Raw genomic sequence first — 57022 nt, forward strand, 5'->3', positions numbered from 1 at the left:
TACTCAAGGTCGACGCCTTTCTGAACCACCAGATCGACCCGGCGCTGATGAAATTGATCGGCGACGAATTTGCCGCGCTGTTCAAGGACTCGGGCATCACCAAGATCGTCACCATCGAAGCCTCAGGGATAGCACCGGCGATCATGACCGGCCTGAACCTCGGCGTGCCGGTGATCTTCGCCCGCAAGCACCAGTCCCTGACCCTGACTGAAAACCTGCTGTCGGCGACCGTGTACTCGTTCACCAAGCAAACAGAAAGCACCGTGGCCATCTCCCCGCGCCACCTGACCAGCAGCGACCGCGTGCTGGTCATCGACGACTTCCTGGCCAACGGCAAGGCGTCCCAGGCGCTGATTTCGATCATCAAGCAAGCGGGTGCGACCGTGGCCGGCTTGGGGATTGTGATCGAGAAGTCGTTCCAGGGTGGGCGTGCGGAGCTGGATGCGCAGGGTTACCGGGTTGAGTCGCTGGCGCGCGTGAAGTCGTTGGCGGGTGGGGTCGTCACCTTCATCGAGTAAGCCCACCCCGATCATTCCCACGCTCCGCGTGGGAATACAGCCAGGGACGCTCTGCGTCCCAAGAGCGGACGCGGAGCGTCCAGCAAGGCATTCCCACACAGAGCGTGGGAACGATCAGGCTCACCCCTTAGTGTGCGGTAGCCTGTAGGCCGGCGAGCAATAAGCGCTGATACAAATCCTCTTTCAGCCCCTGCGGCTTATCCAAGTGCATCCGCTCCAGATGCCGGGGAAACACCTCCGGCTCCGGTGCATCCAGCGCCGCCTTGCCCAGCTCCAGAATCTCCGTCAGCTTGAATTTGCTCTTGAGCCAGTTCAACGCCCGCAACAGATCCCGTTCTTCATCCGTAAAGTCGCTGCCCAGCGGATACTCCGGGAACAACCGTCTATGCCTGGCCTGGATACCCTTGAGTCGCTCAGGGGTGTTGTCGGTAAAGCGCGAGTCCAGCTGGAAGTCCTTGGGTAACTTGCCGGCCTTTTGCGCCTGTTCGATCAAATCGCCCTGGAAGCGCGAGTCGGTGACATTGAGCAGCGCCTCGATCACCCTGGCGTCCGTCTGCCCTCGCAAGTCGGCGATGCCATATTCGGTGATGACGATATCCCGCAGATGCCTAGGAATGGTGCAGTGGCCGTATTCCCAGACAATGTTGGAACTGACTTCCCCCGCCGACTCGCGCCAGCTACGCAAAATCAGGATCGAGCGCGCGCCTTCCAGCGCATGGCCCTGGGCGACAAAGTTGTATTGCCCGCCTACACCGCTGAGCACATGGCCATCTTCCAACTGGTCAGCCACGCCTGCGCCGAGCAACGTCACCATGATCGCGCTGTTGATAAACCGAGCGTCCAGGCGTTGCAGGCGTTTGAGTTCTTCCTGGCCGTACAGCTCGTTGATGTAACTGATGCGGGTCATGTTGAATTCAATGCGCTTGCTGTGGGTCATCTCCTGCAAGCGCTGGTAAAAACTGCGCGGCCCGAGGAAGAAGCCGCCATGGATCGACACGCCGTCGGACTGTGCTGCGTCATCCAGGGTGCCAGCATTAGCCTGCTCCTGAGTTGCCACATCCGGGTAGACCTTGCGCCGCACAATGCCGGCATCCGCCAGCACCAGCAGGCCGTTGACGAACATCTCGCTACAGCCGTAGAGGCCGCGAGCAAAGGGATCGACGCCGCCCTCATGACTGATCAACGGCGCCCACTGATACACATCCAGATCCGTCAGCAGCAGCCGATAGGCGTCGTTATCGGCCTGGCGCGCCAGCAAGGCGGCGGTCAGCGCATCACCCATGGAGCCGATGCCGATCTGCAAGGTGCCGCCATCGCGCACCAGGGTGCTGGCATGCAGGCCAATAAAGTGATCCTGGAACCCCACCGGCATATTCGGTGTGGAGAACAGCGTGGTGTTGTCCTTTTCGTCGATCAGGTAGTCGAATTCGTCCATGCCCAACTCGGAGTCGCCAGGCATGTAGGGTAAATCGCTGTGGACCTGGCCAACGATCAGGATGGTTTCCCCTGCATCGCGGCGCTTGGCGATCATCGGCAGCAGGTCGAGGGTGATATCCGGGTTGCAACTCAGGCTCAAGCGATCGGGGTGTTCAGTGCTACTCGCGACTAATTGCGCCACCAAATTCAGCCCGGCGGCGTTGATATCGCGGGCGGCGTGGCTGTAGTTGCTGCTGACATAATCCTGCTGCGCCGACTGGCTATGGAGCAAGCTGCCGGGCTGCATGAAGAACTGCTGTACGCGGATGTTGGCTGGCAGGCTGTCTCTGTGCAGGTCGGCCAGGAAATCCAACTCGGGGTAATCGCCGAATACCCGTTCAATAAAGGGCTCGAGAAAACGCTTTTGCAAACCATCGCCGAAGGGCGGTCGACCCAGGCTCAGCGCCGTGTAGATCGTCAGCGCCCGCTCCGGCAACTGGGCGATGCGCCGGTACAGCGCGTTGGCGAACAGGTTGGGTTTGCCCAGGCCCAGGGGCATGCCCATATGGATATGCGCCGGCAACCGCGCCAGTACGTCGTCAACTGCTTGCTCGATTGAACACAACTGCACCATCCGACCCTCCTGAACATTCCATGATTAGGGGTTGGACCGAGCTTGCCGGGTCTTTGCTGCAAAGAACAGCTTTGAAACACAAATCGCAGGCACAAAAAAGCCGCTCGTAAGCGGCTTTTTGCAGAGGCGCGGCGTGTTACTGGCCGGACATCTTCTTGATAGCGCCTTCCAGGTCATCAAGGCTGCAATCGGAGCAAGTGCCCATTGGCGGCATGGCTTTGTAACCATGTTTGGCAACCTGAGCCAAGCCTTTGGTGCCTTTCTGTGGATCTTCAATTTTGAGCTCTGCCAGGACGGCGTCAACGTGACCGATCCGTTCTTTCCAGGCTGCTGCGTCGCCTATTTTCGGCGCTTCCAACAGACCGGTACCGTGGCACGCGTTGCAGTGTTTGGCGATGACATCATCCGGCGTTTTTGCAGCGCCGCCGCCGCCCACAGCCACGGCAACTTCCATCCCTTTGCATTCCTGGCCCTGAACACAGACTTGGCCGACAGGCTCCAGGCGCTTGGCAATTTCATCATTGGTCGCAGCTTGAGCGCTGACAGCCCATAGGGCCAGTACGGTTGCTGGTGCAGCCAGCATTTTCATAATTAGGTTCACGCGTTCACCCTCAATGGTGGCTATTCACGCCTGCGGCCACGGTTTCGCAGGCGGCGAAAGTATAACGGTTAGCCCGCCTGGCCGAAACAACCCTATTAACTAAAGGGAGATTCAGCCTCGCGGAATACTGCTTCGGGTGTGTCTGCAACGCTGGCAGCACGCCTCTTCTGTCAAAAGTTCGCGGGTGTGGCTGCGCTGATTAGTCGCGCCGGCACATCGAACGGATTGCGAAAACGATGGGGCTTGGTGCTTTCAAAGTAGTAGCTATCGCCAGCTTCGAGCACAAAAGTTTCAAGACCAACCACCAATTCCAAGCGTCCTTCCACCAGAATCCCGGTTTCCTCGCCTTCGTGGGTGAGCATTTCTTCGCCCGTGTCGGCGCCCGGCGGGTAGATTTCGTTGAGAAACGCGATCGCCCGGGTTGGGTGCGCCCGGCCCACCAGTTTCATGGTGACGGCGCCGTCGGAGATGTCGATCAGCTCATTGGCTTTATAGACGATCTGCGTCGGTATTTCCTGGAGGATCTCCTCGGAAAAGAACTCAACCATGGACATAGGGATGCCGCCCAGCACCTTGCGCAAGGAGCTGATCGAGGGGCTGACACTGTTTTTTTCGATCATCGAAATGGTGCTGTTGGTGACACCCGCGCGCTTGGCGAGCTCACGTTGGGAAAGACCTTTCAGTTTACGGATGGATTGCAGTCGTTCGCCGACGTCCAATGCAGGAACCTCCTAGGATTCAGGCTTTGTTGTAATTGAGCGTTATCATGGCGACAGCGTTCAGTATTTACAACACTTGGGCCTAAATCCCGGGCAGTTCCGATCGTCATGTTGGCTTAAGCGCCGCAATAGAGCCTTGGCACGCGGCGCAGGTTGCAGAAGATCTGGTAGGGAATGGTCTCAGCGGCAACCGCAACGTCGCTGGCGAGGATATTTTTACCCCACAGCTCCACGGTAGAACCGAGGCCGGCCTGGGGCACATCCGTCAGGTCGATGCACAGCATGTCCATCGACACCCGGCCCAGCAATTGGCTGCGCTGCCCGGCTACCCATACCGGCGTGCCGGTTGGCGCGTGGCGTGGGTAACCATCGGCATAACCCATGGCAACCACACCGATGCGCATCGGCTTGGGCGTGATGAACTTGGCGCCGTAGCCCACCGGCTCGCCAGCCGGCAGTTCGCGCACGCTGATGACTTTCGATTCCAGAGTCATCACCGGCTGCAAACGCGCGGCCACGGCCTGGTCTTCGCCAAACGGCGTCGCGCCGTAGAGCATGATGCCCGGGCGTACCCAGTCGCTGGTCACATTCGGCCAGCCCATCACCGACGGCGAGTTGCGCAGGCTGACTTCAGCCGACAAACCTTGGCGCGCCGCCTCAAATACCGCGACTTGTTCATTGCTGCGTACGCAATCGAGTTCATCGGCGCGGGCGAAGTGGCTCATCAACACAATCTTTGCCACTTTGCCGCTAGCCAGCAGACGCTGGTAGGCCTCGTGGTAATCCTTGGGATGCAGGCCGACGCGGTGCATGCCCGAATCCAGCTTGAGCCAGATGGTCAGAGGCTTGCTCAACCTGGCTTGCTCGATCGCTTCCAACTGCCACAACGAATGCACCACGCACCAGAAATCATGCTCGATGATCAGCGGCAGCTCATCAGCTTCAAAAAAACCTTCCAGCAGCAACACCGGCGCACGAATCCCGCCAGCCCGCAGCTCCAGTGCCTCTTCGATGCAGGCCACGGCAAAACCATCGGCCTCGGCTTCCAGCGCCTGGGCCACGCGCACGGCACCATGCCCATAGGCATCGGCCTTGACCACGGCGAGGGCCTTGGCCCCCGTGGTTTCACGGGCCAACTGGTAATTATGGCGCAGGGCTTGGAGGTCGATCAGGGCACGGGCAGGACGCATGGCGGCGGACTTCTAGGCGGCAGAGAGAAGAAAAACCGGCACCGACAGACAGCGTCGGCGCCGGGAGAGGGATCTTTGCTTAAGGCAGCGCGGCCACGACGGACAGCTCTACCAGGATTTGCGGTTCGCACAGCTTGGCTTCAACCGTGGCACGGGCCGGGGCGACGCCTTTGGGCAACCATGTGTCCCACACCGCGTTCATGCCGGCGAAATCGGCGTCGATGTCTTTCAAGTAAATCGTCACCGACAGCAACTTGGTTTTGTCGGTGCCGGCCAGGTCGAGCAAACGTTCGATATTGGCCAACGTTTCACGGGTCTGTTTTTCAATCCCGGCACTCATGTCGTCGCCGACTTGCCCTGCCAGATACACGGTGCCGCTGTGAACAACGATCTGGCTCAAACGCTCATTGATGAGCTGGCGCTGGATTGACATGCTTTGCAGACTCCTGGTGGTTGCCATAACGGGAAATATCGAGGCCTTCGGCGCTGATTTGCGGCGTTTTCTTCGCAATCAGATCGGCCAACAAGCGACCAGAGCCACAGGCCATGGTCCAGCCGAGGGTGCCGTGGCCAGTATTCAGGAACAGGTTCTTGAATGGGGTGGCACCGACAATCGGCGTGCCGTCGGGTGTGGTTGGGCGCAGGCCGGTCCAGAACGAAGCTTGGGTCAAATCGCCGCCCTGAGGATAAAGGTCGTTGACGATCATCTCCAGGGTTTCACGCCGACGCGGGTTCAGCGACAGGTCAAAACCGGCTATTTCAGCCATGCCGCCCACACGGATTCGGTTATCGAAACGGGTAATCGCGACCTTGTAGGTTTCGTCGAGAATGGTCGACGTCGGCGCCATCGCCGCGTTGGTGATAGGCACGGTCAGCGAGTAACCCTTGAGCGGGTAAACCGGCGCCTTGATCCCCAGCGGCTTGAGCAGCTTCGGTGAGTAACTGCCGAGGGCCAGCACGTAACGGTCGGCAGTTTCCAGCTTGCCGTCGATCCACACCCCGTTGATGCGGTCGCCCGCATAGTCGAGACGCTGGATATCTTGTTCGAAACGGAATTCCACGCCCAGTTGCTTGCACATGTCGACCAGGCGGGTGGTGAACATCTGGCAGTCGCCGGTCTGGTCGTTCGGCAGGCGCAGCGCACCCGCTAGAATATCGGTAACGCTGGCCAGGGCTGGCTCAACACGAGCAATACCGGCGCGGTCCAGTAGTTCAAAGGGCACGCCGGATTCTTTCAGCACGGCGATGTCTTTGGCGGCGCCATCAAGCTGGGCCTGGGTGCGGAACAGCTGGGTAGTACCGAGGCTGCGGCCTTCGTAGGCAATACCGGTCTCGGCGCGCAGTTCGTCGAGGCAATCGCGGCTGTACTCAGACAGGCGCACCATGCGCTCCTTGTTCACGGCATAGCGGCTGGCGGTGCAGTTGCGCAGCATCTGCGCCATCCACAAATATTGATCGATATCAGCCGTGGCCTTGATCGCCAACGGTGCGTGGCGTTGCAGCAGCCATTTGATGGCTTTGAGTGGCACACCCGGGGCGGCCCATGGCGAGGCGTAACCTGGGGACACTTGGCCTGCGTTGGCGAAGCTGGTTTCCATGGCAGCGGCTGGCTGACGGTCGACCACAACGACTTCAAAGCCGGCCCGAGCCAAATAGTAGGCACTGGTCACACCAATGACGCCGCTACCCAAGACCAGAACGCGCATTTTTATATCCTCATCGCGGCCTGACCGCTGACGTGTGTTGTTCGAGCAATGATGTGCGCAGTATAAAAAGCAATCGCCAGTGCATTTCACTATATAACTGCTTATATTTGGCGACAATTCTCGGCAAAAACCCTTTTCACAGAGGCGTATCCCCTATGCGTACCAACACCCAGACCAAGCGGGAGCTGGACAAGATCGACCGCAACATCCTGCGCATCCTGCAGACCGACGGGCGTATTTCGTTTACGGAGCTTGGGGAAAAGGTCGGACTGTCGACGACACCGTGCACCGAACGGGTACGCCGGCTGGAGCGTGAGGGGATCATCATGGGCTACAACGCACGGCTCAACCCGCAGCACTTGAAAGGCAGTTTGCTGGTATTTGTCGAGATCAGCCTCGATTACAAGTCCGGCGACACCTTTGAAGAATTCCGCCGCGCCGTGCTGAAACTGCCCCATGTGCTGGAGTGCCACTTGGTGTCAGGCGACTTCGACTACCTGGTGAAGGCGCGGATTTCCGAGATGGCTTCATACCGCAAATTACTCGGCGATATCCTGCTCAAACTGCCCCATGTGCGGGAATCCAAGAGCTATATCGTGATGGAAGAGGTGAAGGAGAGCCTGAATCTGCCGATCCCGGACTGACTGAGCCAGCGCCTACATTTTGACCCAGTACATCCGCTAGACCAGTACCTGCCGAGTGCTGGCCATGTACTCATGGATTTGCTTTTCCACCCTGGGATGAATCAGCTCCACCGGCCGCCGCCCATTGGGGCACGGCAAGGTCTTGGTGGTCCCAAACAACCGACAGATCAGCGGGCGCTCGTCATACACCGTGCAGCCGTTCGGCCCCAGGTGCACGCAGTTCAGCTCATCCATGGCCGCGTCCTGCTCGGCAGCGGTTTTACGCGGCAGGCGCGACATTTCCTCGGGCGAGGTGGTCACCGGCCCACAGCAGTCGTGGCAACCTGGGACGCACTCGAACGAAGGAATCTGTCGGCGCAGCGCGCTGATTTTCTGACTGTTGCAACTCATCGAAACAAGTACCGAACGGCGAATAGGCGTGGATTCTGCCGCAAAAGGCTCTGCACAGACAGCTTCACCCGACCGCTGTATCCTGCGTCAAATTTTCCAAACAGGGATGCTCCCCATGACTGCCAGCGCCCGGCACACCGCTTCCTACTATGCCGCCAGCAGCGTGCCGCAACCCGATTACCCGGCGTTGACCGGCGATATGCGCGCCGATGTGTGCGTGATTGGCGGTGGTTATTCCGGGCTTAACACCGCCCTGGAACTGGCCGAGCGCGGCTTCAGCGTGGTGTTGCTGGAAGCGCGCAAGATCGGCTGGGGCGCCAGCGGGCGTAATGGCGGCCAGTTGATTCGCGGCGTCGGCCATGGCCTGGACCAGTTCGCCAACGTGATCGGCAGCGACGGCGTGCGCCAGATGAAGTTGATGGGGCTGGAGGCCGTGGAGATCGTGCGTGAGCGCGTCGAGCGCTATCAGATCCCCTGCGACCTGACCTGGGGCTACTGCGACCTCGCCAACAAGCCCCGCGACCTGCAAGGCCTGGCCGAAGACGCCGAAGAACTGCGCAGCCTGGGCTATCGCCATGAAGTACGTTTGCTGCAAGCCGGCGAGATGAGCAGCGTGATCGGTTCCGACCGCTACGTAGGCGGCATGATCGACATGGGCTCCGGCCACTTGCATCCACTGAACCTGGCACTCGGCGAAGCGGCCGCCGCCCAGCAGCTGGGCGTGAAGCTGTTCGAACAGTCCGAAGTGACGCGCATCGACTACGGCCCCGAGGTCAACGTGCACACTGCCCTTGGCAACGTGCGCGCCAAGACCCTGGTACTGGCCTGCAATGCCTACCTCAATGGCCTGAACCCGCAATTGAGCGGAAAAGTGCTGCCCGCCGGCAGCTACATCATCGCCACCGAACCGTTGAGTGAAGCCCAGGCCGCCAACCTGCTGCCGCAGAACATGGCTGTGTGTGATCAGCGGGTAACCGTCGATTACTTCCGACTGTCCGCCGATCGCCGCCTGTTGTTCGGGGGTGCCTGCCACTACTCAGGTCGCGATCCTCAGGACATCGGTGCCTACATGCGCCCGAAAATGCTCAAGGTATTCCCGCAACTGGCCGACGTGAAGATCGACTACCAGTGGGGCGGCATGATCGGGATCGGCGCCAACCGCTTGCCGCAGATCGGCCGATTGGCGGACCAACCCAATGTGTATTACGCCCAGGCCTACGCCGGCCATGGCCTCAATGCCACGCACCTGGCGGGCAAGCTGCTGGCCGAAGCCATCAGCGGCCAGCAGCAGGGCCGCTTCGATCTGTTTGCGCAGGTGCCACACATCACCTTCCCCGGCGGCAAACATCTGCGTTCGCCGCTGTTAGCGCTGGGGATGCTCTGGCACCGCTTCAAAGAATGGGTGTGAATCAGCCGCGCCAGAAAGGCTTCACGCCTTCCTGGCGCGCTTGTTCAGCGGTTAACCCGATATCGCGCAATTGCTCGACCGTCAGATTCAGCAATGCCTTGCGGGTGTGGCTGCGGTGCCAGAACAGACTCCAGCCACGACCGCTGGGCGCCGACAGTGCCCGCTCCTGCCCCGACTCTAATTCCTGACTGTGTAACGCCAACCGCACATCGCTCATGCCGCTCATTTTGTCGTCCCTCATTTGCTTGTTGCCATGAGTGACTAGAATGGGCGAGCGAGCAAAACCATTACAGATTCAAACCAATTTTATTAAATCCATACAGGCACTGCCTTTGGACCGCTGAATCCTGTATTTTCCCCCTATCTGTACTGGTCCGTTGGGAGCGACCGCCATGACCCTTTACGTCAACCTCGCCGAATTGCTGGGCACCCGCATCGAACAGGGCTTCTATCGCCCTGGGGATCGCTTGCCCTCTGTGCGGGCCTTGAGTGTGGAACACGGGGTGAGCCTCAGCACCGTGCAGCAGGCGTATCGCATGCTGGAAGACAACGGCCTGGCAATGCCCAAGCCCAAGTCCGGTTACTTTGTACCCGTTGGTCGTGAGCTGCCGGCCCTGCCCGAGGTCGGTCGCCCGGCCCAACGGCCGGTGGAAATTTCCCAGTGGGATCAGGTGCTGGAACTGATTCGCGCGGTGCCGCGCAAAGATGTCATACAGATGGGTCGCGGTATGCCGGATGTATTGTCGCCCACCCTCAAACCGCTGCTGCGCAGCCTGGCGCGCGTCAGTCGACGTCAGGACCTGCCTGGGCTGTATTACGACAACATCCTCGGCTGTATGGAATTGCGTGAGCAAATCGCCCGGCTGTCTTTGGATTCCGGCTGCCAACTGAACGCCGAAGATATCGTCATCACCACCGGCTGCCATGAGGCGCTGTCCGCCAGCATTCATGCCATTTGCCAACCTGGGGATATCGTCGCCGTCGACTCGCCGAGCTTCCACGGCGCCATGCAAACGCTTAAAGGCCTGGGTATGAAGGCCTTGGAGATCCCAACGGACCCGATCACCGGCATCAGCCTCGAAGCACTGGAATTGGCCTTGGAACAGTGGCCAATCAAGGTCATTCAATTGACCCCCAACTGCAACAACCCGCTTGGCTACATCATGCCGGAGGCACGCAAACGGGCACTGCTGACCCTGGCCCAGCGCTTTGACGTGGCGATCATCGAAGACGATGTGTATGGCGAACTGGCCTACAGCTATCCGCGCCCGCGCACGATCAAATCCTTCGACGAAGATGGCCGTGTACTGCTTTGCAGTTCCTTCTCGAAAACCCTGGCGCCAGGCCTGCGTATTGGCTGGGTCGCACCCGGCCGATACTTGGAGCGGGTGCTGCACATGAAATACATCAGCACCGGCTCCACCGCTACACAGCCGCAGATCGCGATTGCAGAGTTCCTCAAGAACGGTCATTTCGAACCGCATTTACGGCGGATGCGCACCCAATACCAGCGCAATCGCGACTTGATGCTCGACTGGGTCAGCCGCTACTTCCCGGCGGGCACTCGCGCCAGTCGGCCCCAGGGCAGTTTCATGCTGTGGATAGAACTGCCGGAGGGCTTCGATACCCTCAAACTCAATCGCGTGTTGGTGGAACAAGGCGTACAGGTGGCCGTGGGAAGTATCTTTTCTGCTTCCGGCAAGTACCGGAACTGCCTGCGCATGAACTACGCTGCCAAGCCAACCCCGCAGATCGAAGAGGCGGTGCGCAAGGTCGGTGCTGCCGCAATCAAGATGCTGGCCGAGGCGCAGGACTGACCTTTCGCGAAAAATAGCCGTCATATGCCGACAATCGCCCAGACCTGGAAGCAGCGCCCTTGATGATCCGACGGCTTTTACCGCTTTTGCTGCTGGGCGCTCTGGGCTTGTGCGGCTGCGCCACGGTGGATGTACCGCGCATACCCAGCGACGCCCTGCCCGCTGCGCAATCGTCATTCGGCCGCTCGATCCAGGCCCAGGCCGCACCGTATCAGGGACGCTCCGGCTTTCGCCTGCTGCCCAACAGCAACGAGGCGTTCATGGCCCGTGCCGAGTTGATCCGCAACGCCCAGACCAGCCTCGACCTGCAGTACTACATCGTCCACGACGGCATCAGCACCCGCATGCTCGTGGATGAACTGCTCAAGGCCGCCGACCGAGGCGTGCGCATCCGCATCCTGCTGGACGACACCACCAGCGACGGCCTCGACCAGATCATCGCCACCCTCGCCGCCCATCCCAAGATCGAAATTCGCCTGTTCAACCCATTGCACCTGGGGCGCAGCACCGGTGTGACGCGGGCCATGGGCCGCTTGTTCAACCTGTCACTGCAACATCGGCGCATGCACAACAAGCTGTGGCTGGCGGACAACAGCGTGGCGATCGTCGGCGGGCGCAACCTGGGGGACGAGTATTTCGACGCCGAACCCAACCTGAACTTCACCGATATCGACATGCTCAGCGTGGGTCCGGTGGCCGAGCAACTGGGCCACAGTTTCGACCAGTACTGGAACAGCGCGCTGAGCAAACCCATTGATGAATTCGTCTCAAGCAGCCCGTCCAAGGGCGACTTGGCTGCTGCACGTGTGCGCCTGCAAGACTCACTGGCCGAATCACGCCAGCAGAACCACGCCCTGTACAACCGCTTGCGTACCTACCAGACCCGACCGCGCATGGACATCTGGCGCCGCGAGTTGATCTGGGCCTGGAACCAGGCGCTGTGGGACGCGCCGAGCAAGGTGTTGGCCAAGGCTGATCCAGACCCGCGCTTGTTGCTCACCACCCAACTGGCACCGGAGCTGGAAGGGGTAAGCCGCGAGCTGATGATGATTTCGGCGTATTTCGTACCTGGGCAACCCGGGCTGGTGTACCTCACCGGTCGCGCCGATGCCGGTGTGTCGGTGAGCCTGCTGACCAACTCCCTGGAGGCCACCGACGTACCGGCCGTGCACGGCGGCTATGCGCCTTATCGCAAGGCGCTGCTGGAGCACGGCGTGAAACTCTATGAACTGCGCCGCCAACCGGGCGACGTCCCAAGTGGCAGCGGCCCGCACCTGTTTCGCCGGGGCACCTTTCACGGCTCGGACTCGAGCCTGCATAGCAAAGCGATGATCTTTGATCGGGAGAAGTCGTTTATCGGCTCGTTCAACTTCGACCCGCGCTCGGTGCTGTGGAACACCGAAGTCGGCGTATTGGTGGACAGCCCCGAGTTGGCGGAGCATCTGCGCAACCTGGCACTGCAAGGTATGGCCCCAGCCTTGAGCTATGAGGCGAAACTGCAGGACGGCCAAGTGGTGTGGGAGACCGAGGATAACGGCCAATTGCACACCCTGACCCGTGAGCCAGGCAGTTGGTGGCGCCGATTCAACGCCTGGTTCGCCACCAGTGTTGGCCTGGAGCGCATGCTCTAGGCCGGTTGCGCAGCGCCGAATGCACCCTGGCGCAATAGCAACACCACCAGACCCAGCGCTCCAGCCGCCATCAGCAGCGGCAATGCATGCCCGCTGATCCACTGGCTACCCGCGCCCGCCACCAGCGGCCCGATCAGGCAGCCGATGCCCCACAGCTGCGCAATGTGAGCATTGGCGCGCACCAGCTCATCGTCGCGGTAACGCTCGCCGATCAGAATCAGCGACAGCGTGAACAACCCGCCCGCACTGGCGCCGAATAGCACCCACACCGGCCAGATCAGCAGCGTGTGCATCAACAGTGGAATTGCCAGGCTCGATGCCAGCAACAACACCGCACAACTCAAAAACAGCGTGCGTCGCGGCAAGTAGTCCGCCAGCGCACCGATGGGCAATTGCAGCAGTGCGTCGCCGACCACCACCGTGCTGACCATCGCCAAGGCGATCTCGGCGGTGAAGCCCTGTTGCAGGCAATACACCGGCAGCAGCGTCAGAATCATCGCCTCGAACGCAGCGAACAATGCCACCGCCCAGGCAATCGCCGGCAGGCTCTGGCAAAAGCGCCACAGGTCGACGAAGGTCACGCTGAAGGATTCGGCAGTCGGTGCGCCGGAGCGCCCCAGCAACAGCAGCGGTGCGACCATCAGCAAGCCCACGCCCACCCAGAAACCATAATCATGGTCGGTACCCAGCACGCCCAGCAGCAACGGGCCCGACAGCTGGCTCAAGGCATAGGTGCAGCCATACAGTGCCACCAACCGGCCACGCCATTGCTCCACCACCAACTGGTTGATCCAGCTTTCACCGAGGATAAACACGATGGTCAGGATCACTCCGATCATCAGCCGCAGCACCAACCAAACCGGGTAGCTGGGCAGGATTGCCAGCAAGCCGATGGAGACGGCGCCGGCCCACAGGCACAAACGCATCAGGTTGGCGGTGCCCAGCCATGAGGCCATCCGGCTGGAGACCTTCGCCCCCAGCAGCACGCCGAAGGCAGGCATCGCCGCCATCACACCAATGGCGAAGCTACCGTAGCCCCAGCCTTCTAGGCGCAGGGACACCAAAGGCATGCTGACGCCCAGGGCCAAGCCGACGCTCAGCACCGAGGCCAGGACGGCGAAATAAGTCGCCCAACGCATTTCCACGCTCCTGTGGATTATTTTTTCAGGGTTTTAAACGAACTGTAGGAGCGAGCTTATGTGGAAGCCGGGCTTGCCCGCGATACAGGCACCTCGGTGTGTCAGTCACACCTCGGTGATGCTATCGCAGGCAAGCCAGCTCCCACACAAGCTCGCTCCTACAGAGGATCAGCGGTGTTGCTTAGAGCTTGATCCAGGTCGACTTCAGCTCAGTGTATTTGTCGAACGCATGCAGCGACTTGTCACGGCCATTACCCGACTGCTTGAAACCACCAAACGGTGCAGTCATATCGCCGCCGTCATACTGGTTGACCCACACGCTACCGGCGCGCAGGGCCTTGGCGGTCAGGTGCGCCTTGGAGATGTCCGCTGTCCACACGGCTGCGGCGAGGCCGTAGATAGTGTCGTTGGCGATGGCGATGGCTTCTTCGGCGCTGTCGAAGGTGATCACCGACAGGACTGGGCCAAAGATCTCTTCCTTGGCGATCTTCATGGCATTGGTCACACCGTCGAAAATCGTCGGCTCGACGTAGGTGCCACCGGTTTCTTCCAGGGTGCGCTTGCCACCGGCTACCAGTTTGGCGCCGTCGGCGTGACCGGCTTCGATGTACGAAAGCACAGTGTTCAACTGTTGGGTGTCCACCAGTGCACCAACGTTAGTCGCCGGGTCCAGCGGGTTGCCTGGCTTCCAGCCTTTGAGGGCCTCGATCACCAGCGGCAGGAATGTGTCCTTGATGGAGCGCTCTACGAGCAGGCGCGAACCGGCGGTGCAGACTTCGCCCTGGTTGAAGGCGATGGCACCAGCGGCGGATTCAGCAGCAGCTTGCAGGTCAGGGGCATCGGCGAACACGATGTTCGGGCTCTTGCCGCCAGCTTCCAGCCACACGCGCTTCATGTTCGATTCACCGGATCGAATCAACAGTTGCTTGGCGATCTTGGTGGAACCCGTGAACACCAGGGTGTCGACGTCCATGTGCAGCGCCAGCGCATTGCCCACGGTGTGGCCGTAGCCCGGCAGCACGTTCAGCACGCCTTTTGGAATACCGGCCTCAACCGCCAGGGCTGCGATGCGGATCGCGGTCAGCGGGGATTTCTCGGACGGCTTGAGGATCACCGAGTTACCGGTCGACAGCGCCGGGCCCAGCTTCCAGCAGGCCATCATCAACGGGAAGTTCCACGGCACGATGGCACCCACCACGCCAACCGGCTCGCGGGTCACCAGACCCAACTGGTTGTGGGGGGTGGCGGCGACTTCGTCGTAGATCTTGTCGATCGCCTCACCGCTCCAGCTCAGGGCATTGGCGGCGCCAGGCACGTCAATTTCCAGGGAGTCGGTGATCGGCTTGCCCATGTCCAGGGTTTCGAGCAGCGCCAGCTCTTCGGCATTGTCATTGAGCAGCGCGGCGAAACGGAGCATGACCGATTTGCGCTTGGCCGGCGCCAGGCGCGACCAGACACCGGAATTGAAGGTGGCGCGGGCGTTTTCTACGGCACGCTGGGCGTCGGCGGCGTCACAACTGGCAACGGTGGCCAGCAGGCGGCCATCGACCGGGCTGATGCATTCGAAGGTGTCACCGGAAACAGCGGCGGTGTACTCGCCATTGATGTAGGCGCGGCCTTCGATCTTCAGATCCTTGGCGCGTTGTTCCCAGTCGGCACGGGTCAGGGTGGTCATGCGAGTGTCCTCCTCTTATTGAATACAAGGGCCAGGTGATGTCCCCCGGCAGCCTCACAAAATTCTTGCCCGGCCAGCCAGCTGTTCGGCTCAAGGCAGCTGCCACCCTAAACCAGCAGCTGGGGATGTTTCAATATATTTGACATAACGGCGGAAAACGCCCTTGCGATGTTCATTTTAATAAACATAGACTTTGGGCTCTCCAACCGCAGGCCAGACGGGACACGCACATGAGCATCCAGGACATCGTCGACTTCAGCCAAGCCAAGACCCCCGCCGACCGCTACCGCCCTGCCGCCGAGAAAATCCTCAAGGGCGACCCCGAGCAAACGATCTACAACCACTACAACAGCCCCTGTGGCCAGATGAGCGCCGGAGTCTGGGAAGGTGAAGTCGGGCAGTGGAAGGTCAACTACACCGAGCATGAGTACTGCGAGATTGTGCAGGGTGTGTCCGTACTGCGCGATGCCGATGGCAACGCCAAGACTTTGCGCGCCGGCGACCGATTCGTGATCCCCGCCGGCTTCAGCGGCACTTGGGAAGTGCTGGAAGCGTGCCGCAAGATCTACGTAGTGTTCGAACAGAAAGCCTGACCGGCAAATTCAAGGCAAAAAAAAGCCCGACTCGTGAGAGACGGGCTTTTTTTCACAAGGAAGAAAATCAATTACTTGATTTTGCCTTCTTTGTAGATCACGTGCTTGCGAACGCGCGGGTCGAACATTTTCTTTTCGAGCTTGTCCGGGGTAGTACGCTTGTTCTTGTCGGTAGTGTAGAAGTGACCAGTACCGGCGCTAGAGATCATTCGAATCAATTCACGCATGATAGAGCTCCTTAGATCTTGCCAGCGGCACGGATTTCGGCCAGCACGACAGTGATGCCACGCTTGTCGATAATGCGCATGCCTTTGGCAGATACGCGCAGACGGACAAAACGTTTCTCTTCTTCAACCCAGAAGCGGTGATGCTGCAGGTTTGGCAGGAAACGACGACGGGTTTTGTTATTTGCGTGGGAAATGTTATTCCCAGTCACCGGACCCTTACCGGTAACTTGACATACTCTCGACATGCCTCAGCCCTCTAAAACCACATGCCCAACCCGGCATGGGTTGGCCGCTTAATCTCTCAGTCATTTGGCGCCAGGCGCCGCGTTTCTTTAGGGTCTTACCGGCTACACCTACAAGCGAAGGAACCGGGCCCCTAGAAAAGAGCGCTGCTTTATACCAGAAAGACCCCGGTGCAACAACAGCCCGTGAGTTTTTACCAGCGTAAATCCTGGCGGAAGGCGCCTGAACCGTTGCCAGGAGGGGCCGCTGTAACAGCCGACCACTCGTCGCACAGAATGATTTACAGCGCCCGAGCGCACTGGAAAGTGCACGGCGAAACGCGCTGAGGCGCCATCAAAACAGCATTTGAGGCAAAAGCACAGGCAAAAATGGGCTAGTCATTTATCAATCAGACCACTACGGTAGGACTTTTCCAGACTGCACTCGCAGATGGGCCTTCGATCTGCAAAGGAAACCGAACATGCGCCTCGCTGCCCTACCGCTATTGCTTGCCCCTCTATTTATCGCGCCGCTGGCCCAGGCGGCCACGAGTCTGAGCGTTTGCACCGAGGCCAGCCCCGAAGGGTTTGATGTGGTGCAATACAACTCGCTGACCACCACCAACGCCTCAGCCGACGTGCTGATGAACCGCCTGGTGGACTACGACGCGGCAAGCGGCAAGCTGGTGCCGAGCCTTGCGGATAGCTGGGAAGTCTCGCCGGATGGCCTGACGTATACCTTCAAACTGCACCCCGATGTGAAATTCCATCGCACCGAATACTTCACCCCAAGCCGCACCCTGACCGCCGAAGACGTGCGCTTCAGCTTTGAACGCATGCTCGACCCGGCCAACCCGTGGCACAAGATTGCCCAGAGCGGCTTCCCGCATGCGCAATCTCTACAATTGCCGGCACTGATCAAGAAGATCGACGCCCTCGACCCCCTGACCGTACGCTTTACCCTGGATCACGCGGACTCCACCTTCCTTGCCGCCCTGAGCATGGGCTTTGCCTCAATCTACCCGGCGGAATACGCCGACAAACTGCTCAAGGCCGGCACGCCGGAGAAGCTCAACAGCCAACCGATCGGCACAGGCCCGTTCGTTTTTGTGCGCTTCCAGAAAGATGCCGTGGTGCGCTACAAAGCCAACCCGGAGTACTTCGCCGGTAAACCGTCTGTGGATAACTTGATCTTCGCGATCACCCCGGACGCCAATGTGCGCCTGCAGAAACTGCATCGCGACGAATGCCAGATCGCCCTGTCACCCAAGCCCCTGGATGTGGGCGAAGCCAAAAAAGACCCCGCACTCAAGGTGGAAAAAACCGCTGCCTTCATGACCGCGTTCGTCGCAATCAACAGCCAGCATCCACCCTTGGACAAGCCGGAAGTGCGCCAGGCAATCAACCTGGCCTTCGACAAAACCAGCTACCTCAAGGCCGTGTTTGAAGGCACCGCTGAAGCCGCCAACGGCCCTTACCCACCCAATACCTGGAGTTACGCCAAGGACTTGCCGGGTTATCCACAGGACCTCGCCAAGGCCAAGGCCCTGCTGGACCGAGCCGGGCTCAAGGACGGCTTCAAAACCACTATCTGGACGCGCCCGACGGGCAGCTTGCTCAACCCGAACCCAAATCTCGGCGCACAACTGTTGCAGGCTGACTTGGCCAAGGTCGGCATCCAGGCCGAGATTCGCGTGATCGAATGGGGCGAGCTGATTCGCCGAGCCAAAGCGGGCGAGCACGACCTGCTGTTCATGGGCTGGGCCGGCGACAACGGCGACCCGGATAACTTCCTGACCCCGCAGTTCTCCTGCGCGGCGGTGAAGTCCGGTACCAACTTCGCCCGCTATTGCGACCCGGCCCTGGACAAGTTGATCAGCGCCGGCAAGACCACCAGCGAGCAAGGTGTACGCAGCAAGCTCTATCAACAAGCCCAGGCGCAGATCCAACAGCAGGCATTGTGGCTCCCGCTGGCACACCCGACGGCGTTTGCCCTGGCACGCAAGAATGTCGAAGGATATGAGGTGAGCCCGTTTGGGCGGCAGGATTTCTCCAAGGTCAGCGTCAAACCCTGAGAACCAACCCCGCCCTGACAACGCGGGGTTACATCCACCCATATTCGGCCATCGACAGCGGGTCACCATCACCGACGATGATGTGATCCAGCACCCGCACATCCACCACTTCCAAAGCCTTTTGCAGCAATTTGGTTAATTTTCGATCAGCTGCACTCGGCTCGACGCTCCCGGAAGGATGGTTGTGGCAGAGGATCAACGCTGCCGCGTTGTACGCCAAGGCACGCTTGACCACTTGCCGGGGGTAAACCACAGCGGCATCGATGGTGCCCTGGAATAACGCCTCGAAACCCAACACCCGATGCCTTGAGTCAAGAAACAGACAGCCGAAGATCTCGTGGGGCTCATGACGCAACAGCGCCTTGAGGTAGTCGCGCACGGCCAGCGGACTCTCCAACACCGAATCACTGCGCAAGCGCTCGGCCAGATGGCGCCGGGACATTTCCAGCACCGCCTGCAACTGGGCGAACTTCGCCGGCCCCAGCCCCAAGTGCTGGCTGAACAGTGTCTGGCTAGACTCCAGCAGTGGGCGAAGACCGCCGAATTGCGCCAATAGATGGCGCGCCAGGTCGACCGCGCTTTTGCCGGAAACCCCGGTACGCAGAAAGATCGCCAACAGCTCGGCATCGGACAGACTCGCCGCGCCCCACTCCAAAAGCTTCTCCCGTGGACGCTCCGCTACGGGCCAATCACGAATACTCATCCCACCTCCATGTGCACGTGCGCCGCTGTTGCCGAGCGGACGCTGTGTTATCTTAAGCCCTCTTTTTTGCCTGCGATTTCCCCTGGGGAGGGGGCATCGCAGGCGTCACTGAACTGGCATCACTGAACTGGAAAGGCAAACCAATGCAGCGTCTGTATCGGAAACGCATCGTTCTCGGCGTCGGCGGCGGCATTGCCGCCTACAAGAGCGCAGAGCTGGTTCGCAGGCTCCTGGACCAGGGCGCAGAAGTGCGCGTGGTCATGACCCGCGGCGGCAGTGAGTTCATCACCCCGCTGACCATGCAAGCCCTCTCCGGCCACCCGGTTCACCTCGACCTGCTGGACCCGGCGGCCGAAGCCGCCATGGGCCATATCGAGTTGGCCAAATGGGCCGACCTGGTACTGATCGCCCCGGCCACTGCCGACCTGATCGCTCGTTTGGCCCAAGGCATTGCCGATGACCTGCTGACCACCCTGGTACTGGCCACCGACGCCACCGTCGCCATTGCCCCGGCCATGAACCAAGCCATGTGGCGCGACCCGGCCACCCAAGCCAACACCCAGCTCCTGCAAAGCCGTGGCCTCAAGGTGTTCGGCCCGGCGTCCGGCAGCCAGGCCTGCGGCGACGTCGGCATGGGCCGCATGCTCGAAGCCACTGACCTCGCGCTGTGCGCCGCCGAGTGCTTCCAGCACCTGGCCCTGACCGGCAAGCACGTGTTGATTACCGCCGGCCCGACCCAGGAAAACATCGACCCGGTGCGCTACATCACCAACCATAGCTCAGGGAAAATGGGCTTTGCCCTGGCGGAAGCGGCGGTCGAGGCAGGCGCGCGCGTCACCCTGATCACCGGTCCGGTGCATTTGCCGACCCCCGATCGCGTCACGCGAATCGACGTAGTCAGCGCCCGAGACATGCTGGCGGCCTGTGAGGCGGCAATTCCCTGCGACCTGTTTATCGCCTCGGCAGCGGTTGCGGATTACCGCCCGGAAGTCGTTGCACCGCAAAAGCTCAAGAAAGACCCTACAAGCGGCGACGGCCTGCTCCTGCAAATGGTGCGCAACCCGGACATTCTGGCGACCATTGCCACTCGCCCGGACCGTCCGTTCAGCGTCGGTTTTGCCGCCGAGACTGAGCACCTGCTGGACTACGCCGCGCGCAAATTGAAAGACAAAAACCTCGACCTGATCGTTGCCAATGATGTCGCCAACCCGAGCATCGGCTTCAACAGCGAGGAAAACGCCTGCAGCGTGATCGATCGCGACCTGCATGCCACCCTTTTCGCCCAGACCAGCAAGGGCAAGATTGCCCGCCAACTGATCTCATTTATCGCCCAACGGCTGAACCAGGTTTAATTTCCATGCACGCTTTGCAAGCCAAGATCCTCGACCCACGCATCGGCAGCGAATTCCCACTGCCAGCCTACGCCACACCGGGCTCCGCTGGCCTGGACCTGCGCGCCATGCTCAAGGAAGACACCGTCCTCGAGCCAGGCCAGACCATCCTGATCCCTACCGGCCTGTCGATCTACGTCGGCGACCCGGGCCTGGCGGCGCTGATCCTGCCGCGCTCCGGCCTGGGCCACAAACACGGCATCGTGCTGGGCAACCTCGTTGGCCTGATCGACTCCGACTACCAGGGCGAGTTGATGGTGTCGTGCTGGAACCGTGGTCAGACCGCCTTCAACATCGCCATCGGTGAGCGCATTGCCCAACTAGTGCTGGTGCCGGTAGTGCAAGCGCATTTCGAACTGGTGCAGGAGTTCGATGAGACTCAGCGCGGCGCAGGCGGTTTCGGGCATTCCGGCAGCCACTGACTAAGCTGAATCAGGCTGGGCGCCATTGTCCGGCCTGATGCCACCGCAAGGCTTTTCAGGATGAAGAATGCGCGGACTTAATCAGCGAGATTTCCCCAGTGGAATCAATGAATTATGCGACCACCAACGCAAAATCAGCACTCCGATGGCATCTTTGCATCACGAACTCTCTGCCGAAAAAACCGTCATACCCTTCAGCTTGAGCCAGCCGGTCAGCCCTATTCAGGCCAGCTTTACCCCTTTTTAGATGGAGTTTCCCCCCGCGATGAGTACCGCAGCCCGAGTAGCCCCGACCTTCCCTGACAGCATTTTTCGCGCCTACGACATTCGTGGCGTAGTGCCCAAGACCTTGACCGCCGAAACCGCCTACTGGATCGGTCGCGCCATCGGCTCCCAGAGCTTGGCTCAGGGCGAGCCCAACGTCTCGGTAGGCCGTGACGGCCGTCTGTCCGGCCCGGAACTGGTGGAGCAACTCATCCAGGGCCTGGCCGACAGCGGCTGCCATGTCAGCGACGTCGGCCTGGTGCCAACGCCTGCGCTGTACTACGCCGCGAACGTATTGGCCGGCAAATCCGGGGTGATGCTCACGGGTAGCCATAACCCGTCGGACTACAACGGTTTCAAGATTGTCATCGCCGGCGACACCCTGGCCAACGAGCAGATCCAGGCCCTGCACACCCGCCTCAAGACCAACGACCTGACCAGCGGTGAAGGCAGCATCACCAAAGTCGACATTCTTCAGCGCTACTCGGATGAAATCACCCGCGACGTCAAACTCGCTCGCCGCCTGAAGGTGGTGGTGGACTGCGGCAACGGCGCGGCCGGCGTGATCGCTCCGCAACTGCTCGAAGCGCTGAACTGCGAAGTGATTCCGCTGTTCTGCGACGTCGACGGCAATTTCCCCAACCACCACCCCGACCCGGGCAAACCTGAGAACCTGGTGGACTTGATCGCCAAGGTCAAGGAAACCGGTGCCGACGTGGGGCTGGCCTTCGACGGTGACGGCGATCGCGTCGGCGTGGTGACAGACACCGGCGAGAATGTATTCGCCGACCGCCTGCTGATGCTGTTCGCCCGTGACGTTGTGGCGCGCAACCCTAACGCCGAAATCATCTTCGACGTGAAATGCACTCGCCGCCTCACGCCGCTGATCAAGGAATACGGCGGTCGCCCGCTAATGTGGAAGACCGGTCACTCGTTGATCAAAAAGAAAATGAAGGAAACCGGTGCCTTGCTGGCCGGCGAAATGAGTGGCCACGTGTTCTTCAAGGAACGCTGGTTCGGGTTTGACGACGGCATTTACAGCGCCGCCCGTCTGCTGGAGATCCTCAGCAAGGAAAAATCTACCGCGCAGGAGCTGTTTCAGACCTTCCCGAATGATATTTCTACGCCAGAGATCAATATCCATGTGACCGAGGAGAGCAAATTCAGCATCATTGACGCACTGCACGATGCGCAATGGGGCGAAGGCGCCAACCTGACCACCATTGATGGTGTGCGAGTCGATTACGCCCAAGGCTGGGGCCTGGTTCGCGCGTCCAATACCACACCGGTACTGGTCCTGCGTTTCGAGGCGGATACCGAGGCGCAGTTGCAGCGCATCAAGGACGTGTTCCACGCCCAGTTGAAACGTGTTGCCCCTGATCTCCAATTACCGTTCTGATTTTTTGCACCGGAGCCCTGAATGACCCTCGAACGCGAAGCCGCAGCCAACACCGCCAAGGTCCTTTCCGAAGCGTTGCCTTACATTCGACGCTACGTCGGCAAGACGCTGGTGATCAAGTACGGCGGCAATGCCATGGAAAGCGAAGAGCTGAAAACCGGCTTTGCTCGCGACATCGTGTTGATGAAAGCCGTGGGGATCAACCCGGTGGTGGTGCACGGTGGCGGCCCGCAAATCGGCGACCTACTCAAGCGCTTGTCGATCGAGAGTCACTTCATCGATGGCATGCGCGTGACTGACGCGCAGACCATGGATGTGGTGGAGATGGTCCTCGGCGGCCAGGTGAACAAGGACATCGTCAACCTGATCAACCGTCACGGCGGCAGCGCCATCGGCCTGACAGGTAAGGATGCGGAACTGATCCGTGCGAAAAAGCTGACCGTTACCCGTCAGACGCCGGAAATGACCCAGCCGGAAATCATCGACATCGGCCAGGTTGGCGAAGTGATCGGTATCAATACCGACCTGCTGAACCTGCTGGTCAAAGGCGACTTCATTCCGGTGATCGCGCCAATCGGCGTAGGCGCCAACGGTGAGTCCTACAACATCAACGCCGACCTGGTAGCGGGCAAAGTGGCCGAAGCACTGAAAGCTGAAAAGCTGATGCTGCTGACCAACATCGCTGGCTTGATGGACAAGGAAGGCAAGGTTTTGACCGGCCTGACCACCCAACAAGTCGACGAACTGATCGCTGACGGCACTATCTACGGTGGCATGCTGCCGAAGATCCGCTGCGCGCTGGAAGCGGTGCAAGGTGGCGTCGGTAGCTCACTTATTCTGGATGGCCGGGTACCGAATGCGATCCTGTTGGAAATCTTCACTGACACCGGTGTGGGTACGCTGATCAGCAATCGCAAGCGTCCTTAACCGCTAAAAACAAAAAGCCCTCGCTCAATTGAATTGAGCGAGGGCTTTTTTGTGGGAACTGGCTTGCCTGCGATGCAGGCACCTCGGTGTATCAGTTGCAACGAGGTGATGCTATCGCCGGCAAGCCCGGCTCCCACAGGGTAATCAAACGCCGAACTGCTCGCGGTACGCACGCACTGCCGGCAGGTGTTGCTTGAGCTGCGGGTCATCTTCCAGGAACTGCAACACCTGGTTCAACGACACGATACTCACCACCGGGATGCCAAAATCACGCTCCACTTCCTGGATTGCCGACAACTCACCGTTGCCACGCTCCTGGCGGTTCAGCGCAATCAGCACGCCTGCAGCCTTGGCGCCGTCCTGGGAAGCGATGATCTGCATCACTTCACGGATGGCAGTGCCGGCGGTGATCACATCGTCGATGATCAGCACATCACCAGTGAGCGGTGCGCCCACCAGGCTACCGCCCTCGCCATGGGCCTTGGCCTCTTTGCGATTGAAGCACCACGGCAGATCCTTCCCGTGATGTTCAGCCAAAGCCACAGCAGTAGCCGCCGCCAAAGGAATACCTTTGTAGGCTGGACCGAACAATACGTCGAAGGAAATACCGCTTTCAACGATGGCCGCCGCATAGAAACGACCCAGTTGAGCCAGGGCCGAACCCGAGTTGAACAAGCCTGCATTGAAGAAGTACGGGCTGGTGCGCCCGGACTTGAGGGTGAACTCACCGAAGCGCAAAACGCCGCGATCGATGGCAAAACGAATGAAATCGCGTTGATACGCCTGCATGAAAAAAGCCTCAGATACCACGGATTTAGCTAATTAGGTAGACGGCGTGTATCATACACGCACGCGATTTTTGGGGCCATTTATGCGGATCATCAGTGTGAACGTCAATGGTATTCAGGCTGCAGTCGAGCGTGGTTTGCTCAGTTGGCTGCAAGCACAGAATGCCGACGTCATCTGCCTGCAGGACACCCGCGCCTCCGCCTTTGAACTGGACGACCCAGCCTTCCAACTGGATGGCTACTTCCTTTATGCCTGCGATGCCGAAGTGCCCACCCAAGGTGGCGTGGCTTTGTATTCGCGGTTGCAACCCAAGGCGGTCATCAGCGGCCTCGGCTTCGAGACAGCCGACCGCTACGGGCGCTACCTGCAAGCCGATTTCGACAAGGTCAGCATCGCGACCTTGCTGCTCCCTTCGGGGCAGAACGGCGATGAAGACTTGAACCAGAAGTTCAAGCTAATGGACGACTTCGCCCGTTACCTGGATAAACAGCGGCGTAAACGTCGCGAGTACATTTACTGTGGCTCGCTGTACGTGGCGCAACAAAAGCTGGATATCAAGAACTGGCGCGACAGCCAGCAATCCCCGGGCTTCCTGGCGCCGGAACGTGCCTGGATGGACGAGATTGTCGGCAACATGGGTTATGTCGATGCCCTGCGTGAAGTCAGCCGTGAAGGCGACCAGTACAGCTGGTGGCCGGATAACGAACAGGCTGAGATGCTCAACCTGGGCTGGCGTTTCGACTACCAGCTGCTGACCCCAGGCCTGCGCCGTTTTGTACGCAGCGCACGCCTGCCACGTCAGCCGCGTTTCTCGCAGCACGCGCCACTGATCGTGGACTACGACTGGACACTGACCATCTAAGGTCTTTTTCCAGGCACAAAAAAACCGACATGGCTGTCGGTTTTTTTGTGAGCGTTCATTATTTGACCAGTCGCCACGTGAAGGGATAACGGTAGGCGATCCCCTTGTTGGCCTTGATCGCGCCAATGATCGTCAGCACCACGGTTGCGATGGCCAGGGCCGTCATCAGGAAAAACCCAATCACCGCGAAGGCCAGCACGATACAAACGATCCAGGCGATAGCCACCGTGATCTGGAAGTTCAAGGCTTCCTTGCCCTGATCATCAATGAACGGGTCCACTTCCTTCTTCATCTGCCACAGGATCAGCGGCCCTACGACGCTGCCGAAGGGGAATGCAAACCCAAGAAACGCCGCGAGATGGCACAACATTGCTCCCTGACGCACTTCATAGGAAGGCGTAGGCACGGGTAGCTGACTGTCACTCATGGCGTTTCTCCTTGAAGCCGACTCAGTCAGCCAGTGCGGCGTTCTGCAGCTCGAAGATTTCGGTCATGCCTTTCTGGGCCAGGGCCAGCATGGCGTTCAGCTCGGCCGGCTGGAACGGCGCGCCTTCAGCAGTGCCCTGCACTTCGATGAAACCACCGGTGCTGGTCATCACCACGTTCAGGTCAGTCTCGGCAGCCGAGTCTTCCAGGTAGTCCAGGTCCAGAACAGGTTCGCCCTGGTACATGCCGACCGATACGGCAGCGATCATCTGCTTGAGCGGGTCGCCGCCTTTCAGGCCGCCGCGCTTCTTGATCACTTTCAATGCGTCAACCAGGGCCACCATGGCGCCGGTGATGGACGCGGTGCGGGTGCCGCCGTCGGCCTGAATCACGTCGCAATCGACGTACAGGGTCACGTCACCCAGCTTGGACATGTCCAGGGCTGCGCGCAGGGAACGGCCGATCAGGCGCTGGATTTCCAGGGTACGGCCACCTTGCTTGCCACGGCTGGCCTCACGCTGGTTACGCTCGCCGGTAGCACGCGGCAGCATGCCGTATTCAGCGGTCAACCAACCCTGGCCCTGGCCTTTAAGGAAACGCGGCACGCCGTTTTCGACGCTGACGGTGCAGATAACCTTGGTATCGCCAAACTCGACCAGTACAGATCCCTCGGCGTGTTTGGTGTAGTTGCGGGTGATGCGGATCGAGCGGAGCTGATCGGCAGCGCGACCACTTGGACGTTTCATAGGGAGACACCTGTACTGAGGACGAAAAACTGCCGAGCATTATAGAGCCGCCAGCCGATTCGGGGCACTTCTAAAAAATTCGGTTACGAAAGGCCCGTCAATTGCCCTTTGTTTGGGCGCGCTCGCCCCACTGCGCTACAATCCTGCGCCTTCGCAGCCCGTCTGCTTCAATTTACCCATCAGCCCGTGTTTGCGGGACTGCAACGCGAGGTACCTCCATGGTGCACAGCATGACCGCCTTCGCCCGCGTCGAAAAAGCCGGCGTCCAAGGCACCCTGAGCTGGGAGTTGCGCTCGGTCAACAGCCGTTACCTGGAACCGCACCTGCGCCTGCCGGAATCATTCCGCGACCTTGAAGGCGCGGTCCGTGAAGCGCTGCGCCAGGGCATCTCCCGTGGCAAGCTGGAATGCACCCTGCGTTTTACCGAAGAAACCACCGGCAAGCCGCTGCAGGTTGACCGCGACCGCGCTGCGCAACTGGTCGCCGCCGCTGAAACCATCGCCGGTTTGATCAAACAGCCCGCAGCACTCAACCCTCTGGAAGTGTTGGCCTGGCCTGGCGTACTGGTGGCCGACGCCACCGACCCGCAAGCCCTCAACGCTGAAGCCCTTGCCCTGTTCACCCAGGGTTTGAAGGAGCTCAAGGCCGGCCGTGAGCGTGAAGGTGCCGAGCTGGCCCGCTTGATCAACGAGCGCCTGACCTCGATCGAAGAAGACGTCGTCACCCTGCGCGAACTGGTGCCACAAATGCTCGCCACCCAGCGTCAGAAGGTCCTTGATCGCTTCACCGACATGAAGGCCGACCTCGACCCTGTGCGCCTGGAGCAGGAAATGGTCCTGCTGGCACAAAAGAGTGATGTCGCCGAAGAGCTCGATCGCCTGAGCACCCACATCCTCGAAGTGCGCCGCGTGCTCAAGTCCGCCGGTGCCGCCGGTCGGCGCCTGGACTTCCTGATGCAGGAACTCAACCGCGAAGCCAATACACTGGGCTCCAAGGCGTTTGACCCGCGCAGCACTACGGCTGCGGTCAACCTCAAAGTGTTGATCGAGCAGATGCGCGAACAAGTACAGAATATTGAGTAAGGCAACCTCCATGACCCACAGCACCGGCACCCTTTACATCATTTCCGCCCCCTCGGGCGCGGGCAAGAGCAGCCTGGTCAAGGCCTTGACCGACGCTGACGAGCAGATCCGCATCTCGGTCTCCCACACCACCCGCGCCATGCGCCCGGGTGAGGTGAACGGCGTGCACTATCACTTTGTCGAGCGTACCGAGTTCGTGAAGATGATCGAGCACGGCGACTTCCTGGAGCGCGCCGAAGTATTCGGCAACCTTTACGGCACCTCGCAGAGTCACTTGCAGCAGACCCTGGACGAAGGCCACGACCTGATCCTGGAAATCGACTGGCAAGGCGCCGAGCAAGTGCGCCAATTGATGCCCAAGGCACGCTCGATCTTCATCCTGCCGCCGTCCCTGCAAGCGTTGCACCAGCGCCTGACCAACCGTGGCCAGGACAGCGACGAGATCATCGAAGGCCGCATGCGTGAGGCCGTCAGCGAAATGAGCCATTACGTCGACTACGACTACCTGATCATCAATGACGATTTTGCCCATGCGCTGGATGATTTGAAGGCGATTTTCCGCACCAATCAGCTCCAGCAAAAGCGTCAACAGCAGCGTTTCGGCAAATTGCTGGCCGAACTACTCGGTTGATTGGCTCTTCCCAAAACCGCTGCAAGGGCTTTACATTGGCACTTGCAGCGGTTTTACGAAGGCTCGCGAAAAATCAGCGCTTCCCTAAACGCTGGTGATTTTTTAAACTGTTTAGTCCGCTCGCCCAACCGGGCAGCGCGCATCTTGCATTCGCTCCGAGGAATACCATGGCCCGCGTAACCGTTGAAGACTGCCTAGAACACGTGGATAACCGCTTTGAGCTGGTCATGCTCTCTACCAAGCGTGCCCGTCAACTGGCCACTGGCGGCAAAGAGCCCCTGGTCCAGTGGGAAAACGACAAGCCTACCGTTGTAGCCCTGCGTGAAATCGCTGAAGGCCTGATGAGCTACGAGTTCATCGCTAACGCCGAAATCGTTGAAGACGAACCGCTGTTTGCAGCGTTCGAGGACGAGTCCAACGAGGCCGTCTAAGCCTATGCCTGGTCGACGTAGCACGGCGCGGGGTCACAGCCAACGGCAGGAGTTCACACTTTGCCGAGCATAGACGCCCTCGCCGATCGCTTATCGGCCTACCTCGGCCCAGACCAGGTCAACCTGGTCCGCCGAGCGTATTTCTACGCCGAACAAGCCCACGACGGCCAACGCCGCCGCAGTGGCGAAGCGTATGTCACGCATCCCCTTGCGGTGGCAAATATTCTGGCCGACATGCACATGGACCATCAAAGCTTGATGGCCGCGATGCTGCATGACGTGATTGAAGACACCGGCATCGCCAAGGAAGCGCTCAGCGCGCAATTTGGCGAAACCGTGGCCGAACTGGTCGACGGGGTCAGCAAACTGACCCAGATGAATTTCGAGACCAAGGCCGAAGCCCAGGCGGAAAACTTCCAGAAGATGGCCATGGCCATGGCCCGCGATATCCGGGTAATTCTGGTCAAGCTGGCCGACCGGCTGCACAACATGCGCACGCTGGAAGTGCTGTCCGGCGAAAAGCGCCGGCGCATCGCCAAGGAAACCCTGGAAATCTACGCGCCCATCGCCAACCGGCTGGGCATGCACGCCATTCGTATCGAATTCGAAGACCTCGGTTTCAAGGCCATGCACCCGATGCGCTCGGCACGCATCTACCAGGCGGTCAAACGCGCCCGGGGCAACCGCAAGGAAATCGTCAACAAGATCGAAGAGTCCCTGAGCCATTGCCTGGCGATCGACGAGATTGAAGGCGAGGTCAGTGGTCGGCAAAAACACATCTACGGCATCTACAAGAAGATGCGCGGCAAGCGTCGGGCCTTCAACGAGATCATGGACGTGTATGCGTTCCGGATCATCGTCGACAAGGTCGACACCTGCTACCGCGTGCTGGGCGCTGTGCATAATTTGTACAAACCCCTGCCGGGCCGTTTCAAGGACTACATCGCAATCCCCAAGGCCAACGGCTATCAGTCGCTGCATACCACCCTGTTTGGTATGCATGGGGTGCCGATCGAGATCCAGATCCGCACCCGTGAAATGGAAGAGATGGCCAACAACGGCATCGCTGCCCATTGGCTGTACAAATCCAGCGGCGACGAGCAGCCAAAAGGCACGCATGCCCGCGCCCGCCAGTGGGTCAAGGGCGTGCTGGAGATGCAGCAACGTGCCGGCAACTCCCTGGAATTTATCGAAAGCGTGAAGATCGACCTGTTCCCGGACGAGGTCTACGTGTTCACGCCAAAAGGCCGGATCATGGAGCTGCCCAAAGGCTCCACGGCAGTCGACTTTGCTTACGCAGTGCACACCGACGTCGGCAACAGCTGCATCGCTTGCCGGATCAACCGCCGCCTGGCCCCGCTGTCGGAACCCCTGCAAAGTGGCTCCACGGTGGAGATCGTCAGCGCACCGGGCGCTCGCCCTAACCCGGCCTGGCTCAATTTCGTGGTCACCGGCAAGGCGCGCACTCACATCCGCCACGCCCTGAAACTGCAGCGCCGTTCCGAATCCATCAGCCTGGGCGAACGCCTGCTGAACAAAGTGCTCAACGGTTTCGACAGTGCCCTGGACAAGATTCCGACCGAGCGCGTGCAAGCGATGCTGCACGAGTATCGCCAGGAAACCATCGAAGACCTGCTCGAAGACATCGGCCTGGGCAACCGCATGGCCTATGTAGTCGCCCGCCGCCTATTAGGCGAAGGCGAACAGCTGCCGAGCCCCGAAGGCCCGCTGGCAATTCGCGGCACCGAGGGCCTGGTGCTCAGCTACGCCAAGTGCTGCACACCGATCCCGGGCGACCCGATTGTCGGCCACCTGTCTGCGGGCAAAGGCATGGTCGTGCACCTGGACAACTGCCGCAACATCACCGAAATCCGCCACAACCCGGAAAAGTGCATCCAGCTTTCTTGGGCCAAGGATGTCACCGGCGAATTCAACGTCGAGCTGCGGGTTGAACTGGAACACCAGCGCGGCTTGATCGCCTTGCTGGCCAGCAGCGTCAACGCGGCCGACGGCAATATCGAGAAAATCAGCATGGACGAGCGTGATGGGCGCATCAGCGTGGTCCAGTTGGTGGTCAGCGTGCACGACCGCGTGCACCTGGCCCGCGTGATCAAAAAACTGCGCGCCTTGACCGGGGTAATCCGCATCACCCGCATGCGTGCCTAACAGACCTATTACAAGGAGTCACACATGACCAAGACCGTTATCACCAGCGACAAGGCCCCGGCCGCCATCGGTACTTACTCCCAGGCGATCAAGGCGGGCAATACCGTCTACATGTCCGGCCAGATCCCGCTGGACCCAAAGACCATGGAACTGGTTGAAGGCTTTGAAGCCCAGACCGTACAGGTCTTCGAAAACCTCAAGTCGGTTGCTGAAGCTGCCGGTGGTTCGTTCAAAGACATCGTCAAACTGAACATCTTCCTCACCGACCTGAGCCACTTCGCCAAGGTCAACGAGATCATGGGCAAGTACTTCGAACAACCGTATCCAGCCCGCGCCGCCATCGGCGTTGCCGCTCTGCCAAAGGGCGCGCAGGTTGAGATGGACGCGATTCTGGTCATCGAGTAAAACACCCGGCGCAGCCTCTACAGGCTGCGTCGACTTCGTTTTAGAAGGATTTCGTAATGCGCAAAGCGCTTGTAGCCTCTTCGTTGCTCGCCCTGTTGCTCGGCGGCTGTGCCAGCAACCCCGCAGACCTGGATGTGAGCGGCACCTGGATCAACCAGGCCGCCATCGACGCGGCAGCCAAGGGCGGCCCTTTGCGTGAAGCCCTGCAATCCTATGGCCCGAACCTCGAATGGGAGGTCAACACCAAGGCTTCGCAGGCACGCTACTACAACGGTTTTGAAGTAGCCGAAGGCAAATTGCTCGGTGAAAAATCCGGCGCCTGGAGCGTCGGCTTCTACGGCAGCTCCGCTACCGAACTCAAGCGCAAAGGCAAACAACTGCTGCAAGTGGCCAACGATAACGAGCCTGAGCAGCTGTTCGCACGCGCCAAAGACCCGGCTCCAGAAGGCGCGCCATTGGGCGCCAACTTCGAACGCGCACTGTATGCGGCCTATATGGGCGGCAGTTGGAAGATCACCAACGGCAATAACGAAGGCGCCACCGTCCAGTTCCAGGCCAACGGCCAGGTGACCGGTTTGCCTGGTGCGGATCAGTATTCGCTGTGCCTGGCAGGCGACTGCGCCTCCATGAGCGGCGGCTACGACAGCATCTGGCTACAACTGAACGGCCAGGGCAACCCGTGGATTTTTGCGCGCAAGGGCAAGCAACTGGAAATTTTCCAGGCGGTGAATACTGCACACGCGGACGAAGTGCCTCAGTTCACTCCCGGGCCACGCCAGTGGTTGCTGGAAAAGCAATAACCAGCATCACATAGATCTAAATGTGGGAGCTGGCTTGCCTGCGATGACGGTGTCACATCAAAAAGAGATGTTGACTGATAAACCGCTATCGCAGGCAAGCCAGCCTCCCACATTTTTGACCGCGCTTCAGCCCTTCAAGATCGCTGCGTACCCTTCGCGATAACTCGGATAGGTCGGCACCCAGCCCAGCGCTTTAGCCCGAGCATTACTGCATTGCTTGCTACCGGCCCGCCGCACACTCGCGTCGTCCGCCCACTCAGTCACGCCCAAGTATTCGCGCAACCAGCCCACAACGTCCGCCAATGGCGCGGGCGCATCGTCGACGCCGATGTAGACCTTGTCCAGCGAACCGCCCTGCTCCACGTGCCGCAGCAAAAAGGCCAGCAAGCCCGCCGCGTCATCCGCGTGAATCCGGTTGCCATATAAAGGCGGATCGATCGCCACGCGATAGCCCTGGCGCACCTGGGTCAATAGCCACTCACGGCCCGGGCCGTAAATCCCGGTCAATCGCACGATGCTCGCCGGGATACCGCTGCTGAGCGCTACTTGCTCGGCTTCCAGCATTACCTGCCCGGAATAGCCTTGCGCTTGGGTGTCGGACGCTTCGTCGACCCACTCGCCATTCTGCTGCCCATACACACTGCTGCTGGACACAAACAGCAAGTGCTTGGGCTCCTGGCCGTAGTCGTTCAGCCACTCCAACACATGCTGCAACCCTTGCACATAAGCCGCGCGGTAACCGGCCTCGTCGTGGTCAGTCGCGGCGGCGCAGTACACCAGGTAATCCACCCCGCCGATTGGCCAAGTGTCAGGGCAATCTTTTTTGAACAGGTCGCCGGCGATGCCGATCACCCCCTTGGGAAGCCGCGAAATATCGCGCCGCAGGCCATGAACCTCCCATTCCGAGGCCAGCAATTGGCTAGCCAGCCGACTACCCACATCGCCGCAACCGGCAATCACAACAGAAGGCGCAGACATCACAAAACTCCATTCTTAAAGGCGCAGATTAGCCGCCGGACATGACCAGCGGCCAGCAAAAGGACAAATTAAGTAACTGTATTACTTTTGTTAACAAGAATTACTTGCAATAATGACCGCCCATTTGTCCTCGGCCCTCCCAGGGTCTGGCAGGACGATCACTCATTTTTCCTCTCAGGTCCGGCCAGCATGACACGTAATACAAACCCCGCTTCGCCAACCAAGCTTCACAGCCCATCCCGCGCTTGGCGTGCGATTGCTGCGATGCTGTTCAGCGTACTGCTGGCGCCGACCGCCGCATTCGCTGATGCCACTGCTCCAACTGCGCCGGTTGCTGCCGAGCACAATGCAGCCACCCCGGCCGCTCCAGCCGCCACCGACCCGGCCCTGGCTGCAAACCCAGCCGCTGCCGATGAGGGCGGTGTCGTTCTGGAAGAAGACAACACCCTGGGCATGGCCCATGACCTGTCGCCGTGGGGCATGTACCAGAACGCTGACGTGGTGGTGAAAGCCGTGATGATCGGCCTGGCCATCGCCTCGATCATTACCTGGACCATCTGGATCGCCAAAGGCTTCGAGCTGCTGGGCGCCAAACGCCGTCTGCGCACTGAAATCGTCCACCTGAAAAAAGCCACCACCCTCAAGGAAGCCAGCGACACCGCGACCAAGAAGGGCACCCTGGCCAACCTGCTGGTACACGACGCGCTGGAAGAAATGCGCCTGTCAGCCAATACCCGCGAAAAAGAAGGCATCAAGGAACGCGTCAGCTTCCGCCTTGAGCGCCTGGTTGCTGCCTGCGGTCGCAACATGAGCAGCGGCACCGGCGTGCTGGCTACCATCGGTTCCACCGCGCCTTTCGTCGGCCTGTTCGGTACCGTTTGGGGCATCATGAACAGCTTTATCGGCATCGCCAAAACCCAGACCACCAACCTCGCCGTCGTTGCCCCAGGCATCGCCGAAGCCCTGCTGGCAACCGCCCTGGGCCTGGTTGCCGCGATTCCTGCGGTGGTGATCTACAACGTCTTCGCCCGTTCGATTGCCGGCTACAAGGCTCAGGTATCGGACGCGTCGGCGGAAGTCCTGCTGCTGGTCAGCCGCGACCTCGATCACCTGCCTACCGAGCGCAGCTCGCAACCGCACATGGTGAAAGTGGGGTAATCGGCCATGGGCCTGCATTTGAATCAAGGCGACGACGAACTCGTCGAGAACCACGAAATCAACGTCACGCCGTTTATCGACGTGATGCTGGTGCTGCTGATCATCTTCATGGTGGCCGCACCGCTGGCCACCGTGGACATCAAGGTCGACCTGCCCGCGTCCAGCGCCAAGCCTGCGCCGCGGCCGGAGAAACCGGTATTCCTCAGCGTCAAGGCAGACCAACGCCTGTTCCTGGGTGAAGAAGAAGTCAAAACCGAAACCCTGGGCCCGGTGCTCGACGCCAAGACCCAAGGCAAGAAAGACACGACGATCTTCTTCCAGGCCGACAAAGGCGTGGACTACGGCGACCTGATGAGTGTGATGGATGCCCTGCGGGCAGCCGGCTACCTCAAGGTAGGCCTGGTCGGACTTGAGACGGCAGCCAAGAAATGATCACGACGCGCCACAAACTGACGCGTTATGGCACCAGCCTCGCCGTCGTGCTGGGCGTGCACGCTGTCGCGATCATCATCGCGCTCCAATGGTCCGCGCCGCGCCCGGTCGTGCTGCCACCGGCCGCCATGGTCATCGACCTGGCGCCGATGCCGGCACCGCCGCCTCCGGCACCGCCCAAGGTGATCACGCCGCCGCAACCGCCTGCACCGGTGGAAGAGTTGCCTTTGCCGAAACTGGCCGAGGCGCCCAAGCCAACGATCCAGGTGCCCAAGCCGGTCAAGCCTAAACCCAAACCCCAGCCGCCCAAGCCTGTGGAGAAGAAGCCCGAGCCGCCCAAGGAGAAACCTTCCGAGGAGCCGCCGAGCGAAACCCCACCGACCAATGCGCCTGCGGAAAAGTCGGCGCAGCCCGTCCCTGGCCCATCGCCACAACAGGTAGCGGCCAAGGCTTCCTGGGAAGGCAGCCTGCTGGCGCACTTGCAGAAGTACAAGAAGTACCCGCCAGGCGCCCAACAAAGTGGCAAGGAAGGCCTGAACCGCTTGCGCTTCGTGGTCGATGGCGAAGGCAATGTGCTGTCCTACGAGTTGGTGGGCCGCTCCGGCAACGCCGACCTGGACCGCGCGACCCTGGACATGATCCGTCGTGCACAGCCACTGCCCAAACCGCCGGCCGACATGTTGAAAGGCGGCAGCATCGAAATCGTCGCACCGTTCGTTTACAACATCGAAAAACGTCGCCGGTAATCCCCACCGTGGGCACCCTTGGGTGCCCACGGCAGTTACGTCCCTTCCCGCTCTCTCCCCGCAACCTGAACCGTGATTGAACAGAACGACAACTGTCTCGATCTTCACTTGTAACATTTTAATACAAAGCCAATTATCCGCGAATCATTCTCATTAGCGGACGTTCGGCATGCCCAACCTCTCCCGCCTGGCTCTCGCCCTACTGACTTTTCCCGTCGCTGCCCATGCGGATCAGTTGGTCACCCTGGTGATTCAGAACCACACCTTTACCCCTTCAAGCTTTGAGGTGCCTGCGGGCGAGCGTTTTCGTATTCAGCTCACCAGCCATGACGAGAGCGTGGACGAATTCGAAAGTTATGACCTGAAGTTCGAAAAAATCATCGTCCCCGGCAACACCATTACGGTCTTTGCCGGCCCCTTGCATCCCGGCACCTACACCTTTTTCGATGACTACCACCCGGACCAGGCCAAAGGCACGGTCACTGCCGTCGCGGCCAAGGAGTAAGCCATGCTGGCGTGCCTGTTGATTGTGTTTCGTGAAGTGCTGGAAGCAGGAATTATCGTGGGTATCGTCATGGCCGCCACCCAAGGCCTGGCCCGCCGCGAACTGTTCATTGGCGGCGGGATCGCTGCCGGGGTACTCGGCGCAGGCATTCTGGCGCTGTTCACCGGAGCAATCACCCAAGCCCTGGAAGGTTTCGGCCAGGAAATTTTCAACGCCGCCATTCTGATCGTGGCGGTGTTCATGCTCGGCTGGCACAACCTGTGGATGGCCAGCCACGGCCGGGAACTAGCGGCTCAACTGCGCAGTGCCGGCAACGCGGTGCTGCGCGGCGAAAAATCCCTCTGGGCGCTGGCGGTGGTCATCACCGTGGCGGTGCTGCGCGAGGGTTCGGAAATCGTGCTGTTCCTCTACGGCATTGCCGCATCGACCCAAACCAGCCCGCTGACGATGCTGGTCGGTGGCGTGCTTGGCATTGTTCTGGGGGCGGCACTGTCCTGGCTGCTGTATCGCGGCCTGGTCGCCATCAGCCTCAAGCGGCTGTTTTCGATCACCGGCTGGATGATCGCCCTGCTTGCCGCCGGAATGGCCGGGCGAGCGGCGGCGATCCTGGCCGGCATCGACTTGATTCCTGCCTGGGGCTACCAGCTCTGGGATACCTCCTGGCTGGTGTCCGACGCCAGCCTCACCGGCAGAGCGCTGCAAGCGCTGGTGGGCTATACCGACCGACCGCTGGGTGTCCAGTTGGTCGCTTGGGTGGTCACGCTTCTGCTCCTGGTGATGGGTAATCGATTGATTCATTCACGCCCGACGTGATCACACTCACCCTGCCTAGGAGCTTCCCCATGAAAAAGCTGTACAAACCGCTGGCCACCGCGCTGGTACTCATCAGCGCGGCAGCCACTTCCACCCTGACCCTGGCCCGCGAATATCCGATCGGCGGACCGGTCCAGGCCAACGACATGGAAATTGCCTCTTCCTATCTCGTGGGGATCGAGATGGCCCCAATGCCGCCTGGAATGGTGATGAGCAAGGATTCGGTACACCTTGAGACCGACGTCCACGCCACAGCCGATAACAAATACGGCCTGTCGAATGGCGAGTGGGTGCCTTACCTGACCATCTCTTACTCCCTGGTCAAGCAAGGCTCACCCAACTACAAGGAAATCGGCACTCTGCTGCCGATGGTCGCCAAAGACGGCGCCCACTATGCCAATAACGTGAAGATGGACGGCCCCGGCACATACACCGTGGTGCTGCGCTACGAAAGCCCACAGATCAAGGGCTTCTTCCACCACGTCGACAAAGAAACCGGCGTACCTGAATGGTGGGCTCCCTTCACTGAAACCTTCACCTTCAAATACCCACAGAACTGAAGCTGGGTTTACGACACCTGATTACCGGGTGTCGTAAACACCACAGTCTCTGATAACGTGCGTCTATCGATTGCAGCCGGTATGCTTGGCCCGCAACCTCATGGACGCCCGCTATGACTCTTACAGAATTACGCTACATCGTGACCCTCGCCCAAGAGCAGCACTTCGGCCACGCGGCCGAGCGTTGCCATGTCAGCCAGCCGACGCTGTCGGTGGGTGTGAAAAAGCTTGAAGACGAACTCGGTGTGCTGATTTTCGAGCGCAGCAAGAGCGCCGTGCGCCTGACTCCGGTCGGCGAAGGCATCGTTGCCCAGGCCCAGAAGGTCCTGGAGCAAGCCCAAAGCATTCGCGAGCTGGCCCAGGCCGGTAAGAACCAGCTGACAGCACCGCTGAAAGTCGGCGCCATCTACACCGTCGGTCCGTACCTGTTCCCGCACCTGATTCCGCAACTGCACCGCGTCGCGCCGCAGATGCCGTTATATATCGAAGAAAACTTCACCCACGTGCTGCGCGACAAACTGCGCAACGGCGAGCTGGACGCGATCATCATCGCCCTGCCGTTCAACGAGGCGGACGTGTTGACCCTGCCGCTCTACGACGAGCCGTTCTATGTGCTGATGCCGGCCTCCCACCCGTGGACGCAAAAAGACACCATCGACGCCGGCCTGCTCAACGACAAAAGCCTGCTGCTGCTCGGCGAAGGCCACTGCTTCCGCGACCAAGTGCTGGAAGCCTGCCCGACCCTGACCAAAGGCAACGACGGCGCCAAGCACACCACCGTGGAATCCAGCTCCCTGGAAACCATTCGCCATATGGTTGCTTCCGGCCTGGGTATTTCGATCCTGCCGTTGTCGGCGGTGGACAGCCATCACTACGCCCCTGGCGTCATCGAAGTGCGCCCACTGACGCCGCCGGTGCCATTCCGTACCGTGGCCATCGCCTGGCGCGCCAGCTTCCCTCGGCCCAAAGCCATTGAGATCCTCGCCGACTCGATCCGCCTGTGCTCGGTGGCCAAGCCGACCGCTGTGAGCTAAGAAACCGTATGACAGAGCTGTCGCAGGTGTCGGTGACGGCGCTCAAGGGTGTCGGTGAGGCCATGGCCGAAAAGCTGGCAAAGGTCGGCCTGGAAAACCTCCAGGATGTACTGTTCCATCTGCCCCTGCGCTATCAGGACCGCACACGCGTGGTGCCCATCGGCCATTTGCGCCCAGGACAGGACGCGGTGATCGAAGGCACCGTCAGCGGCGCCGACGTGGTAATGGGCAAGCGTCGCAGTTTAGTCGTGCGCCTGCAGGACGGCACCGGCGGCCTGAGCCTGCGCTTCTACCATTTCAGCAATGCGCAGAAAGAAGGCCTCAAGCGCGGCACTCGCGTGCGCTGCTACGGTGAGGCGCGGCCTGGCGCATCGGGCCTGGAGATCTACCACCCGGAATACCGCGCCATCACCGGCGACGAGCCGCCGCCGGTGGACACTACCCTCACGCCGATCTACCCGCTGACCGAAGGCCTGACCCAGCAACGCCTGCGCCAACTGTGCATGCAGACGCTGACGATGCTCGGCCCGAAAAGCCTGCCCGACTGGCTGCCCCTGGAGCTGGCCCGGGACTATCAACTGGCACCGCTGGACGATGCGATTCGCTACCTGCACCACCCGCCGGCCGACGCCGATGTCGACGAACTGGCCCTGGGTCATCACTGGGCCCAGCACCGCCTGGCCTTTGAAGAACTGCTGACCCACCAACTGTCGCAGCAACGCCTGCGTGAGAGCATGCGCTCCTTGCGTGCACCGGCGATGCCCAAGGCCACGCGTCTGCCTGCGCAATACCTGGCCAACCTTGGCTTTGCGCCAACGGGTGCCCAGCAGCGTGTCGGCAATGAAATCGCCTATGACCTCAGTCAGAAAGAGCCAATGCTGCGACTGATCCAGGGTGACGTGGGCGCGGGCAAAACCGTGGTCGCCGCCCTCGCTGCCTTGCAAGCCTTGGAAGCCGGTTACCAGGTTGCGCTGATGGCGCCCACCGAGATCCTCGCCGAGCAGCACTTCATCACCTTCAAGCGCTGGCTCGAACCCCTAGGCCTGGAAGTGGCGTGGCTGGCGGGCAAGCTCAAGGGCAAAAACCGCGCAACGGCATTGGAGCAAATCGCCGGTGGCGCACCGATGGTGGTGGGCACCCACGCGTTGTTCCAGGACGAAGTGCAGTTCAAGAACCTCGCCTTGGTGATCATCGACGAACAGCACCGCTTCGGCGTGCAGCAACGCCTGGCCCTGCGCCAGAAAGGCGTGGGCGGGCGCATGAACCCGCACCAGTTGATCATGACCGCCACGCCGATCCCGCGCACCTTGGCCATGAGCGCCTACGCCGACCTCGACACCTCTATCCTCGATGAACTGCCGCCTGGCCGTACCCCGGTCAACACCGTGCTGGTCACCGACACCCGGCGCGTGGAAGTCATCGAGCGTGTGCGCGGCGCTTGCGCCGAAGGCCGTCAGGCTTATTGGGTGTGCACACTGATTGAAGAATCCGAAGAACTGACCTGTCAGGCCGCCGAAACCACTTACGAAGACCTCACCAGTGCCTTGGGCGAACTCAAGGTCGGGCTGATCCACGGTCGCATGAAACCCGCGGAAAAAGCCGCCGTCATGGCCGAGTTCAAGGCTGGCAACCTGCAACTGCTGGTGGCCACCACGGTGATTGAAGTCGGTGTGGACGTGCCCAACGCCAGCCTGATGATCATCGAAAACCCCGAGCGCCTGGGCCTCGCCCAACTGCACCAATTGCGCGGCCGCGTCGGCCGGGGCAGCGCCGCCAGTCATTGCGTGCTGCTCTACCACCCGCCGCTGTCACAGATTGGTCGTCAGCGCCTGGGCATCATGCGCGAAACCAACGACGGGTTTGTCATCGCCGAAAAAGACCTTGAGTTACGCGGCCCCGGCGAAATGCTGGGTACCCGTCAGACCGGCCTGCTGCAGTTCAAGGTCGCCGACCTGATGCGCGATGCAGACCTGTTGCCCGCCGTACGCGATGCTGCGCAGGCGCTTCTTGAACGCTGGCCGGATCACGTCAGCCCATTGCTGGATCGTTGGCTCAGGCACGGGCAGCAATACGGCCAAGTGTGACGCCTGACTCACTTAGTCGACCAACATTTGTATCAAGCTGGTTATACTTCGTTGACTGTAAGAAATTGGATCAGGCCATGTCAGAAGTTGCCCTCGCCACAGCCCCACTGACCGCTCCGCCGGTCATTCGGGCTCTGCTCGCGAAACTCGCCATCAACTACACGGAAGTTGCCGAACAACCTGGCCTGAATCCCGCGCGAAAGGTCCAGGCGGTGCTGCTGGAAGATGCCGTTGGCGCTCTCATGGTGCTGTTCCCCCAGAGCCAGCTGCTTGACCTCAACCGCCTGGCCGAACTGACCGGACGCCGCCTCACGGCCGTGTCGCCGGATCGCATCGAGCGCATGCTGAGCAAACATGACCTGAGCCTGCTGCCGGGCCTGCCTGCATTAACCAGCTCACCGTGCCTGTACGAAGGCAGCCTGCTCAACGAACCCAGCGTGCTGGTGCATTCAGGCGAGGCCGGGTTGCTGCTGGAAATCTCCAGCGGCGACTTCAAGAGCATGCTCACCAAGGCCAGCGCCGGTCACTTCGGCGAACCGCTGAGCAAGATCCGCCCCAACCTCGATCGCCCCAACGATGACCGCGAGGAAATCACCCAGGCGATGCAGGCGTTCACCGCCCGCCGCATCCAACAGCGCCTGGAAGCGACCATCGAGATTCCACCGCTGGCCGACACCGCGCAAAAGATCATCAAGCTGCGCGTCGACCCCAACGCCACCATTGACGACATCACCGGCGTGGTGGAAACCGACCCGGCCCTGGCCGCCCAGGTTGTGAGCTGGGCTGCGTCGCCGTACTACGCGTCGCCAGGCAAAATTCGCTCAGTAGAGGACGCCATCGTGCGCGTGCTGGGCTTTGACCTGGTGATCAACCTGGCGCTGGGTCTGGCCTTGGGCAAAACCCTGAGCCTGCCCAAAGACCACCCGCAACAGTCCACACCGTACTGGCACCAGTCGATCTACACCGCCGCCGTGATCGAAGGCCTGACCCGCGCCATGCCGCGCGCACAGCGCCCGGAAGCAGGCCTGACTTACCTGGCTGGCTTGCTGCACAACTTCGGCTATCTGCTGCTGGCCCATGTGTTTCCACCGCATTTTTCGCTGATCTGCCGGCACCTGGAGGTCAACCCGCACCTGTGCCACAGCTATGTCGAACAGCATTTGCTGGGCATCAGCCGCGAGCAAATCGGTGCCTGGTTGATGCGCTACTGGGACATGCCGGACGAACTGTCCACCGCCCTGCGCTTCCAGCACGACCCGACTTACGACGGTCAATACGCCGAGTACCCGAACCTGGTGTGCCTGGCCGTGCGCCTGCTGCGCAGCCGAGGTATCGGTTCCGGACCGGACGAAGCCATCCCGGATGCGTTGCTTGAGCGCTTGGGGCTGAGCCGCGACAAGGCTGAGGATGTGGTGGGTAAGGTGTTGGATGCCGAAGTGCTGTTGCGCGAGCTGGCTTCGCAGTTCAGCCAAGGGTAATTCCCGTAGCCGCTGTCGAGCCCCAGCGAGGCTGCGTGGGCCGCACCGCTGCTATTGCGTCAAGCACAACACCGAGGTGCGCCCGACGCAGCCTCGCTGGGGCTCGACAGCGGCTACGAGTTGAGTTCAGCCCTACTTCTTTTTCTTCGGCTTCAAGTACTTGGTCAGCCCCTGGAACCAGATCACCAGCGCCGGGTTGCCCTTGATCTGGATCGACTTGTCCTGAATCCCCGTCATAAACGCCAGTTGCTTGTTCTTCGCCTGCATCGTGGCAAAGCCGTAGGCGGCATCTTTAAAGGCAATCGCAAACGCCGGCGCAGGGTGAACACCTGAGCGGCTGGTGATGCGCTGGTCTTTGACGATGAAGTGACGGGCAACCTTGCCGTCGAGGGTCTGCAACTGGAACGCCAGGTCTTTGTCACCCAACTGTTGCTGGAAGGCAGGATTGGTGCGGCTGGCTTTGCCCATCATCAGGCCCAGCACCCACAGAAGAAGACGAAATTTCATGCACACGGCCTCGGTGTATTTATTAAGTGGCCGCAGCAGTGTAACGATTTGCAGGAGGAACGCCACCGATCTCGCGCTTTAGCAGGAGATCGGCTGGCGTTTAACGCTTATAGCAACATGTTACTTAAACGTTAGGGCAAGGCACCGGCGCCCAATCGGCGAGGTTTGGATCGCGGCAGGTGCCTTCGATCTGCGCTTTACCGGCGCTGGCAACCTGCTTGCTTTCAGCTTGCTTGGTCTGCACGGTCTGGATGCTCTTCTCGGTGGTTACCGCTTCTTTCGGCACGGTTGGCAGCACCGGCTTTTTCGCGACTTTCAGCGGCTTCTTGCTCTTATTCGCGGGCACGACTGCAGGTGCCACCTCGGCCTGAGCCACGGTGACCACGTCAGTACGCTGCACGCCCACTTGTTGCAGGTCTTTCTCGTAGGCCTGGGTGTAGTTGTTCAGGTCTTCGCTGGCTTTACCGTTGACCGCGACGATCAGGTCATTGGATTCCTTCAGGCCCGACACGATTTCCGCCAGGCGCTTACGGCCTTCGGTGTCGCTGACGGTCTTGGCCTTGCGGTCATTCACAAGCTGAGTGAATGCGCTCTGGTAGCACTGCTGGGACGCCTTGGCGTACGCGGTGCTGCGGTCGATGTCGGACGCGCTTTTGTTGAAGTCGGTGGAGTAAGACGCGATGCGCTGGTTGTCATCGGTGATCTGCTTCTGACGCTCGGTGTAGTAACCCGCCGCGCCGCCCGCCAGGGCGCCGCCCGCAGCACCGATCGCCGCGTTACGACCACGCTTGTCGGAGTCTCCGGTCAGGGCACCCAGCAATGCACCGCCGGCAGCGCCGATGGCCGCGCCGGTCACAACCGATTTGGTCATGTTCGAATCGGTCGCACGCAAGTGCTGCACCGGCTCGTAGCAGTTGGGGTAGTACTCGACCTTGGTGCTCGACGCGACCTTGGAGGTCGGCGACGTGGCGCAACCGGTCAGCACAGTGCTGAAACCGGCCGCGATCAGCAGCAAGTGACGCTTGGAAACCGCCTTACGGGAAAAAAGCATAGGTGTGTTCTCTTTTAAGTTTGACTTGCCCAGCACGGCCCACCGCCGCCTGAGTCCCTTCCAAGCTCGCCATACAACCAACGATCAAGACCGCTGACCGCTCGCTGCGAGCAATTCCTTCAATATCGTCGCCGGGTCGGCCCGCTGTTGCTTGCGGTAGTCGCCGACATGACGAACGAACAGTGTCGCGCGCGTCACCAGGCTCTTGCCGAGCACTGGCTTGCGATCCAACTCTTCCTTGATCCGTTGAAACTGCGCCTGGATAACCGCATCGGTGTAGCGCGTGCCGGTGGCCAAGTTGTCGATATAGATCGCCACCGCGCCGTCGAGGGCGCTGCGTCCATTGTCGATGGCCGTGGCAAACAGCTGCGCGCTGGCCTCGTCCTTGTTGTCCAAGGCCTGCTGGCGACTCTTCTGCAGGTTGGTCAGGCGGATGTTGTAGTTACTGATGGTCTCGGCTACCAGGGCGGCCGACTGAATCAGGTTGCCCGCCGCTTCTTCACGTTGCTGGGCGATCAGCGAGACGTTGCGCTTGAGCTCTTCGTTGACCAGCCCCAGCTCGGCCTGCAGCTTTGGGTCGACGCTGGTGGCGATGATGCTGTCCAGGCGCTTGGTCGGGTCCTGGGCGTCGTCGATGGCGTCGGTCAGCGAGGCCAGGCGACCTTCTTTCTGCCACTGCGCAAACAGCTCCTTGTAACGCGAACGCGGCGCCGACAACGCGCCAATCGCCACGCGAAAGCCGGTGGTTTCATTGCTTTGCTCGGTGCCATCGGCTGCAAACAGCGGGTACTCGCGGCGCATGCCGGTAAACAGCGTGCCCTCGCCTTCCAGGTAGTTGCCGCCCTTGACCACGAAGCCGCCGTAGGCGCCTTGGCGACGCCCGGCGTGCACCAGTTGGAAAGATTCCTGGACCATTTCCGCCGCGTTACCGATCACGTCGAACATGCCGATCGGGTTGGGCAGCTTAGTGCCGATGGGCATCAGGCGTGCAGCCTGGCCGGTGCCGCCGGCGACTTGGTTGAACACCGCGTAATCCGACAGCGGGCCGTCGCTGTCACTGCCTTCGACACGTCGGGGAAACAGGCGCCCTTCCAGCTCCTGGCGGCTCACCGCCTGGCCGCCGCGCGCGGCGTACTCCCACTCCACTTCAGTGGGCAAGCGCACAAAGCCCAGGCCACCGTCCTCCGCCGAAGAGCCACGACCGCTGACCGGCAGCAAGTCGCGGTGGTATTTCATCAGCCAGGCGCTGTACACCGCCGAGAAGCGCTCGGCTTCAAAGCGCGACAGTTTCACCTTGGGCAAACGCGCGGCCATCCCAGTCGGCGCATCGCACGCCGGGGCCGGCTCGCCGCTGGCCAACGACTGCGCCTGGGACATCACCTGGGCATATTGGCGCGCGGTCACTTCGTACTTGCCGATGAAGTACAGCATCGGCTTGAGCGGGGTTTTGGCGTCGGTCTTCGGCATCAACGGCGCGATGACTTTGTTCCAGTCTTTGGGCAAGTCCTTGAGGGTGAACTGGCCGTTGATAAAGTCGCGGCGGTAACCGGAAATAAACGACTGCTGATAGCCCGCCTCGCCTTCCGCGAACGGGTAGCCAAGGCTGATCTCGCGGTCATCCAGGGTGCCCTGGGCCAACACGTAGGCGTAGCGGAACACCATGTTGCCTTCGCACGGCAACGGCAGGCTCACATCGCCGGGCAACGGTTTGGGGTTGTCGAGTTTGTCGCTCGCCTCGTCGGCCCAGGCCATCGAGGCCAGGCTCAGCGCTACACAGGCGCCCAGTAACTTATACATCTCTGATTCCTTCAGAAGCCTGGATACGCGCCACACGCCAACCACCACAAGCCGCCGCCACGGCGCTGACGCCGAGGATTGCAACCAAGGCCAGGCCGTAGTGACGCGCCAGCAGATGGCTGGCGTACTCGCCGGCCACCTGCACAAATAATTGATTCAAACCCGCCTCGGCCAAGCCATACAGCCCGGCACTGAGTAAGGCGGCGATGCCCGCGCTGTAGAGCGCCTGCACCACCACAAACAGCAACAGCCCGCCGGTGGGAAAGCCCAACAGGCGCAACACCGACAATTCCCGGCGCTTGCGCGCCACAGCGGCCAAGGCCCCGGCGAAGATCGCCGCAAATGCCCCCGCTAAAGCCAGCCCGGCGATGATCCAGAACACGATCGACAGGTTGCGGCTCAACGACTGCACCTGGGCGATGCTCAACGCCTGGGTCGACACCAACACATTCTGCCCGGCGAAATACACCCGCAGCGGTTCCACATCAGTGAGGTTGCGGGCATACAGGCGAAACGCCGGGTACACACGCTGTTCACTCACACCGACCGCTTCACCGTCCCAACCCAACGTCGGCACTGCGCGGCCATCACGGTAATCTTCCGCCGCTTCCAGCAGGCCCAAATCGGCAAACAACCCGTCACGCGCAAAGGCTTCCAACGGCAATACCGCCAACACCTGCAATCGCGTGCGCTGGGCTTCGACGCGCCCTGCTACCTGACGCGCAAAACTGGTTTCCAACCAATCTCCCGGCCTTGCCGCAAGCTTTTCGGCGGCGGTGTGGCTCAGCACAATCTGGTCCAAACCCTTGGGCATCGGCAAACCACTCAGCAACGGGTCACCCGACGCGGTCGGCAGCATCTCCAAGGTCAGCGTGCCGACCTGCGCCGTGGCGGCAATCTGCCGCGTGCGCGGTACTGCAAACGCTACATCGCTACGCAGGCCAAGCTGCTCGATAAATCCACTGCTAAATCGACCACCGCCCAACGGAATAATTTCACGGGTTGTGGGGTCGCTCTCCAAACGTTCGGTCAAACTGTTAACCAGTCCAAACTTCAGGCCGAATAACACCAGCAGCGGCGCGATCACCGCCACTAGCGCCAGTACTGAACACGCCGACAGCCAGGCGTCGTTGCGGTAATCCTGCCAGGCCAGGGACGCCACCAAACCGATGCGCATCAGCACACCTCCCCGAGGGTCGCCGTGACGCCACCGTCGGTGTCGCGACGGCAGCTGATGCGCCGCACCTGCAAGCCACTGGCGCGCGCCAGCGGTTCGTCATGGGTGGCGATCACACAGGCCGCGCGGTATTCGCGGGCCTGGGCCAGCAGTGCCTGCATCACACGCTCAGCGTTAAGCGGATCAAGTGAAGCGGTCGGCTCATCCGCCAATACCAACTGCGGGGCATGGGCCAGGGCGCGGGCACAACTGACACGCTGGCGTTGGCCCACCGACAACGCGGCCGGCTTCTTGGCCAACTGATCGCTGATTTCCAATTGTTCGGCCAGCCGCATCACGCTGCCGTCATCCCTCAAGCCCAGCAGTTGCCGGGACAAGGCGATATTGCTGCGCACATCCAGAAAGCCCAGCAACCCACCGGTTTGCAACACATAACCCAGGTGCTGGCTACGCAACGCGGCCAAGCTGGATTGCTGATCGGCCCGCCACAGGCCCCCGATGTCCTGCTGATTGAATTCAAACTGCCCAACCTGATCCGGCGCCAACACCAGCGCCAACAAATCCAGCAGCGTGCTTTTGCCGCAGCCGCTTGGCCCGACAATCGCCAATTGCTCGCCCGCATGCAGCGCCAGCGCCGGAATCACCAGGCTATAGCGCTGGCTTCCGACGCCCCGGCTCTTGTGCACCGCGCTCAGGTTCAGCATTACGGCAGCGTCGACAACGGCACGCGGTACAACGCATCACCCGGTTCGGCATCGCCGAAACGGACCCAGTTCGCCACGTCATTGTGGAAGGTTTCATAGAGGCGGATTTTCGAGTCCAGCTCGTCGATAAAATCTTCCTGCTCGGCGACGCTCAACGACAACCACAAATCCTGGGTCATGTTCAGGGACTTGCTGCGGTACGGCAGGCCTTCCAGGTACTCGCCGAGAATACCGCCGTCGGCCAGATTGCCGCCCTTGCGCAAGGCCTGCGGGTCGCGGCTCATATAGGCCGAGGCGCTGGCGATTTCCTGGAAGAAATCCTTGGGAGAGGTCTGGGTTTTGCGCGCGGCATCGACGATCAGTTTCAGCGATTGCTGCAGGTCGTTGAGCTGCAACTTGGTCAGCATCACGCACACCTGGAACGCGGGCAGCGCCGGGTTAGTGAGGTCGCGGTCGGCCGTCCAGGCGCTGACCAATTGCGGCGCCTGGCTCGCGGTTTTGCGGCCAAGGAAGTCCATGTGCATGGCGTAGCCGACCGCCGCGGATTTATCCGCCAGGCTTGGCGCGGCACTCAGCATCGGCACCGGCTGCGGCGTGTTGCTGCGCACCTGATGGACGAGGTTGGCGAACACCGTGCCGATCTCATCGACACGCTCACCCAGCTTGTGCACATCGCCGCCCGGCACCGGCGTGTAGAGGTCGCCGATCTGCGGGTTGGCGTCGGCGGTGAGGATGCGGTACTGGCTTTCGGCGCCGGCGTGGGTCTTCTTGCCCGCGTCGGTGCGCAGGTGCAGGGCGTAGATCTTGATCTGCTTGCCCAACGCGGCCTGGCGCACTTCGGCTTCGTTCATCTGGGTGGTGGCGAACGGATCGTTCTTGCGCAGCGCACCGGCATCGGTGACCAGCAGAATAATGCGCCCGCCGTAGCCGGACCAATCCATGCCGTCCACCGCCTGCATCACCCCGGCAAACGCATCTTCGTTGAAGGAGTGGCTGGACACAGTGGAGGCTTTGACCTGGCGCGCCATATCGAGGAAACGTTGCGGGTCGCGACCTTGGTCCAGGGTGATCAGGGTCTTGGCGACATACTCAAGGCCGGGGGTTTTCTTGATGCTGTTGCGAAAACCCACCAGGCCGAAGCTGACGCTGTCCAACTCGCCGCGCTCGGCAATACGCGCTTGCAGCTCATGCACCACGTCACGGACTTGGTCGATGTAGGGCTGCATCGACACCGTGGTGTCCACCACCAGAACCACAGCGGTACGGAAGGCGTCGGTGCTGGCCGCTGGCGCAACCGACTTGGCGGCGTTGCTGCCCGGGTCGATGGAGGCGACATTCAGCAACTGCACCGGCTGGCCGTTTTCGTCGAAGCTCTCTTTGGAATCGAAAATCGGCAGCAGGTAAAACTGGTTTTGCGGCACCGCGCTGGCGGCCGGCTCCAGGGCCAGGACCTGGCCGTTGTCTTCGCTGTTTTTCTGCGCCTTGGCCAACACGCTCTTGGCGGCGGCAGGATCGGCCAGCAACTTTTCCACCTCGCTGGATTGGCGCAGGAACATCACCGGCGCCCGACCCGAACGCTCGGTGAATTTGAGTACCAGGCTTTGCTTCCAGTCGCTGACTTGGGCTGCGGGCAGCCAACCGTCACTGCGGCCATCGGTGGCGGTGCCGACGCGCACCCAAGGGCTGCCGTCGACGTCTTTGCGTTGGTAAACGTAGAGCACGGAAAACGCCGGCAGGGCCTTGCCTGGGGCGCTGCCCGCATCGCTGGATAGCTTGGCGCCCGGCTTGCTCAGCACGCGCTGGAAAAGGGTTTTCTTACCGGCCATCAGCAAAGGCCGCTGACCGCCGTCCGCATCAGCCACCACCGGTTTCTGCTCGGGCGGCGATGACGTCGGCATCGGTGGTGTTTTAGGCACCACGGCCGCAGGCGGTTTCGCCGGCGCATCGCTGCTCAACCACCAGTAGCTCGCGCCGCCGATGGCCAGTGCAACCGCCACCGCAACAGCCGCCAAGGCCAACACCGGCCCACGGCGCTGTTCGCTGTGCTGCACCGGCGTCACTACCGGTTGGCGTACCGGCTGAGGTTTATCGGTCGGAATCTCAATCGATTCCGGCGTGATGCCCCCCAAATCAAAATTCACCGGAATCGGCAGCCGCCGCACCAACGTGGCTTCCAGCGAATCCACTGGCAGTTGGTCCAACGCCCGCAGCAACGCCGCAGCATCCGGGAAACGCTCCGCCGGGTCCTTGGCCAATAGTTTGCGCAGCACATCCTGATAACGCCCGTGGTGCACCGGCAACTCCGGCAGCGGTTCGGTCAGGTGCGCCAGCGCCGTGGAAAGCGCATCGGTGCCGGTGTAAGGCAGCTTGCCAACCAGCATTTCGTACAGCACTACGCCCAATGCGTAGAGGTCCGCGCGGCCATCAATCTCCTGGCCGCGCGCCTGTTCCGGGCTCATGTAACTCGGCGTACCCACGGCAAAACCGGCCTGGGTGAATTGGGTGCGATCATCCAGCGACTTGGCGATGCCGAAGTCCGACAACACCGCCGTACCGTCGGCGCGGAACAAAATGTTGGCCGGTTTGACGTCACGGTGCACCAGGCCTTGAGCGTGGGCATACCCGAGCGCCGAAGCAATCTGACGGATATACGTCAAGCCCTGTTCCGGTGTCAGGCCGCCAGCGATACGCTCCTTGAGCGTGCCATTGGGCAGGTACTCCATGGCCATGTAATACAGCTCACCGACATTGCCGATGTCATGGATAGTCACCGTGTGCGGGTGCGACAAGCGCGCCAGGGTCTTGCCTTCGCGCAGGAAGCGCTCGCAGAAACTCGGGTCAGCCGCCAACGCCGCGGCCATCACCTTCAACGCTACTTTGCGCTCCAGCGAGCGCTGGGTCGCCAGGTACACGCTGGCCATGGCGCCTTCGCCAATCTCGCCTTCGATGTCATAACCCGGAATCACAATGTTCATGGTGAAACCTTCACAACAATGGCAGTGATGTTGTCCGGCGCGCCCCGGCTAAGCCCCAGGTGCACCAGGCTGCGCACGATTTCATCCGGTGTGTCATGGCTGAGCACTTCACGGATTTCATGATCCTCGACGGTTTTGTTCAGGCCATCGCTGCACAGCAGGTAGCTGTCGCCAGGAGCGATCAGCAGGTCGACCACTGACAGTTCCAACTGGGCCTCCACGCCAATCGCACGGGTAACGATATTGGCGCGTGGGTGCACGCGGGCATCGGCTTCGCTGAGCAGGCCGCTGTCTTGCAGGTCCTGCACGTAGCTGTGATCACGGGAAATGCTCTCCAGCACGCCGCCGCGCAGGCGGTACAAACGACTGTCTCCAGCCCACAAGCACACACCGCGCAAGCCGCGTGCGGCGAACACCACCACGGTGCTGCCCATCATGCTCACGCCACGGTGAGTGGTTTCTTCACGCACGGCTGCGTTGATGCGGATCAGGTCATTGCGCAGCGCAGCCGAGTATTCATCAAGAGAACGACCCAGCGGCACACAGCGCAGGCTGTCGACGATCAGGCTGCTGACGTAGTCCCCCGCCGCATGCCCACCCATGCCGTCGGCCACCACCCACAGGCGGTTCTCCGGCAAGTCCAGGCACGCATCTTCATTGACTTGGCGGACCATGCCGACATGGCTTTTGCTCGCGGATTTGAACGTCGACCCCATCTACACCACACCTTCTTGTCCGAGCAAAAACTGCGCAAAATCGCTGACGGCAGGCAAACCCTGACACCGCAATAAACCGGGGGAAATACGTTCAGAACCACGGCCCCACCATAGGCTGGCGCCTTCACAGGCCTGTTCGGCGAGTGCGGTCATTCGAGTGTGAGGCACGGTGGCAGCCACCCGTTGCAAACCTGCAAAACGGCTGTCCACCGCACGCAGCTCACTGGCCGGGATGCCCAGGTTGTCGAGGCCATCGTTGAAACTTTCAAAGGTCGCGCCCGCATCCAGGGTGCTGAGCAACAGCTCTTCAGCCTGCTCGAACCAGGTGTCCGGCCCGCCGACCAGCGACGCGGGATTGGTGTCGTGATCCAGCAACGTGACCACCGCCAGCGGGAAATAGCGCCCTACCCGATCAATGCTCGGCATCACCACGCCCGCCGCTGCGTCCGGCCCGCACACACCTGGCGCCAGCACAAAACGCCACAACGGGCTGACCAAGTACACGTTGAGCCAGCCAGCGCCCAGGCTGTTTTGGCTGGCAAGCAAACCCGCCGCCAGCCAGCTGTCCCACGGGCCGATAAAACTCTGGGGCAAGGCGCGGCTGACAAAGTCACCGCGGCTGGCCAACTTGCCGTAGAAACCCGGCGTGGTCATAACCGCTCCGGCAGACTAAAGCCGCTGAGCACGCGGCTCTTGAACGGGTTGAAGGCGCTGTTGGCACGCAACTCGTAGGCGATACTCGCGCCATCGACCCGCAGACGCAGGTTGAAACGGTCCGGCGAGTTACCCGCGGTCAGGTCTGATTGCTCCAACAAGCGGAACCAGGCCCACGGGCCGTCCAGGGTTACACCCGAGCGGCCGGTGGCCGACGGCGGCATGATGGAAATTCGCACCACGCCAATGCTGCCGGGGTTCGGCCATTGCATCGCCACCGGGCGGCTTGGACCGTGGTCGTAGCTCAATTGCTGGCCGTCGAGGTCGAGCAGGAACTGGGTAATCGTCGCGTCCATCGCCACCGGCTTGAGCTCGAAACGCACGATGGGCTGAGTGCCGCCTGCGCGGAAGAACGCATCACGAATCGCCGCCGCGCGCTGGAAGGTTTGCAGCACGCCCGGCGCAATCCCGAGCTTCTGCGCCGCGCCCGGCTGCCAGCGCCAGGTCGGTGTGGAGGTATCCACATAAGGCTGCAGGTATTTGCGGAAGTAGTTGTCCATCACCCCGCCCACCCCGAAGAACTGACCGAAGTCATCCAGAGTGGCGTCCCGCGCACTGCCCGGCGACATCGGGTAACGCCCGGCCAGTGACTGGCGATACACGTTGACCACTTCGCTGACCCACGCCGCGTTCAGTTGGTTACGTACTCCACCCATCATGGTGTTGGTGGTGGAGTTGACCACCGACTTGACCATACCCTGCACCAGCGGCGGCTGGCGTTCGGCATTCAAACTGACCCGCGTCGCCGCAGCAGACGCCTGGTTCTTCGCCTCGCCGAGCAAGGCGTCGCCACTGGCGCCAACCATGGCGCTGACCTGCACATACAGCGCATTCATGTCCGACAGCAGGCCGTCGATGGCGGCCGGTTCGCCTTCATTCTTGCTGACGATGCTATTGAGTTCGGCAAAGTGCGCGGTCACCGGATCATCCGCCGCCTCCGGCTTGTTGGCCGTCTGTTGCTCCTGGCCGAGCAGGTTGCCCAAACGCTCCTTGAGCTTATCGACCCCCCCTTCCACCGGCACACCTTTGACGGCCAGCTGGCGTTCTTCAGCTTGCAGATCGGTTTCCTTGGCCACCGCCACCAGCAGTTTTTTCAGCGGCGAGGTCGGGCCGGAAATCACCCGCAGCACATCGGCGGCCTGGGCCACGCTGGTGATCGGCACAAAGTCGATATCCGCCAGTAACGCATCCCACTGGCGCTGGTAATCCTGGAAGTACAAGCGGCGCACATCCCCGGCCAGGCTGATCACGTTCTGTTGGTCAGCTTGTTCACGGCCCAATACCCATTGCTCTTCGGCAAGCGTGCCGGTCTGGTTCAGGCTGCTCAGCAGGAACGCCTGGCGATAACCTTTGGCGGTGAAGAAGCCGCTCAACGGCTCACCCAACGGCTTGCCACTTTTGCGGCTGAACACCAGCGCAGCGTCACGCCCGGCGGCCTCGTTGATGCGGAAGTCCGCAATACCTTCGGGCAGTTTCTGGCGCTTGACCCGGTCATAGACGCGCTGGGCCACCGGCAGTTGTTGCAGTTGACGACGCAGGTCATCGATCAGCCGTGGGTCGAGACGCGCACTTGGCGGATGGCGCTCGAACAGCGCCTGCAAGTGCCCGGTCAACGCCTGGCGCTGATCGGCCGGTAGGTCGCGTGGCAGGTTGCGGTCCCAGTCCAGCGCGATCCACGCCTTGATGAAGTCCGGGTCGTAATGCTCGCTGTCGGCGAGCATCAGGTAGGCCTTGAGACCTTCGTAGAGGAAGTCGGAATTACCGCCACCGTGCAACTGCTCTTCGATGCGCGTCACCAGGCGTGGCGCGAACACGGCGATCAACAGCTTGCGGTAGACGCTGGCAGACTCGGCTTCGAGCATATCGCCTTGATACAGCCCCAGGCCTTCGGACCAACTTGGCGAATCACCCGCCAGGTTCTTCACCGCGTTGAGCAACGGCAGCACGGCGAGTACTTCGCGCTGTGCCGGGCTCAGGTTTTGTACGGTCTGGCCCAGCGGCGCAACCTTCTGATCGACCTGCGCGATATACGCCTGGTTGGCGCGGTAACTCACCCACCACAGGCTGCTGACCACCAGCACCACCGCCACGGTGGCCGCGAGCACACCGCGCGCGATCCACTTGCGCCGCCGCTCGACCTTGGGATTCACACCCACCAGCCCGCGCTCGGCAAACGCCACGGCGCTAAAGAGTTTTTCGATGAAGTAACTGCGCCCAGTGCCGCTCTGGCGTGCCAGGTGCTGGCGGTCCAGGTTCATGCTCTGGGCCATCGCACCGATCAAGCGATCGATCGGGCTGCCTTCTTGGGTGCCGCTGGTGAAATACACGCCGCGCAGCAACACGCGCTCTTCAAAGGCATTGGGTTTGAACACGCCTTCGAGGAAGCTTTGCAGGCAATCCTTCAATGCGCCGAACTGCTGGGGGAAGCCGTAGATCAGGTCGCGCCGAGCCGGGTCGCGCTCCTGTTGCAGGCGTTCCACCAGGCGCTCGTTGAGGCGCTGTTCCAGGCCAGCGAATTCGCTTTGCAGATGCGCCAGCGGGCTGTCGCTATTTTTGCCATCGTCCAAGGCAAAGGTCATGCCCCACACCTGGGCGCGGTCTTCCTTACTCAGGTTGTCGAAGAACTCCATGAACCCCGGCACCAGGTCGAGCTTGGTCAACATCAGGTAGATCGGGAAACGCACGCCCAATTGGGTGTACAGCTCCTGGATGCGCAAGCGAATCGCCGCCGCATGGGCCGCGCGTTCCGCATCACTGCCCAGCAGCAAGTCCGAGAGGCTGATAGCAATGAACGCACCGTCGATCGGCCGACGCGAGCGTTGCTTTTTCAGCAGGTCAAGAAAGCCCAGCCACGCGGCTTTATCCACCGTGGAGTTGCTGTCTTGGGTGGTGTAGCGGCCAGCGGTGTCGAGCAATACCGCCTGATCGGTAAACCACCAATCGCAGTTGCGCGTACCGCCGACGCCCCGCACTGCGCCAGCCCCCAACTGTGCGGCCAGCGGAAAATGCAGGCCGGAATTGACCAACGCGGTGGTCTTGCCCGAACCCGGCGGGCCGATGATCACGTACCACGGCAGCTCGTAAAGGTTGCGGCGCTCATCACCACCAAGCTTGGCCTTTTTCAGCAGCGTCAGGGCCTCGTCCATGCGCTGGCGCAGGGTGCTGAGCTCTTCGGCAGTCGCGACGCTGTTGGGGTCAGCCGGGGTTTCTGCGGCCAGACTGCGCATCACTTCAGCAGCTTGGCGTCGGGCCTGGATGATGCGAAACACGCGGTAGGCGATCCACACCGCAAACACCAGGACGATCAGCGCCCAGCGGCGTCCTTCCGGAACCAGCACATCGAGCAACGGCCCAACAAACCAGATGATCAGGCTCAGGGCGATCAGGCCCAGCAACGGGATCACCCAGCGAATCATAAAACTCAAAAACGCCTTCACTCGACGCCCTCCGCCAATACGGTGATTTCAACCCGACGATTACGGGCACGGCCTTCGGCGGTGGCATTGGTGGCCACAGGTGTAGTGTCGCTTCTGCCTTCGGCGCTGAAGCGATCCGCCTGACCGGTCTTGGCCGCCAGGATCTCCAGCACCGACTTGGCCCGCGCTTCGGACAGCGCCCAGTTGGACGGGAAGCGCAGTGTGGCAATCGGACGGTTGTCGCTGTGCCCGGTGACGCGCACCTGGCCCTTGACCTTGCGGATGGCGTCGGCGATGCGCAGCATCAGCGGCTGATAGTCATCGACGATGCTGGAGCTGGCGGACGCGAACAGCTCATCACCACGAATGGTGACGACAGAACGGTCGACCTTATCTTCCACGGCCACGCGACCGGCCTTGATGTCCTCCACAAGGAAGCCCGCCAGACGGGGCCGCTCGATCACTTTCGGTTGCGCCACCGGACGGTCGATGGCCTGCACCGGGATCTCGCCCAAGGCATGAATATTCTTGAACACCGGCTCCGCATCCGACGCCAGCTTCAAACGCAAACCAAACAACAACGCCAGCAACAGCGCCAGGCCGATGGCCACGGCGATCCACGGCGGCATGAATTGCGCCAGGCGATCACGCGCCACCGTCACGCCACGCCAGTGCGGCGACAGCTCACGCTCGTGTTCGCCACGGGCACTTCGAATCGCCGCAGCGGTGCGTTCACGCAACGCTTCCAACTGGCTGCGACCGTCGTTCATCACGCGGTAGCGGCCTTCGAAACCCAGGCACAGGCACAAGTACAACAGCTCCAGCAGGTACAGGCGTTCCCGTGGGCTTTGCAGGCAGTGGTCGAGCAACTGGAAGACCTTTTCGCCGCCCCAGGCTTCGTTGTGCACGGTGATCAACAGGCTCTGTTTGCCCCAATCACTGGTGCTGCCCCACGGCGTACTCAGCACCGCTTCATCGAGTGCTGTGCACAGCGCGTAACGCGCCAGCAGCACTTCGTTGCGCGCTACACCGGCGGCTTCGGCGCGCTCTTCGAACTGGCGCAGATAAGCCAGTAACTGCGCGCGCAGGCTGGCCGGCGCCGGGTGGGCGATGGTGTTGCGCAGGCGTGTCAGCAGAGCCAACAGTGGGCCGGCGGCGCTTTCCAGCGGGTTCAGCCCCTGACTTTTGCCGGTGAGGATCGGTGCAGCCGGCATCGACAGAGGTGCCGGTTCTGCTCGCGCAGATTCCGGCGCGCGGCCACCCGGACGCGGCATGAACTGAGTGCGGTCATCATCATTGGGATGCATCGCGGATTATCCTCGGATCGCCCAGAAGGCCAGGTTCAAACCCGGGAACTGCCCGGCGATATGGAAGGCAAAACCGCCGGAATGGATCAGTTGCTGCCAATGCTCGCTGCCGCGGTCCAGCTCGTAGTAAGTCGAGCCTGCGTGATACGGAATCTGCCGTGGCGCCACCGGCAACGGCAGCAGGCCGATGCCCGGCAGTTGCAGGTTGACCAGGTCGCGAATGTGCTCCACCGAGCCGACCTTGCTCTGCTGGCCGAAGCGCGCCCGCAGGGTTTCGCCGGGGACATCGGCGCGCACCACCAGAATAAAACTGGCGCTGTCGATCAGGGTTTTGTCAGCCAGCATCGCCACGTGGATGCCATAGGCTTTCTCCACAATCGGGATCGGCGTGGCCTTGCTGTCGATCAGCATCGACAGCGCTTCGCGCAGCGCCTGCATCACCGGAGCGAAGCTCAGGGCCAGGTCGTCGTGCTGGTACTGCGGATATTCCTGAGGACGGCGACCCGAGGTTGAGAACGTAGAGAACTCACCGGCCAAACTGACCAATTCGCTGAAGAAACGCTCCGGGTGCAGGGGGCTCAACTGGCTGAAATGCTGGATCAACGGCTGGGCGCGGTTGACCAGCTGCAGCAGCATGAAATCGGCAATTTCCGACGCACCGCCGGCACCCGAAGCGACCACACGGCCAGCCAGCGCTTCGCCGCGCTGGTGCAGCAGGCCAAGCAGTTCGCTGCGAAAGGCCGTCAGCGGTTTACTCACGGCCACGTCCAGCACCGGCGGGATGTAGGTGTCATCCAGCACCAGCGCGCGGTCAGCGCGTTT

Annotated in this window: 54 protein-coding genes and 1 pseudogene (2 of these 55 cut by a window edge); 27 read left to right on the forward strand and 28 right to left on the reverse strand. The window is 61.1% G+C overall.

The window, feature by feature from the left end; all coding sequences use genetic code 11:
• Positions 1-518, forward strand: partial view of a xanthine phosphoribosyltransferase gene (locus BFL40_RS17555; protein WP_071485175.1) — the 3' portion only. The gene continues 55 nt to the left of window position 1, outside the view; the window shows 518 of its 573 coding nt (coding positions 56-573); its start codon lies beyond the left edge, outside the window; its stop codon occupies positions 516-518.
• A gap of 127 nt (positions 519-645) precedes the next feature.
• Here the strand turns inward: BFL40_RS17555 and BFL40_RS17560 are convergent, their stop codons facing one another.
• The 6 genes from BFL40_RS17560 to dadA all read right to left on the reverse strand — a co-directional run bounded on the left by BFL40_RS17560 (position 646) and on the right by dadA (position 6784).
• Positions 646-2568: an acetyl-CoA hydrolase/transferase C-terminal domain-containing protein gene (locus BFL40_RS17560; protein ID WP_071485176.1), complete on the reverse strand. Its 1923-nt coding sequence runs from the start codon at positions 2566-2568 to the stop codon at positions 646-648.
• Between the two features lie 136 nt (positions 2569-2704).
• A complete protein-coding gene (locus BFL40_RS17565; protein ID WP_071485177.1) occupies positions 2705-3157 on the reverse strand; it encodes a c-type cytochrome in 453 nt (150 codons plus the stop codon).
• Positions 3158-3339: 182 nt separating this feature from the next.
• Positions 3340-3888 (reverse strand): cupin domain-containing protein, encoded by a 549-nt coding sequence (locus BFL40_RS17570; protein WP_049710945.1) that lies wholly within the window; start codon positions 3886-3888, stop codon positions 3340-3342.
• 116 nt (positions 3889-4004) lie between these two features.
• Complete coding sequence (gene alr, locus BFL40_RS17575; protein ID WP_071485178.1) at positions 4005-5078, reverse strand: alanine racemase; 1074 nt, start codon at positions 5076-5078, stop codon at positions 4005-4007.
• Positions 5079-5157: 79 nt separating this feature from the next.
• Entirely contained in the window at positions 5158-5511 is a 354-nt protein-coding gene (locus tag BFL40_RS17580) for a RidA family protein (RefSeq protein ID WP_071485179.1), read from the reverse strand.
• On the reverse strand, positions 5483-6784 hold the full coding sequence (gene dadA, locus BFL40_RS17585) for a D-amino acid dehydrogenase (protein ID WP_071485180.1): 1302 nt from the start codon (positions 6782-6784) through the stop codon (positions 5483-5485). Before dadA ends, BFL40_RS17580 begins: the two co-directional genes overlap by 29 nt.
• A gap of 155 nt (positions 6785-6939) precedes the next feature.
• On the opposite strand from dadA, the gene BFL40_RS17590 reads away from it, so the two are divergent.
• Positions 6940-7428 carry an Lrp/AsnC ligand binding domain-containing protein gene (locus tag BFL40_RS17590; protein ID WP_003176896.1) on the forward strand — a complete coding sequence of 163 codons (489 nt, stop codon included), beginning with the start codon at positions 6940-6942 and terminating at the stop codon, positions 7426-7428.
• 36 nt (positions 7429-7464) lie between these two features.
• On the opposite strand, the gene BFL40_RS17595 is transcribed toward BFL40_RS17590, so the two are convergent.
• The gene (locus BFL40_RS17595; protein WP_016975913.1) at positions 7465-7818 is read right to left on the reverse strand and encodes a YkgJ family cysteine cluster protein; all 354 of its coding nucleotides are present in this window, start codon (positions 7816-7818) and stop codon (positions 7465-7467) included.
• A 115-nt stretch (positions 7819-7933) separates the two neighbouring features.
• Here BFL40_RS17595 and BFL40_RS17600 point away from each other — a divergent pair, with 115 nt between their 5' ends.
• Entirely contained in the window at positions 7934-9226 is a 1293-nt protein-coding gene (locus BFL40_RS17600) for an NAD(P)/FAD-dependent oxidoreductase (protein WP_071485181.1), read from the forward strand.
• A gap of 1 nt (position 9227) precedes the next feature.
• Here BFL40_RS17600 and BFL40_RS17605 read toward each other — a convergent pair whose 3' ends face one another.
• Positions 9228-9452: a DUF1127 domain-containing protein gene (locus BFL40_RS17605; RefSeq protein ID WP_071485182.1), complete on the reverse strand. Its 225-nt coding sequence runs from the start codon at positions 9450-9452 to the stop codon at positions 9228-9230.
• A 166-nt stretch (positions 9453-9618) separates the two neighbouring features.
• Between BFL40_RS17605 and BFL40_RS17610 the strand changes: the two genes are divergently transcribed.
• Positions 9619-11043 (forward strand): aminotransferase-like domain-containing protein, encoded by a 1425-nt coding sequence (locus BFL40_RS17610; protein ID WP_071485183.1) that lies wholly within the window; start codon positions 9619-9621, stop codon positions 11041-11043.
• 62 nt (positions 11044-11105) lie between these two features.
• A complete protein-coding gene (locus tag BFL40_RS17615) occupies positions 11106-12674 on the forward strand; it encodes a phospholipase D family protein (RefSeq protein ID WP_071485184.1) in 1569 nt (522 codons plus the stop codon).
• On the opposite strand, the gene BFL40_RS17620 is transcribed toward BFL40_RS17615, so the two are convergent.
• Together BFL40_RS17620 and BFL40_RS17625 are read right to left on the reverse strand one after the other, a co-directional pair.
• On the reverse strand, positions 12671-13813 hold the full coding sequence (locus BFL40_RS17620; RefSeq protein WP_071485185.1) for an MFS transporter: 1143 nt from the start codon (positions 13811-13813) through the stop codon (positions 12671-12673). The genes BFL40_RS17615 and BFL40_RS17620 overlap by 4 nt on opposite strands.
• Before the next feature lie 181 nt (positions 13814-13994).
• A complete protein-coding gene (locus BFL40_RS17625) occupies positions 13995-15488 on the reverse strand; it encodes an aldehyde dehydrogenase (protein ID WP_071485186.1) in 1494 nt (497 codons plus the stop codon).
• A 230-nt stretch (positions 15489-15718) separates the two neighbouring features.
• On the opposite strand from BFL40_RS17625, the gene BFL40_RS17630 reads away from it, so the two are divergent.
• Complete coding sequence (locus BFL40_RS17630) at positions 15719-16081, forward strand: cupin domain-containing protein (protein WP_071485187.1); 363 nt, start codon at positions 15719-15721, stop codon at positions 16079-16081.
• A gap of 71 nt (positions 16082-16152) precedes the next feature.
• On the opposite strand, the gene rpmG is transcribed toward BFL40_RS17630, so the two are convergent.
• Positions 16153-16308: a 50S ribosomal protein L33 gene (rpmG, locus tag BFL40_RS17635; RefSeq protein WP_003176906.1), complete on the reverse strand. Its 156-nt coding sequence runs from the start codon at positions 16306-16308 to the stop codon at positions 16153-16155.
• Between the two features lie 11 nt (positions 16309-16319).
• Positions 16320-16553 carry a 50S ribosomal protein L28 gene (gene rpmB, locus BFL40_RS17640; RefSeq protein ID WP_003176907.1) on the reverse strand — a complete coding sequence of 78 codons (234 nt, stop codon included), beginning with the start codon at positions 16551-16553 and terminating at the stop codon, positions 16320-16322.
• A 458-nt stretch (positions 16554-17011) separates the two neighbouring features.
• On the opposite strand from rpmB, the gene BFL40_RS17645 reads away from it, so the two are divergent.
• On the forward strand, positions 17012-18604 hold the full coding sequence (locus BFL40_RS17645) for an ABC transporter substrate-binding protein (protein ID WP_071485188.1): 1593 nt from the start codon (positions 17012-17014) through the stop codon (positions 18602-18604).
• Between the two features lie 28 nt (positions 18605-18632).
• On the opposite strand, the gene radC is transcribed toward BFL40_RS17645, so the two are convergent.
• Positions 18633-19307, reverse strand: a complete 675-nt coding sequence (gene radC / locus BFL40_RS17650) for a RadC family protein (RefSeq protein WP_071485189.1) — start codon at positions 19305-19307, stop codon at positions 18633-18635.
• Between the two features lie 143 nt (positions 19308-19450).
• On the opposite strand from radC, the gene coaBC reads away from it, so the two are divergent.
• The 4 genes and pseudogenes from coaBC (at position 19451) to argB (ending at position 23710) form a co-directional block, all read left to right on the forward strand.
• A complete protein-coding gene (gene coaBC, locus BFL40_RS17655) occupies positions 19451-20659 on the forward strand; it encodes a bifunctional phosphopantothenoylcysteine decarboxylase/phosphopantothenate--cysteine ligase CoaBC (protein WP_016970585.1) in 1209 nt (402 codons plus the stop codon).
• Positions 20660-20664: 5 nt separating this feature from the next.
• Positions 20665-21120 (forward strand): dUTP diphosphatase, encoded by a 456-nt coding sequence (gene dut / locus BFL40_RS17660; protein WP_071485190.1) that lies wholly within the window; start codon positions 20665-20667, stop codon positions 21118-21120.
• A gap of 247 nt (positions 21121-21367) precedes the next feature.
• A pseudogene (locus BFL40_RS17665) lies at positions 21368-22783 on the forward strand (phosphomannomutase/phosphoglucomutase); the annotation flags it as partial.
• A gap of 21 nt (positions 22784-22804) precedes the next feature.
• Entirely contained in the window at positions 22805-23710 is a 906-nt protein-coding gene (gene argB, locus BFL40_RS17670; protein WP_017735763.1) for an acetylglutamate kinase, read from the forward strand.
• A 144-nt stretch (positions 23711-23854) separates the two neighbouring features.
• Here argB and pyrE read toward each other — a convergent pair whose 3' ends face one another.
• Positions 23855-24499 (reverse strand): orotate phosphoribosyltransferase, encoded by a 645-nt coding sequence (pyrE, locus tag BFL40_RS17675; RefSeq protein WP_071485192.1) that lies wholly within the window; start codon positions 24497-24499, stop codon positions 23855-23857.
• Between the two features lie 82 nt (positions 24500-24581).
• Between pyrE and crc the strand changes: the two genes are divergently transcribed.
• Positions 24582-25361 carry a catabolite repression control protein Crc gene (gene crc / locus BFL40_RS17680; RefSeq protein WP_003195493.1) on the forward strand — a complete coding sequence of 260 codons (780 nt, stop codon included), beginning with the start codon at positions 24582-24584 and terminating at the stop codon, positions 25359-25361.
• Between the two features lie 58 nt (positions 25362-25419).
• Here crc and BFL40_RS17685 read toward each other — a convergent pair whose 3' ends face one another.
• Positions 25420-25788: a DUF4870 domain-containing protein gene (locus BFL40_RS17685; protein WP_071485193.1), complete on the reverse strand. Its 369-nt coding sequence runs from the start codon at positions 25786-25788 to the stop codon at positions 25420-25422.
• Positions 25789-25810: 22 nt separating this feature from the next.
• Positions 25811-26533, reverse strand: a complete 723-nt coding sequence (gene rph, locus BFL40_RS17690; protein WP_016975928.1) for a ribonuclease PH — start codon at positions 26531-26533, stop codon at positions 25811-25813.
• Positions 26534-26751: 218 nt separating this feature from the next.
• On the opposite strand from rph, the gene BFL40_RS17695 reads away from it, so the two are divergent.
• The 6 genes from BFL40_RS17695 (at position 26752) to BFL40_RS17720 (ending at position 32048) form a co-directional block, all read left to right on the forward strand.
• Entirely contained in the window at positions 26752-27615 is an 864-nt protein-coding gene (locus BFL40_RS17695) for a YicC/YloC family endoribonuclease (protein ID WP_056860836.1), read from the forward strand.
• Positions 27616-27625: 10 nt separating this feature from the next.
• On the forward strand, positions 27626-28246 hold the full coding sequence (gene gmk, locus BFL40_RS17700) for a guanylate kinase (RefSeq protein WP_017253726.1): 621 nt from the start codon (positions 27626-27628) through the stop codon (positions 28244-28246).
• 167 nt (positions 28247-28413) lie between these two features.
• The gene (rpoZ, locus tag BFL40_RS17705) at positions 28414-28677 is read left to right on the forward strand and encodes a DNA-directed RNA polymerase subunit omega (RefSeq protein ID WP_003176920.1); all 264 of its coding nucleotides are present in this window, start codon (positions 28414-28416) and stop codon (positions 28675-28677) included.
• A 60-nt stretch (positions 28678-28737) separates the two neighbouring features.
• Positions 28738-30843: a bifunctional GTP diphosphokinase/guanosine-3',5'-bis pyrophosphate 3'-pyrophosphohydrolase gene (gene spoT, locus BFL40_RS17710; protein WP_016975931.1), complete on the forward strand. Its 2106-nt coding sequence runs from the start codon at positions 28738-28740 to the stop codon at positions 30841-30843.
• 24 nt (positions 30844-30867) lie between these two features.
• Positions 30868-31248, forward strand: a complete 381-nt coding sequence (ridA, locus tag BFL40_RS17715) for a RidA family protein (protein WP_003176922.1) — start codon at positions 30868-30870, stop codon at positions 31246-31248.
• Between the two features lie 56 nt (positions 31249-31304).
• The gene (locus BFL40_RS17720; protein ID WP_071485194.1) at positions 31305-32048 is read left to right on the forward strand and encodes a hypothetical protein; all 744 of its coding nucleotides are present in this window, start codon (positions 31305-31307) and stop codon (positions 32046-32048) included.
• A gap of 126 nt (positions 32049-32174) precedes the next feature.
• On the opposite strand, the gene BFL40_RS17725 is transcribed toward BFL40_RS17720, so the two are convergent.
• A complete protein-coding gene (locus BFL40_RS17725) occupies positions 32175-33026 on the reverse strand; it encodes an SDR family oxidoreductase (RefSeq protein WP_071485195.1) in 852 nt (283 codons plus the stop codon).
• A gap of 189 nt (positions 33027-33215) precedes the next feature.
• Between BFL40_RS17725 and exbB the strand changes: the two genes are divergently transcribed.
• From exbB to BFL40_RS17770, 9 genes are all read left to right on the forward strand, one after another.
• Positions 33216-34184: a tonB-system energizer ExbB gene (gene exbB / locus BFL40_RS17730; protein WP_071485196.1), complete on the forward strand. Its 969-nt coding sequence runs from the start codon at positions 33216-33218 to the stop codon at positions 34182-34184.
• A gap of 6 nt (positions 34185-34190) precedes the next feature.
• On the forward strand, positions 34191-34616 hold the full coding sequence (gene exbD, locus BFL40_RS17735; RefSeq protein ID WP_071485197.1) for a TonB system transport protein ExbD: 426 nt from the start codon (positions 34191-34193) through the stop codon (positions 34614-34616).
• Positions 34613-35362 carry an energy transducer TonB family protein gene (locus BFL40_RS17740; RefSeq protein ID WP_071485198.1) on the forward strand — a complete coding sequence of 250 codons (750 nt, stop codon included), beginning with the start codon at positions 34613-34615 and terminating at the stop codon, positions 35360-35362. The genes exbD and BFL40_RS17740 overlap by 4 nt, the downstream gene beginning before the upstream one ends.
• A gap of 169 nt (positions 35363-35531) precedes the next feature.
• On the forward strand, positions 35532-35867 hold the full coding sequence (locus tag BFL40_RS17745; protein ID WP_071485199.1) for a cupredoxin domain-containing protein: 336 nt from the start codon (positions 35532-35534) through the stop codon (positions 35865-35867).
• 3 nt (positions 35868-35870) lie between these two features.
• The gene (locus tag BFL40_RS17750; RefSeq protein ID WP_071485200.1) at positions 35871-36680 is read left to right on the forward strand and encodes an FTR1 family iron permease; all 810 of its coding nucleotides are present in this window, start codon (positions 35871-35873) and stop codon (positions 36678-36680) included.
• A gap of 29 nt (positions 36681-36709) precedes the next feature.
• On the forward strand, positions 36710-37240 hold the full coding sequence (locus tag BFL40_RS17755; protein ID WP_071485201.1) for an iron transporter: 531 nt from the start codon (positions 36710-36712) through the stop codon (positions 37238-37240).
• Positions 37241-37353: 113 nt separating this feature from the next.
• Complete coding sequence (locus tag BFL40_RS17760; RefSeq protein WP_038843507.1) at positions 37354-38274, forward strand: hydrogen peroxide-inducible genes activator; 921 nt, start codon at positions 37354-37356, stop codon at positions 38272-38274.
• Positions 38275-38282: 8 nt separating this feature from the next.
• Positions 38283-40358 carry an ATP-dependent DNA helicase RecG gene (gene recG / locus BFL40_RS17765; RefSeq protein ID WP_071485202.1) on the forward strand — a complete coding sequence of 692 codons (2076 nt, stop codon included), beginning with the start codon at positions 38283-38285 and terminating at the stop codon, positions 40356-40358.
• 77 nt (positions 40359-40435) lie between these two features.
• Entirely contained in the window at positions 40436-41836 is a 1401-nt protein-coding gene (locus tag BFL40_RS17770; RefSeq protein ID WP_071485203.1) for an aminoacyl-tRNA deacylase and HDOD domain-containing protein, read from the forward strand.
• A 132-nt stretch (positions 41837-41968) separates the two neighbouring features.
• Here the strand turns inward: BFL40_RS17770 and BFL40_RS17775 are convergent, their stop codons facing one another.
• The 11 genes from BFL40_RS17775 to tssK form a co-directional block, all read right to left on the reverse strand.
• Positions 41969-42343, reverse strand: a complete 375-nt coding sequence (locus BFL40_RS17775) for a hypothetical protein (RefSeq protein ID WP_003195530.1) — start codon at positions 42341-42343, stop codon at positions 41969-41971.
• A gap of 124 nt (positions 42344-42467) precedes the next feature.
• The gene (gene tagQ / locus BFL40_RS17780; RefSeq protein WP_071485204.1) at positions 42468-43394 is read right to left on the reverse strand and encodes a type VI secretion system-associated lipoprotein TagQ; all 927 of its coding nucleotides are present in this window, start codon (positions 43392-43394) and stop codon (positions 42468-42470) included.
• Positions 43395-43478: 84 nt separating this feature from the next.
• Positions 43479-45191 (reverse strand): formylglycine-generating enzyme family protein, encoded by a 1713-nt coding sequence (locus tag BFL40_RS17785; protein WP_071485205.1) that lies wholly within the window; start codon positions 45189-45191, stop codon positions 43479-43481.
• Complete coding sequence (locus BFL40_RS17790) at positions 45184-46368, reverse strand: ABC transporter permease family protein (protein WP_071485206.1); 1185 nt, start codon at positions 46366-46368, stop codon at positions 45184-45186. The genes BFL40_RS17785 and BFL40_RS17790 overlap by 8 nt, the downstream gene beginning before the upstream one ends.
• Entirely contained in the window at positions 46368-47072 is a 705-nt protein-coding gene (locus tag BFL40_RS17795; RefSeq protein ID WP_071485207.1) for an ABC transporter ATP-binding protein, read from the reverse strand. The genes BFL40_RS17790 and BFL40_RS17795 overlap by 1 nt, the downstream gene beginning before the upstream one ends.
• Complete coding sequence (locus BFL40_RS17800; protein ID WP_071485208.1) at positions 47072-50047, reverse strand: serine/threonine-protein kinase; 2976 nt, start codon at positions 50045-50047, stop codon at positions 47072-47074. The genes BFL40_RS17795 and BFL40_RS17800 overlap by 1 nt, the downstream gene beginning before the upstream one ends.
• Positions 50044-50763, reverse strand: a complete 720-nt coding sequence (locus BFL40_RS17805) for a PP2C family protein-serine/threonine phosphatase (RefSeq protein ID WP_071485209.1) — start codon at positions 50761-50763, stop codon at positions 50044-50046. The genes BFL40_RS17800 and BFL40_RS17805 overlap by 4 nt, the downstream gene beginning before the upstream one ends.
• Complete coding sequence (tagF, locus tag BFL40_RS17810) at positions 50764-51417, reverse strand: type VI secretion system-associated protein TagF (protein ID WP_071485210.1); 654 nt, start codon at positions 51415-51417, stop codon at positions 50764-50766. It abuts the gene before it with no gap.
• Complete coding sequence (gene tssM / locus BFL40_RS17815) at positions 51414-54914, reverse strand: type VI secretion system membrane subunit TssM (protein ID WP_071485211.1); 3501 nt, start codon at positions 54912-54914, stop codon at positions 51414-51416. Before tssM ends, tagF begins: the two co-directional genes overlap by 4 nt.
• Positions 54911-56200 (reverse strand): DotU family type VI secretion system protein, encoded by a 1290-nt coding sequence (locus BFL40_RS17820; protein WP_071485212.1) that lies wholly within the window; start codon positions 56198-56200, stop codon positions 54911-54913. The genes tssM and BFL40_RS17820 overlap by 4 nt, the downstream gene beginning before the upstream one ends.
• A gap of 6 nt (positions 56201-56206) precedes the next feature.
• Positions 56207-57022, reverse strand: the 3' portion of a protein-coding gene (gene tssK, locus BFL40_RS17825) for a type VI secretion system baseplate subunit TssK (RefSeq protein ID WP_071485213.1). It continues 519 nt past the right edge of the window; 816 of the gene's 1335 nt are visible here — the last part of the coding sequence; its start codon lies beyond the right edge, outside the window; it ends in the stop codon at positions 56207-56209.

The organism is Pseudomonas costantinii (assembly GCF_001870435.1).
In the GTDB taxonomy this organism is placed as follows: domain Bacteria; phylum Pseudomonadota; class Gammaproteobacteria; order Pseudomonadales; family Pseudomonadaceae; genus Aquipseudomonas; species Aquipseudomonas costantinii.

Coding starts and splice junctions, on each gene's coding strand:
- BFL40_RS17560 (WP_071485176.1), bottom strand. CDS start 2,568: ATGGTGCAGTTGTGTTCAATCGAGCAAGCAGTTGACGACGTACTGGCG.
- BFL40_RS17565 (WP_071485177.1), bottom strand. CDS start 3,157: ATGAAAATGCTGGCTGCACCAGCAACCGTACTGGCCCTATGGGCTGTC.
- alr (WP_071485178.1), bottom strand. CDS start 5,078: ATGCGTCCTGCCCGTGCCCTGATCGACCTCCAAGCCCTGCGCCATAAT.
- BFL40_RS17580 (WP_071485179.1), bottom strand. CDS start 5,511: ATGTCAATCCAGCGCCAGCTCATCAATGAGCGTTTGAGCCAGATCGTT.
- dadA (WP_071485180.1), bottom strand. CDS start 6,784: ATGCGCGTTCTGGTCTTGGGTAGCGGCGTCATTGGTGTGACCAGTGCC.
- BFL40_RS17590 (WP_003176896.1), top strand. CDS start 6,940: ATGCGTACCAACACCCAGACCAAGCGGGAGCTGGACAAGATCGACCGC.
- BFL40_RS17595 (WP_016975913.1), bottom strand. CDS start 7,818: ATGAGTTGCAACAGTCAGAAAATCAGCGCGCTGCGCCGACAGATTCCT.
- BFL40_RS17600 (WP_071485181.1), top strand. CDS start 7,934: ATGACTGCCAGCGCCCGGCACACCGCTTCCTACTATGCCGCCAGCAGC.
- BFL40_RS17605 (WP_071485182.1), bottom strand. CDS start 9,452: ATGAGCGGCATGAGCGATGTGCGGTTGGCGTTACACAGTCAGGAATTA.
- BFL40_RS17610 (WP_071485183.1), top strand. CDS start 9,619: ATGACCCTTTACGTCAACCTCGCCGAATTGCTGGGCACCCGCATCGAA.
- BFL40_RS17615 (WP_071485184.1), top strand. CDS start 11,106: ATGATCCGACGGCTTTTACCGCTTTTGCTGCTGGGCGCTCTGGGCTTG.
- BFL40_RS17620 (WP_071485185.1), bottom strand. CDS start 13,813: ATGCGTTGGGCGACTTATTTCGCCGTCCTGGCCTCGGTGCTGAGCGTC.
- BFL40_RS17625 (WP_071485186.1), bottom strand. CDS start 15,488: ATGACCACCCTGACCCGTGCCGACTGGGAACAACGCGCCAAGGATCTG.
- BFL40_RS17630 (WP_071485187.1), top strand. CDS start 15,719: ATGAGCATCCAGGACATCGTCGACTTCAGCCAAGCCAAGACCCCCGCC.
- rpmG (WP_003176906.1), bottom strand. CDS start 16,308: ATGCGTGAATTGATTCGAATGATCTCTAGCGCCGGTACTGGTCACTTC.
- rpmB (WP_003176907.1), bottom strand. CDS start 16,553: ATGTCGAGAGTATGTCAAGTTACCGGTAAGGGTCCGGTGACTGGGAAT.
- BFL40_RS17645 (WP_071485188.1), top strand. CDS start 17,012: ATGCGCCTCGCTGCCCTACCGCTATTGCTTGCCCCTCTATTTATCGCG.
- radC (WP_071485189.1), bottom strand. CDS start 19,307: ATGAGTATTCGTGATTGGCCCGTAGCGGAGCGTCCACGGGAGAAGCTT.
- coaBC (WP_016970585.1), top strand. CDS start 19,451: ATGCAGCGTCTGTATCGGAAACGCATCGTTCTCGGCGTCGGCGGCGGC.
- dut (WP_071485190.1), top strand. CDS start 20,665: ATGCACGCTTTGCAAGCCAAGATCCTCGACCCACGCATCGGCAGCGAA.
- argB (WP_017735763.1), top strand. CDS start 22,805: ATGACCCTCGAACGCGAAGCCGCAGCCAACACCGCCAAGGTCCTTTCC.
- pyrE (WP_071485192.1), bottom strand. CDS start 24,499: ATGCAGGCGTATCAACGCGATTTCATTCGTTTTGCCATCGATCGCGGC.
- crc (WP_003195493.1), top strand. CDS start 24,582: ATGCGGATCATCAGTGTGAACGTCAATGGTATTCAGGCTGCAGTCGAG.
- BFL40_RS17685 (WP_071485193.1), bottom strand. CDS start 25,788: ATGAGTGACAGTCAGCTACCCGTGCCTACGCCTTCCTATGAAGTGCGT.
- rph (WP_016975928.1), bottom strand. CDS start 26,533: ATGAAACGTCCAAGTGGTCGCGCTGCCGATCAGCTCCGCTCGATCCGC.
- BFL40_RS17695 (WP_056860836.1), top strand. CDS start 26,752: ATGGTGCACAGCATGACCGCCTTCGCCCGCGTCGAAAAAGCCGGCGTC.
- gmk (WP_017253726.1), top strand. CDS start 27,626: ATGACCCACAGCACCGGCACCCTTTACATCATTTCCGCCCCCTCGGGC.
- rpoZ (WP_003176920.1), top strand. CDS start 28,414: ATGGCCCGCGTAACCGTTGAAGACTGCCTAGAACACGTGGATAACCGC.
- ridA (WP_003176922.1), top strand. CDS start 30,868: ATGACCAAGACCGTTATCACCAGCGACAAGGCCCCGGCCGCCATCGGT.
- BFL40_RS17720 (WP_071485194.1), top strand. CDS start 31,305: ATGCGCAAAGCGCTTGTAGCCTCTTCGTTGCTCGCCCTGTTGCTCGGC.
- BFL40_RS17725 (WP_071485195.1), bottom strand. CDS start 33,026: ATGTCTGCGCCTTCTGTTGTGATTGCCGGTTGCGGCGATGTGGGTAGT.
- exbB (WP_071485196.1), top strand. CDS start 33,216: ATGACACGTAATACAAACCCCGCTTCGCCAACCAAGCTTCACAGCCCA.
- exbD (WP_071485197.1), top strand. CDS start 34,191: ATGGGCCTGCATTTGAATCAAGGCGACGACGAACTCGTCGAGAACCAC.
- BFL40_RS17740 (WP_071485198.1), top strand. CDS start 34,613: ATGATCACGACGCGCCACAAACTGACGCGTTATGGCACCAGCCTCGCC.
- BFL40_RS17745 (WP_071485199.1), top strand. CDS start 35,532: ATGCCCAACCTCTCCCGCCTGGCTCTCGCCCTACTGACTTTTCCCGTC.
- BFL40_RS17750 (WP_071485200.1), top strand. CDS start 35,871: ATGCTGGCGTGCCTGTTGATTGTGTTTCGTGAAGTGCTGGAAGCAGGA.
- BFL40_RS17755 (WP_071485201.1), top strand. CDS start 36,710: ATGAAAAAGCTGTACAAACCGCTGGCCACCGCGCTGGTACTCATCAGC.
- BFL40_RS17760 (WP_038843507.1), top strand. CDS start 37,354: ATGACTCTTACAGAATTACGCTACATCGTGACCCTCGCCCAAGAGCAG.
- recG (WP_071485202.1), top strand. CDS start 38,283: ATGACAGAGCTGTCGCAGGTGTCGGTGACGGCGCTCAAGGGTGTCGGT.
- BFL40_RS17770 (WP_071485203.1), top strand. CDS start 40,436: ATGTCAGAAGTTGCCCTCGCCACAGCCCCACTGACCGCTCCGCCGGTC.
- BFL40_RS17775 (WP_003195530.1), bottom strand. CDS start 42,343: ATGAAATTTCGTCTTCTTCTGTGGGTGCTGGGCCTGATGATGGGCAAA.
- tagQ (WP_071485204.1), bottom strand. CDS start 43,394: ATGCTTTTTTCCCGTAAGGCGGTTTCCAAGCGTCACTTGCTGCTGATC.
- BFL40_RS17785 (WP_071485205.1), bottom strand. CDS start 45,191: ATGTATAAGTTACTGGGCGCCTGTGTAGCGCTGAGCCTGGCCTCGATG.
- BFL40_RS17790 (WP_071485206.1), bottom strand. CDS start 46,368: ATGCGCATCGGTTTGGTGGCGTCCCTGGCCTGGCAGGATTACCGCAAC.
- BFL40_RS17795 (WP_071485207.1), bottom strand. CDS start 47,072: ATGCTGAACCTGAGCGCGGTGCACAAGAGCCGGGGCGTCGGAAGCCAG.
- BFL40_RS17800 (WP_071485208.1), bottom strand. CDS start 50,047: ATGAACATTGTGATTCCGGGTTATGACATCGAAGGCGAGATTGGCGAA.
- BFL40_RS17805 (WP_071485209.1), bottom strand. CDS start 50,763: ATGGGGTCGACGTTCAAATCCGCGAGCAAAAGCCATGTCGGCATGGTC.
- tagF (WP_071485210.1), bottom strand. CDS start 51,417: ATGACCACGCCGGGTTTCTACGGCAAGTTGGCCAGCCGCGGTGACTTT.
- BFL40_RS17820 (WP_071485212.1), bottom strand. CDS start 56,200: ATGCATCCCAATGATGATGACCGCACTCAGTTCATGCCGCGTCCGGGT.